Source organism: Thalassospira lucentensis (assembly GCF_032921865.1).
Lineage (GTDB): Bacteria > Pseudomonadota > Alphaproteobacteria > Rhodospirillales > Thalassospiraceae > Thalassospira > Thalassospira lucentensis_A.
On record NZ_CP136684.1, the window covers coordinates 238,186 to 285,000 of the forward strand.

Genomic DNA, 46,815 nt, shown 5'->3' on the forward strand with positions numbered 1-46,815 from the left:
CTCGATCCAGCCCGCACCGCCAAGGTTTGCAACACCCATTTCACGTGCATCAAAGAACAGGTTCGTCCCGACATCTTTGCCATCACCAAAGCCAAGTGCCTTTTCTCCGGGTACGGCACCACCGACAATCATCCGATCAAAATGAGTATACGCAAAGCTGATCTGACCCGGCGTAAATAGCCCTTCGACCATAAAATTCTCGCGCAACTGCGAGGTGTTCATTCCATCGATCTGATCGGGACCGGCACCATAGCGTTGTTCCATAGCCACGGGATATCTCCTAAGGATTTTCCTGCACGTTCCGCCACCGTTTTTGCCGGTGACACACTTTATAAATTCGCAGAAGCAGGAAGATGGCTTCCCCTTCCGCACAAGAAAAAACATCACACCAAGAAATTTTTCGTGCAATATGTAAATAAATTCCACAAACTGACGAGAATCAGGAAAGGGAAAAACATGGCAGTAAGCGGACGCACGAAGATAAGCGACATCGCCTCGCGTCTTGGGGTTTCTACGGCAACCGTATCACGCGCCCTAAGCGGCAATGGTTATGTCCGGGAACATCTCGCCTCCAGAATCCGGGCTGCGGCCATTGAAATGAACTACGCCGTTTCAAGCACCACTGCCGGGCAAAAGGTCCTGATTGTTTCCTCGCAAGAGGCCATGATCGACTTCAAACGCAGCCAGTTCACCATGTATGTTCTTGAAGGGGTTCGCGAACGCGCCGAAAGCCGCGACATCCGGATAGAATCTTACATCTATCAGCCCAATCAGCCCTTCGAAGACCTCTATAAAGCAGCACAGACACCCGATTTGATTGGGCTGCTGCTTGTTTCTGTCGATGATGCAACACTTGATTTTGTGCGCACCTCGGACATGCCTGCCGTCCTGGTCAATGGTGACGATCCGGAAATGCAGCTAAGCTCGGTCACGCCATGCAACCGGTCTGCGGCCTCCTTGGCGACCAAACATCTGATCAATCAGGGACACCGCCATATCCTGTTTCTCAATCGCCCCGGCAGGCGCACAATTAAGCGCCGCCTCGAAGGATGGCGTGACGCGATGGACGGACATTACAATCCCGACTATGTGATTGATATCGACGACTGGACAGCCGAAGCCGCAAGCCAGCGCATCACCGAGGTCATCGAAAGCAACCTTTCTTTCAGCGCCATTGTCGCTGCTGGCGATATCCTGGCTGTGGGTGCTGTTTCCGCACTACAGGCAAAGGGCTATAACGTTCCAAAAGATGTTTCTGTGGTCGGCATTGATGGTCTGCCCCAGGGCCAATACATGTCGCCAGCGCTGACATCGGTCAAAATCCCGATGCAGACAGTCGGCGCGCTGTCGCTGGATCTGCTGATTGAAACCTGCCGACTGACCAATGCCGATATTGAAATGCCCGCACGCCGGATCGAATTGGCGTGCGAGCTGATTAGCCGTGAAAGCGTCTGTCCGCCACCGAAAAAGCTACGCTGATGGATGGGGAACCTTCATCACAGGTCCCGCACCGGCCCTATCGTGCAAGCCAGCCGCCATCGACATTCAGGATTGCACCCGAAACATAATCAGATGCGGGCGCTGCCAGATAAACCGCCGTTTCCGCAATATCATCTGGCCGTCCCCAACGACCCGCCGGAATACGATCCAGAATGGCAGCCGACCGATCAGGATCATCACGCAACGCCTGTGTATTGCTTGTCGCGATATAACCCGGCGCAATCGCATTCACATTGATGCCGCGTGCCGTCCACTCGTTTGCCAGAATACGGGTCAAACCGGCCACACCATGCTTGGACGTGGTATAGGACGGAACCCGGATGCCGCCCTGAAACGATAAAAGCGACGCGATATTCACAATCTTGCCCTGCCCGCCGCGCGCAAAGACCCCCTTGGCGAATGCCTGCGAGGTAAAGAACACCGCCTTGGCATTCACATCCATGACAGCGTCCCAGTCTTCCTCGGTAAAATCGATACAATCAGCGCGGCGGATAATCCCCGCATTATTGACCAGAATGTCGATATTGGCCCCTTCAAACAGGGACGCCCCCGCCATCGGATCAGCAAAATCAACAATGACTTCGCCTGCGACACCGCCCGCATCACCGATCATTGCAACCGTTTCGCCACAGCTTCGCCGTCCGGCACAGACAACTTCCGCACCTGCGCGTGCCATGGCGACAGCAATAGCCTGCCCTATTCCGGCATTGGCACCGGTTACCAAAGCTTTTCGACCGCTCAGCGAGAACGCATTCATGATATAACTCCGCTTGGATAGGTTTAGGTATGGGTGAACGTCACATCAGTCCGAGGAAACGCGGCAATGCCAGCGTGATCCAAGGGACATAAGTGGTCAGAAGCAAGGCCACCGATGTCGCAAAGAAGAACGGCAATATCGGCCTTACCACCTGATCAATGCGCAGATTGGCAACCGCACACCCGACAAAAAGGACACTCCCGACAGGTGGTGTCATCGACCCGACCCCAAGGTTAAAGATCATGATGATCCCCAAATGCACCGGATGAATGCCGATCTCGGTCGCAATCGGCAAAAAGATCGGGGTGAAAATCAATACTGCCGGCGTCAGATCCATGAAAAACCCGATGATCAGCAGGCAGACATTCATCACCAGCAAAATCACAATGGGATTGTCAAAGGTCAGAATGGTCTCGGCAATCACATCGGGAATACCGGCAATCGTCATGACATAGGACATGATGCCCGATGCCGCGATCAGAAACAGGATCGAACAACTGGTAACCGCCGAGGATTTCAAAGCTTCCAGATATTCCTGCAAGCTCGCCATCCGGTACATCAACGACAAAACAAATGAATACAGAACGGCAACCGCCGCCCCTTCGGTCGCGGTAAACGCCCCGATCGCAATGCCGCCGATAACCAGAATAATCATCAATAAAGGCGGCAAAGCCTGCCATATCACATGCAGCACTTCCGACCAGCCGACACTACCTTCGGTGCGATAGCCGCGGCGCACGGCAAAAAAGGTAATGACCATCATGACCGATAGCCCCATCAGGATGCCCGGAAGATACCCTCCAAGGAACAGGGCCGAAATCGACGTCCCACCCGATACCAGCGAAAACAGGATTAACGGTCCGCTCGGCGGGATCAGAATGCCAGTTGGCGCCGATGCAATATTCACCGCCGCTGAAAATGCGGGATCATACCCCTCTTTGCGCTGCAACGGCCCCATAACGCCACCAACAGCAGCGGCGGCGGCAATTGATGACCCGGAAATCGATCCAAACAGCATATTGGCCAGCACATTGGTATGCGCCAAGGCACCGGGCATACGCCCGCCCAGCAATTTCGCCAGATTGATCAGGCGGATTGCGATGCCGCCCTTGTTCATGATGTTCCCCGCCAGCACAAAAAACGGGATGGCCAAAAGTGTAAAACTGTCGATGCCCGAAAACATCTTTTGGGCGCTGACAAAACTGATAACCTGTGAAGGCAGATAGGCAAAGCCCGTCACAACCGAAGAAACACCAATCGCAATCGAAATCGGCGTTCCCAGGGCCAGAAGGCCGAAAAACAGTGCAAAAAGCACTACTGCCGCACCGGCAGGATCAAGCATGAAATCAATAATCACATCCATTTCAGGCTGTCTCCTGCACTTCTTCAACCGGTGCCAACTGCCCCAGACCAATCAGGATAATATTAAGAGCCTGTAACAGAATGATCAGGCCTGCCGACACCGGAACCGCAAGGTAAACCATCCCCATCGGGATCTGCATGATCGGCGAAAGCTGCGCCATTGCCGACATGCTCGCCCCCCAGCCACCGATCAGCATCGTAAAGCTGGCAAATGCGATGGAAATAACCCCGTTCAGCATCGCCAGCCCTTTGCGCCACCATATCGGACCCAGAAAAACCAGCAGATCAAGCGACAGATGTTTACGGCTGCCAAAACAGTAAGCCGACCCCAGAAGCGCCATCCAGATCATCGTGAATCGAAGCGTTTCTTCCGTGAACAAGGCAGGCGTTGCCAGCACATAGCGGGTAAAAACCTGCCACAGCATCAGGACCACCATGCCGCACAAAGTGATTGAAATAATCACCAGCAGCAGGCGCTCTATGCCATGCTTGAGAGATTGCAACACTTCGCGTTTCCTCCGTCGAAGTCGCCCGGCCAAATTCAGGCATTATTTTTATGTCGATTGTCCTCAGACCATGCGATGTGCAAACAATATCTGCAATCTGAAAATTATTTTCACAAACAATTCACAGTCGGCCTCACACATTAAAACCGGCTGATGCAACCGGTTCCACGAAACCAAACTGTGCTCCATCACATTCAAAATATTATGGAACCTGCCCGACGCTGTAGCCTCAAAGATATCGGCGTGCAATTGCCCCAAAGCCAGATGCAGGCGGCCCTTGCAGGCGGCTTCAACATGCTCGCTTCGATACTCGGGAATGAAAATTTATTACATATAGAAATTTTATTTTCACAATGACAGTTTTATCCACATGTCATCGATGAAATGCGGTGACATTTTCGTCACCGCCATTCGGGCGGAAAGAAATCCAAGGGAGGAAAACAATGAAATATCAGAAACTTGCCTTGACCTTAACAGCAATAGCCGCCCTTACGGTCGGCCAGGCAGAGGCGAAAACACGTTTGACTCTGGCCAACTCGCTGTCAGCAGACCACCCGACCAGTACAGCCTTGCAGCAATTCGCTGATGAAGTGAAAGAACGCACAGACGGCGAAGTTACCATTCAGCTGTTCTTAAATGCGGTTCTGGGGTCCGAGCGCGAAGTCCTCGAACAGCTTCAGAACGGTGCGGTTGACATGACCCGTGTGAGCGCAGGCAACCTCGAAAACTTTGATCCGGTATTCAAGGCATTCACCCTGCCTTATATCTTCAAGGGCGAAGACCATTTCTATCGCGTCATGACCGGACCGGTCGCAGACGAGGTCTATAACGCCACAGAAGGCAGCGGCTTCGTCGGCCTGACCTTCTTCGACAGCGGCGCACGTTCGTTCTATACCACCGATAAACCGATCAATACGCCAGAAGATCTTGCAGGCCAGAAAATCCGGGTTCTGAACTCCAACAGCTCGATCCGCATGGTCGAAATGATGGGGGGCTCCCCGACCCCGATGCCCTACGCCGAAATCTATACGGCCCTGCAAATGGGCGTGATTGATGGTGCGGAAAACAACGTCACGGCTTTGACCATCGGCCGTCACGGCGAAGTCGCCAAATTCTATTCACAGGACGAACATCTTCGCATTCCGGATTTCCTCGTGATCTCCAACGCAGCCACTGAAAAACTCACCGACGAACAGAACACCATTCTCAAGGAAGCTGCCCTGCATGCGACTGAATCCTTCCGCGCGCTTTGGGACCAAGCCGTCAAGGATTCGACCACCGAAGCAGAAAAGATGGGCGTGACTTTTGTCTCCCCGGATCAGGCACCTTTCCGCGAAAAAGTCATGCCGCTGCTTGACGAGTATCGTAACGATCCGGATTTCGGCGGTCTCCTGACCCAGATCCTCGAAACCGAATAATTTTCCGCTCCGCGCCGACCAAATTCCTCAAAAAAACAGCGAGACACAATAATGGGAACCGATACCGTCAGCCTTCGCGACGAATTGAAAGAGAAAATCTCTCAGATAGTGACAGGCTTGCGTAACCTGCGAGACGAAGGACAGTTCAACGAGCCGAACCTTGATGGAACAGCCGGTGATTATGTCAGTTTCGATAGTTGGGAATGGCCACAGGGTGTCGGTCTATACGGAATTGCGCAACTCTGGCTCCAGACCGGAGACGCAGAAGCGCGGAGCATTCTGGAAAACTGGTACGAAAAACAACTTTCCCTGGGTCTACCGTCCCAGAATGTGAACACGACAGCCCCCATGCTGGCGCTTTCCATTCTGTGGCAGCAGACCCGGGATCCTCGCTGGGAACCTGTTCTTGACGATTGGGCAAACCGCCTGATCGCAGACGCCCCGCGCACCACGTCCGGCGGGTTCCAGCACGATGTTTCAGACAAGATCAATAACGGCGAACTGTGGGACGATACCCTGTTCATGCTCGCCCTGTTTCTGGCATCGTACGGTCAGGCTTCCGGCCGAAAAGACCTGATCGAAGAAGCCAAATTCCAGTTTCTGGTGCACACCCACTATCTTTGCGAACCCGAAACCGGCCTGTGGTTTCATGGCTGGACCTTCGATGGTCATCACAATTTCGCCCGTGCACGCTGGGCCCGTGGCAACTCATGGATTTCGGCCGGAATACTCGATCTGATTGAACTTGCCGATCTTGATGCCGCCACACGCCGCTATCTGCTGTGGGTGGTCAAGGCACAGCTATCAAGCCTGATTGACTATCAGACCCAAAACGGCACATGGCACACACTGGTCGATGACCCGACCTCTTACGAGGAAATCTCGGCCACCTCTGCAATCGGCTATGCCCTGCTCAAAGGATATCGCCTGGGCCTTGGACCGGAAAGCTGGAAAACGGCTGGTCAGAAAGCTTTGCATGCGGTGCTCGGCAACATCGACAGTAATGGTGTCGTGCAACAGGTTTCCTACGGCACCCGCATGGGACATGATCTTGAATTCTACAAGAACATCCCCCTGCACCCAACCGGCTATGGCCAATCCATGGCGCTTCTATGCCTTGTCGAAGCCCTCAATCACATAAACGAATAGAATTGCGCTTCAACTGAAGCTTCGAAAGCCCCTGTCCGCATTGCGACAGGGGCTCTTTTTATAAGTTTTCAACGAAGCCTATCGACCAAGACCGAACCAAAATCACTACAAGACAATGATCCGGCAAGGTCTGCTGTTCGTGTGTCCGGACTTTTGAGCATTTCAGCAATTGCCATATCAAGTCGGTTCGCCGCCTGCTGCAAGTCGTTGCGTCCAGTTTCTGCCCCCTTCCAATCCAGAAGCAAAACGGTCGACAGCAAGAGAGACACGGGATTGGCAATGTTTTTACCCGCGATATCAGGTGCGGAACCATGCGATGCCTGCGCAATCGCATTTTCATCCCCGACATTAAGCGATCCGGAAAGCCCAAGGCCACCGGCCAGCTCCGCCGCCTCATTCGAAAGGATGTCACCAAACATGTTGGTCGTTACAATCACGTCAAACGCATCTGGCGTTCTGACCAGAAGTGATGCCATCGCATCAACATGTTCTTCGCGAACCGTAAGTCCGCCCTGCTCGGCTGCGGCTTTCTCTGCTTCGGATAAAAACAGACCGTCGCTAAGCTTTAAAACATTAGCCTTGTGCACAATGGTCAGATGCCCGCGACGTTTGGCCGCAAGACGTGCAGCAAATGCCGACACCCGATAACTTCCCTGGCGCGTCACCTTGCGCATCGCCAGCGCAAGATCAGGAGTTGGCATCACCTCGCCGGTGCCTGCATACATGGTGCGATCGGCATAAAAACCTTCTGTATTTTCACGCACAATCACCAGATCCATATTTCGGGCCAAAGCAGGAAGACCTTCAAACACCTTCGAAGGCCTTACATTGGCATACAGATCAAGATTGATGCGCAATGCCGCAGAAGGATTGATCCCACCCTGATCTGCCGGAGGATAATGCGCGGTATCAACCGGTCCCAGAATGGCCAGATCAGCCTTGCGGGCACGCTCGATCAATTCCGGGGTAATGGTGGCACCGTACTTTTCCAATGATGCAAATCCGACGTCTTCGCTGCTAAATTTTAATCCCAGCGAAAATGAACGATCCAATGCCTCAAGCACATTGCGGGTGACAGCCGTAATTTCCGGTCCGATCCCGTCGCCCGGCAATAAAAGAACATCCACGACCCTAAACCTCCGTCAGAATATTTTCAGGAACAAGAACCCGACCTTCAAATAACCGGCGTGCGGTGCGGATCACCCCGCCGGAAATCACCGAAAGATTTGGTCCTGATCCCTCAATGGTAAGTTCCACCGCAATCATGCCACTCGGATGTTCAATCTGAATCCACTGTTGCGGCAAGGCCTTGAGACTGATCATACCATCAACGATGCTTCCTGAAAGTGATGCGCAACTGGCAACACAAATCGCACCGGTCACCGCATGGGTCGCATGGCAATTATGCGGCACAAAATAGCGCGATGTAATATCGCCACCTTTTGTCGGCTCGGACAGAATGGCCATTTTCGGAACAACCTTGCCGGTACAGTCGCCAAGCCCCATCAGTTCCGATGCTTTGCGGCGCACGGCTTCCATCCGCGCAATCAGTTCTGCATTGCCGTCAAGCTGCGCCTTTGTTTCGTTCCCCGTTATTCCAAGATCGCGGGCGCGAAACATCACCATCGGAACCGCCACATCAATACAGGTCACTTCAAGCCCGTCGATATAGTTGATCGGTTTCCCCGTTGGCAGGAGCCGACCGGTTTTGCTGCCCATGATATCCTTGAACCGCAATATCAGCGGGGACGCCGTCCCGGGCACGCCATCAATCGCCGCATCCCCGCTATAGGTCACCTTTCCGCCGGGTGTCGCGACCAGAACGTCAACCAATGCACCGACATTTTTATTGTAAATGCGGACCAGCGTTTGATCCCCTGTAACCGGCACCAAACCGGCCTCAATCGCAAACGGGGCAACGGCTGCGGTCATGTTCCCGCAATTCGGATTAACATCAACCTCTGCCCTGTCGATGGCGACCTGGGCAAACAGGAACTCGACATCTGCATCCGGTCGGCTGGACGGCGCAACAATGCATGATTTGCTGGTTAACGTATCGGCACCGCCAATTCCATCAATCTGACGTTTGTCTGGCGACCCCATCGCCGCAAGCAAAAGACGATCACGCGCGGCAACGTCTTCGGGCAAATCACTGGCCAAAAAGATCGGCCCTTTTGATGTCCCGCCGCGCATCATCACGCAGGGAACGGCATGTTGGTCATTCACAATCACGGTATTTTTCATGTCGATCACCCCAGCGGCCAGGGAAGTTCAATCAGGTCCTGAAGCATCCCGGCCGGGAAATCGAGAACCAGTGACCACGCAAGAACACAAAGCCCGCCAATCGCAAGCCCGGTTAAAAGCAACGTCCGAAGCCACGATGCCTTTGCCTTGACCCGAAGGAAGGCAATGAAGAACCCGGTAATCGCAATCAGGAACCCAAACACGGCGGTTGCGGCCACCATTCCGGCAACCCAAAGAACGTAGTGCCAAAGACCTGCAGTCGGCTTCACGTCCTGATGTTCAAGGTCAAATTCATGATCAAAATTGGCCGCATGCGACGGTGGCGATACAATCAATTGCCAGATCAAAATCGCCGAAACGACAAACATCACGACCGAAACCGCACCGGTAAAGACACTGCCAAGGAAGGAATGCTGCGTTGCATCCCAAATTCCGAACGCAAAGAACGCCAGAAGCACGCCCGCAAACAGGATTTGCGGCCAGCGTTTCGGATTGTGGGAATGGCTGCTTTCCTCTTCTTCAACCGGATTTACCGGGTGTTTGCGCATCCCCATCAGAACGGAAATGACTGTCAGAGCCGCGATAATTACCACACCTGGACGGGTCAGGAATTCCCAGTTGTAGAATTGCAGCGCCTGATAAAGGTAGGTTTCCGTGTTGGATGCGAGCACAAAACCAATCAGAAACGCTGGGCGAGGCCAGCCAAAACGTTTCATCAGAACACCAAGAACACCAAGCACCAACAAGGCGATCATATCGGAAAGGGAACGCGTCGCCTGAAACGCGGCAAAGCAGATCACCGTAATCATGAACGGCGCAAGGTAACCGTATTTGATTGTCGTCAGGCGCGAGACGAAAGGCGAAATCAGCAATGCACCGCCAGCACCAACCACATTGGCAATCGCAAGCGACCAGATGATCGTGTAGGTGATATCAAGATCGCGCCCAACCATTGCTGGGCCGGCTTCAAGACCAATCAGGACCATACCGCCAAGGAAAACAGCCATGCTGCCCGATCCGGGAATACCAAACAGCAAGGTGGGAACGAGCCCGCCGCCCTCCTTGGCATTGTTTGCGCTTTCCGGTGCCAGAACACCGCGAATGTCGCCCTTGCCGAATTGCGATTTGTCTTTTGCGGTCTGGACGACATGGCCATAGGCGATCCAGTCGACAACACTTCCGCCAAGCCCGGGCAGCGCCCCGACAATACTGCCAAGACCGGCACAACGCAGGCACAACCATTTGTGACGGATCATATCCCGAACGCCGTCGCGCCATCCCAGACCAAGGGTGCCCTTATCAGAAATAGATCGATTTTGCCGACACAGGTCGATGATTTCAGGGAATGCAAACATGCCCAGCCCGACAATGACGAGTGGCAGACCATCCATCAGATAAACAGAGTCAAAGCTCATGCGGAGTTCGCCGGTGGCCGGAGCCGCACCAAGCGCACCCAGCAGCAAGCCTAGGCCCGCAGCAATCACGCCTTTAGGCAGGCTTTTACCGGCAAGAACGCCGACCATCGACAGACCAAGAACAGCGAGCATAAAGAGTTCGGCCGAACCAAATGCCAGGATCAGTGGCCGCGCGATCACGACAAAGCCGGTCAGGATAACAGCCCCCACCAGTCCCCCGACCAAGGATGCTGAAAATGCAGCCCCCAGCGCACGGGCACCATGGCCTTTTTTGGCCAAAGGAAAACCATCAAGAACTGTTGCTTGTGATGCACTTGATCCCGGTATCCCCATCAAGACAGATGTAAATGTATCCGAGGTCGGGATAACAGCAACAAGACCGATCAACATGGCAAGTGCCGAAATCTGGTCCATGCCATAAATGAAAGGTAACAGAAGAGACAGCCCGACAATTCCGCCCAGACCGGGCAGAATGCCAACAATCATGCCCATTCCAACCCCCAGCAAAAGATAGATCAGATGGGTTGGCTGCGCGAAATGAGACAGTGCCGTCATCATTGCATCAAGCATCAGGAAACTCCGTCAAAAGACAAAGTTCGCCCGTTCCCTTGAAACGACCAGACAGTCGCAGGGTGAAAAAAGCGGGGTGGACAAGGCCACCCCGATCAGGAAACGGGAGACTTCAGATTTTCAGTTAGAACTGAACCGAGTATTTATCGGTCAGCCATTTTTGTACCCACTCACGGGCCTCTTCTGGAACGTTCACAGCCGTGCGGAAAATACGCTCTGCAGGCTCGCCAACGATCTGTTTGTATTCGCCAAGCGTTGCCTGTCGATCCGCGACAAAGCTTTCATCTTCGGTTGCGGCCTGTGCCGCTTCACGATAGGCCTGAACGATTTCCTCAGGCGTATCTTTTGGCAGGAAGACCATTTTCTGAGCCGGGAAACCGGCAATGAAAAAGGCTTTGTAAGCATCCCAGGCGGGACCTGAAGGTTTTTCACCCTTCATCATCTCGTATGCTTCCGGGAAACTTGGCAGCTCGGGGAAGGAAGGATCACGCACGATATTGCCGTCATCGTCGATCGCCCCCCACGAGAACAGCGGAACAGCGCTGCCGATATCAACAAGTGGTGTAACGTTGTTAATAAAAGCCGACGAAGTCTGGTAATCAATGTTGACCTCGCCACGCTCAAACGCAAGACGACCGGCCCCGCGGCCTTTCATGCCAAACACGGCATCGACATCAAGTCCCAGCAGCTCAAACGCTAGCAACGGAACCAGATCAAGGGACGTCGCGCCCTGACTACCATAACGCAACTTGACGGTTTCAAGTGCTTTCATGTCAGCAGCCGACTTAAGACCCAGATCGGAATTCACATAAACAACACCACCCGTCGGCGAAGCCAAAACCACGCGCCAGTCACGCATTTCGTATTGCACGCGTTTGTCGCGCAACAGATACGGAAACTGGGTTGAGCCGGAAGTTCCGATAGCGGTCAATCCATCAGGTTTGGCGCGGGCTTCAAACTGGTTGGCACCCGAAGTCGAACCGCCGCCCGGAATGTTCTTGACGACAACGGTCGGGTTTCCCGGCAGAAAGACACTGAAATACGGTGCCCAGAACCGGCCCCAGGTATCAGTCCCCCCACCTTCACCAAACGGAATAATCAGTTCGACACGATCCCCGGCAAAGTCGGCATCCTGTGCGGTTGCTGTACCGGCAAAGCCAAAAGCAATTGCCGCAGCCGCACATGCGGTTTTGAATGATTGATTAACGGTTTTTCCCCATGACATTGGGCTTTCCCTCCATAACGGTTGTTTTCTCTCGAACGGAAGGAAGAAGCGCGTGACGCACAGACATGCATCAAGTGTCGATTTCCTCCCATTCAGGCTTTCGGCTGTTATTGTTCTTCTGACCGGTCGTTGCCGGGAGTGCCGTTTGCCTATGACGCAAAATCTAAACGAAAAAGCTGTCAGTTTGCTGTCTAGGGTCAAATTTTTCATTTTCGAAGTCATTTTCGGTGTTATTTAGGCAGAATGCGTATCCTGATCGTAGAAGATAACCTTGTTCTGGCTGACAAAATCGCTGCTGCCCTACGGCAGACCGATCATGCTGTCGATCTGGTTCATGATGGCGAAGATGCTCTTCGACTTGTTCTGCAGGAAACCTTCGATCTTCTGATTCTCGATTTATCGCTTCCGGGACTGGACGGGATTGAAATTCTGAAAACCGTACGCGCACGCAAAATCAATTTGCCCGTCATGATCCTGACCGCACGCGGCAATCTGGATGAACGTGTCGCCGGTCTGGATGCCGGGGCAGACGATTATATGGTCAAACCGTTCGAGCTGTCGGAACTCGAAGCCCGTGCCCGCGCACTTTTGCGGCGCAATATCGGGCAGCGTAATCCCGCCATTACGGTTGGAAAACTGACATTCAACTCGGTGGACCGGTCCGTCACGATTGATGGACAGCCCGTTTTGCTAACACCGCGCGAACGTGGTGTGCTGGAAATCCTGCTGCTGAACGTAAGCCAGGTGATCAGCAAGGAAAAAATCGCCCTGCATCTGTTCGGTTTTGATGATGAGGCCAGCGTAAAATCCATCGAACTTTACATCAGTCGCCTGCGCAAAAAAATTGCATCCGGTGATGTCGAAGTCCGGACTATTCGCGGACTTGGCTATATGATTGACGAATGACCGAAAACGCTACCGCCATATCAACATCATTGCGCGCAAGGCTCCTGCGCTGGCTTTTGCTGCCTGGATTAATGCTGGCATTCGGGCTGTTGGCCAAAAACTATCTGACCGTCAGCGAAATGGCCAACCGTATTCAGGACCGGCTTCTGGTCGCCCTGGCGGTAACGATTTCCGAACACGCAATCAATTCGAGGGGCGATTTGCTATCGCGTGATATCGAGTTGCTGCTCGAGCAGTTCACCCGCGAAAACACATATTACCGGGTGCAGGGTCCGGACGGGGCGTTTGTGACGGGGGATTCTGGTCTGCCTCGACTGCCCGATGGTGTTACGCTGGAACCGGGTGTCCCCCATTTCTATAACGCACACTATCGCAACGAGGACGTACGCGCGGTAACCATGAAATATCTGGTTTCCAATCCGTCGTCGAACATCTATGGCTGGGTCACCATTGATGTCAGCCAGACCCGTCGTGAACGCGACAATCTGATTTATGATGAACTTCTGGGATCGACCACTGATTTTCTGGTTTTGATGTTTCTCGGCGGCGTTTTCGCGTGGATCGGCGTTTCACGCGGACTTGCCCCCTTAAGACGCCTTCAACAGGCAATCCGCCGCAGATCAACTGATGATTTGCGGCCAATTCGCCATGCCATGCCCAAGGAGGTCACTGAGGTCGTCAGATCTCTCAATGCACTTTTGGCGCGTCTGGAAAGCTCAATCACGGCCAATCAGCGTTTCATCGCCGATGCATCACACCAACTACGTACCCCGCTTGCGACAGTACAGGCCGAAGCCGAATGGGCTTTGCGCAATGCCAGCGACCAACAAGACCGTCAAGCTCTTGAACGTATCGTCAGTCAAACCCGTCAGACGGCCAGACTTGCCAACCAGCTTCTGAACCTCGCGCGGGTGTCACCGGAAGGCCGAAAGGCTGTCCGCTACGAGAAGACCGACCTCTTGGCCCTTGCCGCCTCGGTGACATCCGGGATGGTTCGCTATGCGATCCGCCACGACATTGATCTTGGTTTCGACGATCAAAGCGAGGGCATGAACTGTGAAATTGAAACAGGAAACGAAGTTCTGCTTCAGGAAATGCTTGGCAACCTGATCGAGAATGCCATTTTATATGGCACTCCCGGCACGATTGTGACGGTTCGTGTCATTGGTCGCGGCGTTGCAGTAGGTCCGGTTCTGGAGGTTGAAGACAACGGCCCCGGTATCCCGGAAAAAGACCGCGATACGGTTCTGGAACGGTTCGTGCGCCTTGATGAGCAAAACGGGCAAGGATGTGGCCTTGGACTGGCTATTGTCAAAGAAGTTGCCAACGCACATCAGGCAGTTATGTCCCTTGAAGACGGCAAAGACGGTGTGGGCCTCAAGGTGCGGATTGCATTCCCGCGCTAACCGGTTTTATCTGTCTCGTTGCAGACAAAAGACCGGCACGTCGCGCGCCGGTCTTTTGTCTTTTGACGTTCAGGCCGCTTTCTTGTCCGGACAAACGCCGACTACCTGCTTGTGATCGTTCTTTTCGACCGCAAATACAATCAGCGCGATCAGGCGATAAAAACCATGCACAAACTTGCCATATGGCATGGACAGAAACAGCGTCATCACAACACCAAGATGGATGCTTAACATCACCCCGACATATTGCGTATCACGCACAAACATCAGGCAAAGTCCGGTCAGACTTGTCAAAAACAGCAGAACCAGAAAACTGACATCCATACCCTTGTTCGTTTTGCCTTTCGGGGCGGCATCTGCCCTGGCCTTCAGGATCAGCAGCCCCGCCGGCCCCACAGTAAGACCAAGTCCTCCCAGAATGCCAAACAGTTTGGGCAGGCTCAAATACCTGTAAGGTGCGGGAAGATCGAAGCCATAATGCAAGACCGTGGCCGACGATGTGGCCGCAAAGCACAGCATGAAGCCCCAGAATGTCATCTGATGGAACCAACGCCTTGCCATGGAGGGCGTTTCGCTTGGATACGAGCATCCCTGCCCGTTGCCACCATCCAGATATTTCAGCGAAAGAGCATCTTTGATCCCCTGCATGACGCGGGGATAATCAAGTCTGAAAGGACTTGGCAAATTCATTGTCCGCCAGAATTTAACAATCGAAACCAGCAGCGCAAGCAGCACAAATCCACCGACCGCGCCAAACATTGCGGCCAGGACATCATGCGAAATCACGCCGTAAAATGCGTTTTCGTGCGCTGAAAAGAAATCATCCCAGGTTAAAATGGCCGTTCCGCACAGAAAAAGCGTGATCACAACGATTGACAGAAAACTGACCCAAAGACCGTTATTGGCAAACAGCTTGCCCATAAAGCCCGGCCACGCATAAACGCCATAGTTTTCCTGCCTGAGCTCTGCCATCGCGGCCGGAACGTTAAGCTGAAATTCGTGCGGTGGCGCATATTGGCAATTGTGATAACAGGCCCCGCAGTTATGGCAAAGGTTTGCCAGATAATCGAGCGTATCGGAATTGAATTCCAACCGCAGTTCCATCGCTTGGAAAACGGCACAATGTCCCTCGCAATAACGGCAGGCATTGCAGATCGACATAACGCGGGCGGCTTCGGTTGTTTTATCGGTTGAGCGCATAATCGGCAGCCTCCCTTCCTGCAATTCGTCCAAACACATTTCCAATCGTCATGCCAATCCCGGCAAGATATCCTTGGCCCAGAACGTTTCCGGCCATAATTTCACCCGCAGCAAAGATGTTCGGGCTTTCGGTCCCGTCGGCCATCTGCATCTGCGCCTTTTCGCTGACTTCCACCCCGAGATAGGTGAATGTGATGCCCGGCCGCAGGCAATAGGCGCTATAGGGAGGATGATCGAGTGTCCGCGCCCAGTTGGTCTTGTTCACCGCAAGCCCGCTGGTATGAACCCCATCCAGTTCGGTATGATCAAATTTTCCCGGTTGAACCGCCGCGTTATAGTCGGCAACGGTTTTCTCAAGCGTCGCGGGATCCAGACCGATCTTTTGGGCCAATTCGCCAATCGTATCGGCGACCACGGCCGGGAAAACGGGGGGCATAAAGGCACCACGCGCCTTCTGGTCAATAATTACATGGGCCACCTGATCAGGTTGGTCCGCAACAAGGCGGCCCCAGATCGCGTATCGCTTTGGCCAGAAATCCTCGCCTTCATCATAAAATCGCTCGGCATTCCTGTTCACCACAATGCCAAGCGACACGCAGTCAACCCGCGTGCAGATTCCGCCGTCAAACTTTGGCGCGCGTCCGTCAATTGCCACCGCATGGCACTGATTGGGTTCCCCGGTCTGCCGGGCCCCGGCATCAAGCAGCATGCGCAGCAAATCACCACGATTATAGGGCGTCCCCCGGATCAGGAAATTTTCGGCAATATCGCCCCATGCCTCTTTCAGCCACTCGATATTCGCCTCAAATCCGCCGGCTGCCGCAACGAACGCATTTGCCGAAATGGTGTGATGACCAACCTGAAGGCTTTTAAATCTTCCTTCCGAAATCTCTACGGATGTGACCATCGCATCGTAATGAACTTCAACGCCAAGCTTATCGGCATGCCGATAAAGGGCGTTTAACAGTTGCTTGCCCCCGCCCATGAAGAACGCATTCGTTCGGCCCAAATGCAGGGTTCCACCAAGTGGCGGCTGGAACTGCACACCGCGCGCCTCGAGCCAGTCAACGGCTTCTGTCGATTGGCGCAGGGTCATGCGGGCGAGTGTTTCGTTGGTTTTCCCCTTGGTCACCCGCATCAGGTCATCCCAGTATTCCGCCTCGTCATAAGTGCCGCTTAAAACCGACAAGGGGCCAATATGCATGGGTCGCAAATTGCGGGTATGGCGGGTATTCCCGCCGCGATGGGTTCTGGGTGCCCCTTCCAGCAGACAGACGCGCGCGCCTTTTTCCGCAGCGACGATCGCGGCAATCAGCCCCGCCTGCCCGCCGCCCGCGACAAGGACATCATAATGATCGGATTCAGTTTTCACGGCGTCTCCACCTTTTTTCGTATTTCAATGGATACTCTTGTATACAATTGTCTCCAAACTTGAGATTTCAGCATGCTTGTGTCAAGTTAAAAACCAGACAGAACAAAGCAGGTGCCTTCTCATGAGCCCAGATTCCGCCGATCACCAGCCCCGTGGGGAAGTTGCCTATCAAAAGCTTCTGGCAGCCATCCAGCATGGCGAACTCAAGCCGGGAACCCGAATCCGCGAGGTAGAAGTTGCTGAAAGGTTTGGAATCAGCCGCACCCCGGTGCGCGATGCCATTCGGCGTCTGGAAAGTGATGGGCTGCTGATCCACATGCCGCGACACGGGGCCGTCATCAAGGAACTCGATCATCGCGAAGTGATCGAGCTGTATGAAATTCGCGAAGTTTTGGAAGGAACAGCCGCCCGCTATGCCGCGCGCCACGCATCAGAGCTTGAAATCGCCGAACTGGAAGATCTGAATGAACTGATGCTGAAAAACGGGCAGGACCCGGTGAAAGTTGCAGAAACAAACCGGCTCTTTCATCAGGCGCTGTATAGAACGGCGAACAATCGCTATCTTATTGATGCACTTAATTCTTTATCGAATTCAATGGCGCTTCTGGGCGGTACGACGCTTCAATATGACGGCCGCCCCGAAAGTGCCTATCAGGAACATAAGAACATTATCGACAGCATCCGGTCCGGCAACGCCGATCAGGCCGATACCGATGCAAGACATCACATCCGAAGCGCTCAAAGGCTGCGGATCAAGCTATTGCGTGAGTAAGATGATATTTTTATTTGGGATGATCGTTTCGCTATCTATCCAAATAATCATACTCTAATGCGGTAGTCGTAAAGTTAGATATCAAAGTTGGTGGGCAATACGATCATATCCCGGATCGTCACCGTACGCGGGCACGACAGCATGTAAATCACCGCATCTGATACTTCCTCGGGATCAAGCAGCGCGCCATTTTCCTTGGCCTTACGCAGATTCTCTTGGGGCCAGTCTGCCAAAAGGGCCGAAACGACCTGTCCACCACCGACGGCCACAACCCAATGCTGCCAATGCTGCCACTGCTACCTTCGCTGCCGCTTCCGGCAAATTCGGGGTCCGTTCCCCGACAAGACGCACCTCTCCCGTCATGACAAATGATCGAGTTAGTCCCCCAGCCCTAATCCTCGGGTAGAACGCCGCCATAATGACTCCGCCAGCCGCCGGTCAATATCCTGAGAATCACCCCGCCGCCCTGTCTGTATCTTTGTCCCTGCATCCTGATCACCTCTTTCATCCGGCCCCAAACGCAAAAACCCGCAGAGCCTAAAAGGCCTTGCGGGTTTCGGTCCGGGTGCATTTCTCCCGTTGATTTTTTCACTTATGCCACAAACAAAAGAACAAATCAAGAACTTTTTCACAAAATGCATGGGGTAGCAGGCACCGGATAGGATGCAGGATGGGGCTTCACGCAATCTGCGCGCGGGCTCACCCCCATGCCCGACTTTCGGCTTAAAACGTGCCACTGGCACCTTTTCTTGGCGCTCTCAGCACCATCTCTCGATCCGCGAAAATATCGGTTTTGTGAAAATTTCCCCCGCCCCCATTTCGCGATTGACAATCATTATTAATATCATTAGCGTGCCCGCAATAAATGAGCCATAAAACATTACAACAACCTTAAATATAAACCACATCTCTAACTGACAGAAGAATGTCAAACAGAGATATGCACTTAGCCGGGAAAGACAGGTGACGAATTTCTATTCAGCAATAGAAACAAGGACATAGACCATGGCTGGAATCACGATCCAAAAAGAAGAGCAAACCCTGCAACCGCCCCTGTCAAAATCTGGTGCAAGACCGTCAACACTTGCACAATCGCCACCAGCGCACGCGCTTTTCAATTGTCTGGTCAAGGAATTTGCCCTGCCCCAGGGTCTGATCCGCTATCAATGGCCCAAGGATCGTGATCGTCTTCCGGTCGAGATTACACATGCATCCGGTCACATTGTTCCGATGCATGTCTTCATGCCCGACCAATCCGAGTTCTTTGTGCTCGTTGACCGGAAATCCGGCATGGGAAGTCAATATTACCTGTCGCATATCTACGGCAAGCTGCCCGGCGGACGATGGAAACAGCTCGACCCGGAACTGCTTGCCGCCCGCCTTCTGTCAAGCTGTGCAGCGCCAGAGACACCGGTCAATGGCGAGCTGCTAAAACAAATTCAGTCCAGCATCACGCTGAGCGAAGAAATCGCCCTGCATGCCGAAATCCTAAAACCCGATCCCTTCCGCGACTATATCGCAAGCGAGCAGAATTTATGGTTCGGTCATCCGTCCCACCCGGCCCCGAAAGCACGGCTTTGGCCCGATAACGCACCGGTTGCCCGTTACTCGCCGGAATTTTCCCCGCAGGTACGGATGCATGTGCTTGAGGTCCCGTCATCCGGGCTGAATATCCGAACCGATGACACCAGCCATTCAGACGTGCTGGACGGCATCGCGGATCAAAGCAACTGCCCGCCGGGATATGCACGGATTTCACTGCACCCTGTTCAGGCCAGGCTTTTTCTTGGAGACCCTCGCGTCGAGCGCCTTTTACGGACAGGCATGATCCGCGATCTCGGTGAAACAGGTTTTCATGCCCGCCCCACCGCCTCGATCCGGACGATGTATATCGATGGGCACGACTATTTCATCAAGGGCTCCTTGAATATCCGCATTACAAACTGCGTTCGCAAAAATGCGTGGTACGAACTCGAAAGCACGATCAGGATCAACCGTCTTCTTCGCGAACTGACCAGCACCGCCGCCACGTCCACAGGGGGCCTGAACCTGATTGAAGAACCCGCCACAATCAGCTGGAGCCCCGAAGATGCTGATCCCGAAGATGACATCTGGTTTCGGGAACAAACCGGCGCAATCCTGCGCCGCAACTTCTGCAAGACCGAAGGTGCCGAACAATGCGTGATCGCCGCCACCCTGTTTGCCCGCGATCTTGACCTGCAATCCAATTGCGCCCGTTACTTTGCCCGCTGGAAGCTTGACCAGAATGACCGCGCCAAACTCGAATGGTTTACCAGCTATCTGAAAGCGCTTCTGAAGCCGGTTCTGTTCCTGTTTTACAATCACGGCATCGTCATGGAGCCGCATCTGCAAAATACGGTCATCGTCCATGAAAATGGCCATGTTGCCAGACTGCTTCTGCGCGATTACGAGGGGGTCAAGCTGACCTCGGACAAGGGGATCGCGCATATTGACGCAACCGTTCACCCGACTGTCCGCCAGTCCATGGAATACAGCCGAGAGGCCGGGTGGCGGCGCATCAGCTACTGCCTTTTTGTCAACAATCTGAGCGAGGCCATTCTGGCCTTAAGCGAAAACAGTCCCGGACTTGCAAACACCATGTGGCAGCAGGTCCGTCGCGAACTTCACCAAATTTCCCGCGACCTTCACGGCCCGCCCCCTGAGATTGATCAGTTGATTGCCAGCGGCGAAGTGGCCTGCAAAACCAACTTCAAAGTGCGACTGGCCGCCCAGGCTGATCGCAATGCCGGTTACGTCACATTGAAAGCACCGTGGCACAGCGAGGAATGCGATCATGAATAACACAGACATGTCCAGGACCGTCAGCGAAGCCGTGCTGAGCCGTTTCAAAGCGCTGGCCGAGGATACACCCGATCCTCTTGCCGCTTTTGTCTATGACCTGGAGGCACTGAAAAACCACGTAAATCAGGTCATGTCCGCGCTGCCCAAAGGGGTGGAACTTTACTATGCCATCAAAGCCAACAGCGAAACGGAAATTCTCGAAACCATTGCGCCACTGGTTGACGGGTTTGAAATTTCCTCGGGCGGGGAAATTGCCCGTATCGCGAATTGCAGCCTGACAAAGCCTTTCGTCTTTTCCGGACCGGGCAAGCTGACATCGGATATGGAATCCGCGATCAGAAAGGGCGTGGAATTCATTCATGTCGAAAGCATACATGAACTCGGCCTGCTGGATGCTGCCGCCCGTAAACTCGGCAAAACCCAGAATATCCTGATCCGCATCAATCCGGCCTTGCCCGAAAACATGCAGACAAAGCTGTCAATGGCCGGAACCGCAACGCCGTTTGGCATCGAAGAAGCCAGACTGCCCGAAGTAATCGCACTGGCGGAAAACTGCCCGAACCTTCAACTGAAGGGGTTCCACATTCATGCAATGTCTCATCAGACAGACTGCAGGCGTCATCAGACCCTGATCGATTTTTATCTGGGAAAATGGCCCGAATGGAAATCCCTGACACGCGATCCTGGCACCCTGACGCATCTCAATGTCGGTGGCGGTATCGGCGTCAATTACACTGAAGCTCAGCAATTCGACTGGACCGGCTTCTGCCGGCATCTTGAAGACAGCTTGCGCAAAACCGAAAACCCGCCCCAAATCCGGCTGGAACCGGGGCGGTTCATCACCGCTTTTTGCGGATATTACGGAATTGAGGTTCTCGATATCAAGGAAAGCCACGCCCGTCGTTTCCTTGTATGCCGCGGCGGAACCCATCAATTCAGACTGCCTGCTGCCCAGAACCATAATCATCCTGTTCTTCACTTCCCTGATGCGTTGTCACGCCCGGGAAACAGTCCGGCCCAGTCGGGTATATTCGACATTGTCGGCCAATTATGCACGCCCAAGGATGTGCTAAGCCGGGACCGGGAACTGGAAAACGTAAAGGTCGGCAGCCTGCTGGTTCTGCCAATGGCGGGTGCTTATGGTTTTAACATTTCACATGTCGATTTTCTTTGTCACCCCAAACCCCTGATCGACTTCATCCCGGTCGGGCCGAAGTCACAGACGACAGGAACCGCTCACACAACAAGGGACTACACGGCAATAGAAGTCAGCAACACCGATCTGTTGCAGCAACAGGCAAACCGTGAATCCAGTGCTCGTACCTATCCCCGCAGGTTCCCTCTTGCCATCCGGCATGCAAAGGGGCTGACCGTGACGGATATGGATGGCAAGGAATATATCGACTGTCTTGCCGGCGCAGGAACGCTGGCACTCGGACACAATCATAATGTTGTCACCGATGCCATCCGGGAAATGATCGATGCCAACGTGCCGCTGCATACCCTTGATATCACAACCGCCACGAAAGAAGCGTTCATTGACGAACTGCTCGTTTGCCTGCCCGCAAACTTCTCACGCGATGCGCGCGTACATTTCTGCGGGCCGACCGGCGCAGATGGTGTCGAGGCCGCGATCAAGCTGGCAAAAATTGCGACTGGTCGCAGTACTATCCTGTCTTTCCAGGGAGGATATCATGGCAGCACCCACGCAACCATGAGCCTGAGCGGCAACCTGCACCAGAAGGGAGCACTGGAAGGGTTGGTGCCCAATGTCCATTTCATGCCTTACCCCTATGATTATCGCTGCCCCTTCGGGCTCGGCGGCAGGGCCGGCGAAAAAGCCGGTCTCAATTTCATCCGTTCTGTCCTTGGCGATCCGGAAAGCGGCGTCACCAAACCGGCAGCCATCATTCTGGAAGCTGTTCAGGGGGAAGGCGGTGCCATCCCTGCCCCGGATGACTGGCTAAAAGAATTGCGCCAGCTCACATTGGAACACGACGTACTTCTGATCATTGACGAGGTGCAGACCGGCTTCGGACGCACCGGAAAACTTTTCGCCTTCGAGCATTCCGGCATCACACCCGATATCGTTGTGATGTCCAAGGCTGTCGGCGGCGGTTTGCCATTATCTGTTATCGCCTATCACAGGAAATACGATAAATGGCAACCCGGCGCCCATATCGGAACCTTCCGCGGTAATCAGCTTGCCATGGCCGCAGGCAGAAACACCTTGCGCTACATTCGCGAGAATGATCTTGCCGGGCACGCTGCGGCTATCGGCCAGCAACTTGCATCCGCCCTTCGAAACCTTCAGACAGCCTTCCCGCAAATTGGCGATGTTCGCGGGCGCGGCTTGATGCTGGGCGTGGAGATGATCGAGGATCGCACATCGGATATCCAGGGCTATCCGAAAGCAGATCCGGCTCTCGCCCGGTCCGTTCAAAAATCCTGCTTTGATCGAGGCCTTATCCTTGAGGTCGGAGGACGCCATTCCGCCGTTCTGCGGTTCCTGCCGCCTCTGATCATCAGCAATGCCGAAATGTTGAAAATCATCGACATCTTCAGCGATGCAATCGCCGAAAACTGCGCACAACGGACACTTAACGTTGCAGAATAAGATTGAAAACCTGCCTCCCCGGGTGGTGATGGTATCGGTGCTGCTGGGAACCCTGACGGTCAGCCTGAACAACAGTGCGCTCAACCCGGCCGTGCCGGAATTCATGAAGACTTTCGACACCGGCCCTCTGCTTGCAAGCTGGATCGTTGCGGGCTTTATGATGGCGATGGGATTGACGATGCCGCTTACCGGTTATCTGAGTAACCGGTACGGCAAACGGCGCCTGTATTTGATCGGGCTTGGCCTGTTCGTTTGCGGCTCATCTCTTGGCGCGCTTGCCCCCGGTATCAACTGGGTGATTGCGGCACGAATAGTTCAGGGTATTGCAGGGGGATTGATGATCCCTCTGTCGCTGCCCCTGATATTTTCCGTCTATGAGAAAGAAAAACGCGGCAGGATCACCGGCATCTGGGGCACTGCCGTCATGCTGGCCCCTGCTGTCGGGCCCTTTGTCGGCGGGGTAGCACTGGAACTGGCAAGCTGGCAGGTCCTGTTCATCATGAACATCCCATTCGGATTAAGCGCGTTTGTTGTCGCTCTCGTTGGCCTGCCGACAGGTCGGCAGGATGCAAATGACAGGCAGCCTTTTGACACCAGGGGGTTTCTGTCTGCCACGCTGGCGATTGCCGTGACAATGATGTGGCTGAACCTTCTGTCAGAAGAAATACTTCCTGTTTTGGCTATGTGGGGTCTGCCAATACTTGCTGTATTTGCATTTGCCTACTTCATCAGAACGGAACGCAAAAGCCCGGCCCCCCTGCTTGATCTCGGCCTGTTCACCTATCCCTGCTATCGGATCAGCATTGTGATCACGACCATACAATCGGTCGGCATGTTCGTAACGCTCATCCTGATCCCGTTGCAGCTTCAGACCGTGATGGGATATGGCCCCGTATGGACAGGCGCAGCACTTTTGTGCACGGCAGTTTCCGGCAGCATCTTTGTCAATATTGGCGGTCGCTGGCTTGACTGGCACGGCCCCAGGCTCACCGTCACAACCGGCCTTGTCATCACCTGCATTGCAGCATTTTTGTTGGGCGCAAGCGATGCAAATACTCCCTTGTGGGTGATATTTGCCCTGATGATCCTGCGCGGCATCGGACTTGGACTTTCCTACATGCCGGTAACGACCGCAGGTCTGAATGCCATTCCGGAAAACCGCCTTACGCAGGGTGCTGCGATGAATAACATTTCCAGACGAATCCTGTCTTCCGCCGGAATTGTCATCGCATCCGCCTATCTTGAATGGCACCGCCAGACACATGCCCCTGCGGCACAGGAAGAAATGGCGGCCATCAGTCAGGTTTTTTTGGCAACGGGTCTACTGATTGCGGGTCTTCTGCCTTTGGCATGTCGCCTGCCGTCAAAGGTGTTTGTCCAGGCACCAGTCTCCCCGAGGCCAGACCTCTGATCATCCTTACATGAATACTGCAAACGGGAAACGAGCCCATGAATGTCAACACTCTCCCCTTTCCCCGAGAAAGAGAAACCCGCGACACTGCCGTCTATTCCTGGATCAGCAGACAAAACCGGGATTGCTTTGCCAGTGTCGAGCAGCGGGTTCTCAAGCAACTGGTGCAAACGCTGATTTTCGAGAAAATCGTTCCTGTCCAAACGCGGGAAACTGATAACGGCATCATGTTTCTGATCGAAGGGCAGAAACGCAGCGGTGCAACTGTCGGCTACCTGTTTGAGGGGCAGTGCAAGGAAAGCTTCGGGCAAATCAAACTGTCCGGCATCGCCAGATGTCAGTCTGCCGACGCGCAACAGACGACCGATGCCAGCCTGACGGGCTTTATTGACGAGGTTCTTTGCCACATTCCCGGTACCGTCAATCTGACGCAGTTTATCGAGGAACTGGAGCAAACCCTTATCAAGGATGTTCAGTCCCTGAGCCAGCCCATTCCGGCTGATTTGTCGGCATTCAGGCATGACTACAATAGCTTGGAAGGGCTTATCATGGACGCCCATTCCTATCATGCATGTTACAAGTCGCGGATCGGCTTTTCACTTGCCGACAATGCTGCCTACGGACCGGAATTCCGTCAGGACATTCATCTTGTCTGGCTGGCGATACGGAAAGATCATGCCGATATCGGCCTTTCCCGCAGTTACGAATATGCCTCTGTCATTCAGGAACAGCTTGCCCCGTCCGATTTTGAACATTTCGAAACTGTTCTGCGCGACAACAAACTGACTTTCGACGATGTCCGGCTTTTACCGGTCCATCCGTGGCAGTGGGACAAAAAGCTTGTCACCGCCTTCCACCGGGAAATACGCGACGGTATTCTGATTTATCTTGGTCGTGGCAGTGACGCCTATCACGCACAGCAATCCATTCGTACACTGGCCAATGTCAATGCACCCGATCGCCCCTATCTCAAGGTGGCAATGCACCTCACCAATACATCAAGCACCCGAATTCTGGCCAATCACACGGTCAGAAACGGCCCCGTCATTACCGACTGGCTGCAAGATCTGATCGACAATGACAAAAGCGCCGGGGAAATGGATTTTGTCATCCTGCGCGAATTCCTTGGTGTCAGCTTTGATTACGAAACCTTGCCCGAACACCGGCGCACCACCGCCTATGGCGGTTTAGGCAGCGTCTGGCGGGAAAGCATGGCGAAATATTTGCGCCCCGGTGAGGCAGCAATACCGTTTAACGGGCTTACACACATACAACGCAATGGCAAACCGATCATTGATGACTGGATACAAACCCACGGTCGAGAGGATTGGAGCGCGCAACTGATCCGGGTTGCCGTTCGTCCCATAATACATTTGTTACTGGCAGAGGGTGTCGGACTTGAATCCCATGGGCAGAATATTGTTCTGATCCACAAGGACGGCTGGCCGGTGCGTATCGCCCTGAAGGATTTTCACGATGGCGTGCGCTATTGCCCGGATGCACTTGCCCATCCCCACAAGGCCGCGAAACTGCATGCAGCACCAGCCAGCCATCTGCGACTGAACAGGAATTCCTTCATTATCACTGACGACCTGAATGCCGTTCGCGATTTCACCTGTGATGCATTTTTCTTCATCTGCCTTGCCGAGATCGGCATTTTCCTCAATGCCAATTATGGGTTGGCGGAACAATGGTTCTGGAAGACAACCGCAGGCGTTATCCGGGAATATCAGGAACAAAATCCCCAACACGCAGAACGCTATCAATGCTTTGACGTCTTTGCTCCGACCATTCAGGTCGAAGAATTGACCAAACGCCGCCTGTTTGGGGATAGCGAACCACGCTTCATGGATGTCGCCAATCCCCTTTACGCATACAGGCCATAGCCATGCTGACCGAAAACCAATTGAAAAAGGTAATCCAGGCCGGGCAGCCCGCCTATGGTCTGTTCTGTTCAATCCCCTCGCCCACTGCGATAGAAATGATCGCCGAGGCGGGTTTCGATTTCGTGATCATCGATACCGAACACGTATTGGTCAATCCGGAAACCCTTGAAAACATGATCCGTGCCGGTGATGCCCTGCAGATCACCGTTTTGGTACGGGTGGGCGACACAGACCCGAAAGGGATCCTGCGTGTGCTTGACGCCGGGGCCAAGGGCATAGTGGTTCCAATGGTTGAACGCGCAGAGGATGTGCAAAACGCTGTTAGCGCTGCTCGCTACCACCCCAATGGCAGACGGAGCCTGAATGGCGGTCGCCCTGGTGCTTTCGGTAAAAACAGCCTGGCTGATTACATGACCTTCGCTAACCGAGAGGTCATGGTCGTTGCCATGATCGAGAGCAGGGCCGGGCTAGATAACATCCATGACATTCTGGCTGTCAACGGGCTCGACATGATCCTTGAAGGGGCAGCCGATCTTAGCCAGTCCATGGGCATGCCCTGGCAGATCAAAAACCCGGAAATACAGGAATGCCTGGATAATCTTCAACGTGAATGCAGCCGGGCTGCGATCCCTTACTGCGCCATACCGCGCGAACCCGACGAGCACGAAAAATGGATCCGTAAAGGTGTTCATACATTCGTTCTGGGTGAAGAACGAGGCATCGCCTTTCGAGCATTGCAGAACAAGCTTCAGACCACAAAAGCAGGGGCAGAGAAAAACCATGAACGCGATAGATGACAAGCTTGCCAAAGCAGATCGATTGATTTGCCAGGACCTTTTTGAAGGCCTCCACGCAGAAGAATATTTTGAGAACCAGAAATCCGATCTGATTGCCTTTTCCGATCTACCCGGAACACAGGAAACCAGCGAACTTTTGCAATACCTTGGTCTGGATAGGCCCCCCTCTTCTGGCATGCTCTGGCGCTGGACAACGTCTGACGACCTGTTTGTTTACGCAGCCGTTGAAAAAGCTGTCCTTTATCCCTTCCAGCTCATGCGCAACAGCCGTCTGGTTGGTAAGTCGGCAGACGGATTTTATCATCTGGAATGCCTGTCATTCCTTGATCTGGTATGTCGCAAACTGATCAACGAAAGCCCCGACAGCCGCGAAGGGATCGCCGTTTTTACGGACATGGTAAAAACCAGCATAGAACAGATGGCGCTGTCATTATCGTATCAGATCGATACCAACCGGCTTCTCTCAAAAACCCCGCAAGATTTTTTCCAGATCATGGAGCAATGGGCATCCCTGCGTGATCGCCCCTATCATCCTGTTGCCAAGGCAAAAATGGGATTGTCAAACGAGGAATATGCCCAATTCATGGCCGAATTCGACAAGGACATCTCCCTTGTTTGGATTGCGGTAAAAGCAGATAGTCTGATGCTGGGCGAAGGTGTTGAAAACAGCCGCAGCAAATCTATTGCAGATGCCTTGCTTTCCCCAGATTGCAACACCGCGCTCCAGAAAGAGATGGAGAAAAAAGGGCTGTCTCAAAGCCACATAGCCGTGCCTGTTCATCCCTGGCAGCTTGATCACTATATCAGGCCGCACTATGACCAGGAACTTCAGGACGGCACCTGCCACATCCTGGATTTTCAGGGTTACCGGGTAAAGGCCACATCGTCCCTGCGATCCATGGCGCCACTTTCCCCGACCCGAAACTATCTGAAACTGCCCATGCATATATTCTCTTTGGCAGCTTCCAGATACCTGCCTGCGGTCAAAATGATCAACGGCAACCTCAGTGAAGCCCTGCTACGTAAAGGTTTGCAGCTTGATACCGCGCTTGAAAGCCGCGTTTTTGTCTGTGACGAAACCAGTTGGTGGGCTTACTTCCCCGAAGACACAAGCCTGTTTGACGAACGCCCTCGCCATTTGTCTGCCATGGTTCGTACCTATCCGGAAATCCTGGAAGACGATCAGTATCGTCTGATCCCTATGGCGGCATTGGGAACTCCGCTGCCCGGAAGCAGGGTTCATTTCTTTGACGAATGGCTGAATTACCGCGATATGGCGAGGACGGAAAACAACATCCTGACCCTGTTCCGGGAAGTCTGCGAGACCTTCTTCGATATCAATTTCCGTATGTTCAAAATTGGTATGCTGGCTGAAATTCACGGGCAAAATGCAGTGATGGTCTGGAAGGATGGTCGGGCGCACGGATTGTTGCTACGTGATCATGACTCATTGCGCATTTTTGTTCCCTGGCTGGAACGCAACGGCCTGTCAGATCCCGAGTACCGTATCAAAAAGGGCTATGCCAACACCCTTTACCATGATCGCCCCGAAGATCTTCTGTTCTATCTGCAAACGCTTGGCATACAGGTTAATCTGCGTGCCATCGCGGAAACCCTTGCGAATATCTATGACATCGAAGCTTCAGAATTCTGGAAACAGATGAAAGGCGCGATTATCCACGCGCTCGATAATGCGAGTTTCAACAAGGAAGATCGCACAATGATTGCAGAACAACTGTTCGATACGCCATATTGGCCCTATAAGCAGCTTGTTCGGCCAATCATTGCCCGCGCGGGCGGACCGGGAAGCATGCCCTGGGGCAAAGGCAAGGTGCAGAACCCGTTTCAGAATATTGACCCTTAAGAAAGAACGAGAGACGAGGTTATGACCAAATTGTCCGGATTTACTTTCATCTGGAACGCCATCTACCGTCTTGCAGTGCCAAAGCAGCCCCGGAAGATAAAAACGCATTTCTCCAACCCGTCGCTTTTTATCGCGACGGGTTTGGCGGTTTTCTGCTGTCTTGTTTTTCAGCCCGCTCTGGCACAGCAGCAAAGCATTGAAACAACGCGCGTCATCCCCCATTCCATGGGGGAAACAAAGATAACCGGCACCCCCCAAAGGATCGTCACCCTTTTTCAGGGCGCAACCGATACGGCCGTCGCACTTGGGGTTATTCCGGTCGGCGTCGTTGAATCATGGGTCAACAAACCTGTTTATCCCTATCTTCGGGACGCGCTGAAGAACGCCGACATTGTAGGGCTGGAAACCCAACCTAATCTGGAACGTCTTGTCGCGCTCAAACCCGATCTGATTATCGCCTCGAAATTCCGCCACGAAACGCTCTATCAACAATTGTCGGCCATCGCACCCGTCATTTTTCTGGAAGAAATCTTTGATTTCAAACAGACACTTGAATTGATGGGGCTGGCCTTAAATCAGGAACAAGCGGCAGACGATCTTCTTGTTGACTGGAACCGCAGGACAGAACATTTCCGTCAGGTCCTGTCATCACGGGACAACATGGACTGGCCGATCGAAGTCTCCTTGCTTAATTTCCGGGCGGATCATCTCCGCCTTTTGTCTCGCAACAGCTTTTCCGGTTTGATCCTCAGTGAACTTGGATTTGAGCATTCCTCATTTGCCGATACCAATGGCTGGATTTACAAAAAGCTTACCAGCAAGGAAGCTTTGCCAACGGTGAATGCCGACACCTTCTTCGTTTTCCTGCGTTCCGAAAACCCCGCCGTGGACGAGAATTATGATAACTGGCGCAATCATCCCTTGTGGAAAACACTGAAAGCCAGCCGCTCAGGCCAGATTTACAAGGTTGACGAAATCGTCTGGAGCCTTTCTGGCGGGATCATCGGCGCAAACATGATCCTTGATGACCTTTTCAGAATTTACGATGTGCCGCCCCTGACAGAGTGAAGACAAGTATGACAATCAAGAAAACAAACGCGACATGAGTAAGGAATTCAAAGCACTTTTGTTGCTGGCGCTTTTGTTCGTGCTGTCTTTCAGTGCAAGTCTGACCATGGGACAATATCCGGTATCGCTAGGGGATTCCTTTTTGGCGCTCGTCCGGTTTGACGAAAACTCCGTCGAACATGTCATCGTGATCAGCAGCCGACTGCCGCGCACTGTTATTGCCTGTTTTGTTGGTGCCGCACTTGGAATTTCTGGCGTTCTGATGCAGGCCGTGACCAGAAACCCCATGGCATCGCCAAGCATTCTGGGCATCAATAGCGGTGCGATCTTTATGATTGTTCTGGTTTCTACCCTGTTTCCGTCTTTCGCCGGACATGGCCTGATATGGGTAGGCATGGCCGGCGCAACCCTGGCCGGAAGCATCGTTTATATGCTGGGCAGTCTTGGGCATGGCGGATTGACCCCGACAAGGCTGGTTTTGGGCGGTGCGGCCCTGACAGCCCTTTTCATATCCTTCACCCAGGCTATTCTGGTCATCAATCAGGACGGCCTTGACCGTATTCTGTTCTGGTTGGCCGGCTCCCTTGCCGGACGCACGCTTGATGCTTTCCTGCCCGTTCTGCCCTATATCTCGGCTGCTGTCGCGGTCAGTTGTCTCATCGGACGGCACATCAACATTCTCATGTCAGGAGAAGATATCGCCAAAGGTCTGGGACAGAATACATTTCTGTTGAAAACCCTGATTGCGGTACTGGTCGTCGTGCTTGCCGGCAGTGCGGTTTCTGCTGTCGGAAATATCGCCTTTCTGGGTTTGATTGTCCCACACATTGTTCGGCTTTCGACAGGCAGTGATCATCGCTGGCTCATCCCGCTAAGCGGTCTTGCCGGTGCGGTCCTGCTGCTGGTTTCCGATGTTATCGCACGTCAGATTATCATGCCTGAAGAACTGCCGATCGGTGCAATGACCGCAATTATTGGTGCTCCGTTATTTGTCATTCTTGCCCGGCGGAATTTCTCTTATGGATAATATTTTCACATCGCTTGGCAGACACAGGACCGACAACCCTGACCGTACCGCCTTGCCGGTCCTTATTCTGGTCATGCTGTTTACAGCCCTGATCGCCATCGTCGCCACGGCAGCGGGCCCGGAAGATATTCCGATCTTGACCGTCATTCACGAATTGTTCGGAGCCAGTGAAAGCCCGCATGGCTTTATCATCCAGAGCCTGCGTTTGCCCAGGATAGCTATGGCACTTCTGGTCGGGGCGGGTCTCGGAGTTTCAGGTCTTATCCTGCAAACCCTGGTACGCAACCCGCTTGCCTCTCCCGAAATCATCGGCATCACCGGCGGTGCTTCGGTTGCCGTCGTCATCTATTTCGGTTGGCTGGCGCCGATCGTCAGCGTGACATGGATGCCGCTGATCGCCTCAGCCGGGTCGGCCGTTGCCGCCATTACGATCTTCCTTCTGGCATGGAGCGGAACCGTAGAACCGGCAAGGCTGATCCTGATCGGCATCGGCATTTCTGCCACTTTCGGTGCCCTGACCACTTTGCTGATGGTTTTCAGCACCGAAATGACGAACCTATCGGCCTATATCTGGTTGACCGGCAGCGTCTATGGTGCAGATTGGACTGATGTGCGTCACATCCTTCCATGGGTATTACTGCCTTTACCTCCGCTGATCTTTTTGGGGCGAACACTGAATACCCTGCTCTTGGGCCATGATGTGGCCACCAGCCTGGGTATACCGGTACAAGTCGTTCGTCTGATCGCACTCGGGGCCTGCGTTATTCTGGCGAGTTCTGCAGTGGCCTATGCCGGTGCCATCGGATTTGTCGGCCTGCTGGCCCCGCATATCACACGCTGTCTTGTGAAGAACACCATCACTTTGCAAATTCCCGCGACGGCCTGCATCGGCGGCCTTCTGGTCCTGATCGCAGATACCGCAGGACGCACACTGTTCGGCTCGCTGGATTTGCCTGCAGGCATATTTGTCTCCGCAATCGGCACGCCATTTTTCATTTACCTTCTCTACCGCCAAAGATAGAGAGACGCTTATGTTATCGCTTGAAAGCCGCGCCCTTACACTTGGTTATGACAAAAACATTGTCATCAAGGAACTCGACCTTGCCATTCCAAAGGGCAAAATCACGGTATTGATCGGCAGCAACGGCTGCGGCAAATCAACGCTGCTACGTGCCCTTGCCCGACTTCTGAAACCAATCGCCGGACAGGTATTCCTTGCGGGCGAACCGATTTCTCAGATTTCCGGTTCTGACATCGCCAAACGTCTCTCCATTCTTCCGCAGGGTCCCGATGCCCCCGAAGAAATGACAGTTTATCAACTGGTTCGACAGGGACGTTACCCGCATCAAAGCTGGTTTCAAGGCTGGTCTGCCACCGATGAAAAAATGGTGGAACGTGCCCTGGAAGCAACAGAACTGACCGATCTGCGCAACAGGCCTTTGCAAAAACTGTCCGGGGGGCAAAAGCAACGTGCATGGATCGCGCTAACGCTGGCGCAAGACACCGATATCATTCTGTTGGATGAACCCACGACCTATCTCGATCTTTCCCATCAGATCGATATTCTGGAACTGCTGCACGAACAGAACAAGAATGCGAACAAAACCATTGTGATGGTCCTGCACGACCTGTATCTGGCTTGCCGCTATGCCGACCATCTTGTCACTTTGAAAGACGGCCGGATATATGATCAGGGCAAGCCGGACGATATCGTCACAGAAGACATGATCCGTGCCGTATTTAATCTGGAATGCCGGATCATTTCCGACCCGCTGAACGGCACACCGATCTGCATCCCCCACGGACGCAATACGTCAAGGCCGGAGGAATTCCATGCATGCCCTTGATGACCAGCGGATGGACGAGTTGCATTCCTTATGCGGCCTTAAATCGGCAACCGCGGGTTTACCCGGCCTTTCCGTGCATGGGCCAGAGATCCTCGACAAGGATATCTGCCGCGACATACTAAACGAGGTCGGACGTCTTCTGGGCTCCCGGTCGCGCAAAATCACGGCTTCACTTTTAAGCAAGCGCATTGCCTTTCTCACAACTTCTGCCGCCCTTTATCCCATGAGCGCCTACAATGACGGGCTTGATCTTTCGCTTGAGAATTGTGTGATTGATTACAGCCACGATTCAAAGCGATGGCAATCTTCCATGTATCTTTACAATCTGGAAGCAACCCTGCCAGCCCCCGGTGCGAGAGAAACCTGGCGCGAAGATGTATGCCGCAGACTTTTTTCCGACAATCTCGCCCGTCTGTGGCTGGCCCTGCACGAGGCGTCCGGCGTTACCCTTTCCATTTTATGGGAAAATACCGCTGTCAGGGTTTATTCTCTTTATGAACGTCGCCTTATGTCCATCGGTGACACGGACACTGCTCGGCAAATTCGGGAAGACTTCGCTTATCTGACAACCGAGGCAGACGGCGACCTCTTTGACTGCAAAGACAATCCCCTCCAGCGGTTCTATTTCGACAAAACACCAGCCGGAGAACGCGAAATCCGTTATCGCAAAACCTGCTGCTATTATTACCTAACCCCGCCGCAAGAATATTGCTCGACCTGTCCGCTTCTTTTGCCGTCCGGAAAGAAAAGAAAATGCTCGAACTAAATCCGTCTTGCCGAAGCATCCCGCAAGATCTTGTTGAACGGTATCGTGCTGTGGACACATCCTCCATCGGTCACCTGACCACAGAAGGATATATTCGAAATATCAAAGCCCAAACCAAATGCAGCAGGCTACTCGGACATGTGGTGACGGTAACCTTGCACGGGACGGACGGCAGTGCCCTCTATCATGCATTAATCAACAGTCGGCCCGGCGACGTACTTGTCATCTCGATGCCAAACCACGCGGAATATGCCTGCTGGGGAGAACTGCGTACCATTGCCGCCATGATCAAGGGTGTCGTCGGTATTGTAACGAATGCCTGTGTAACGGATATCCGGGCTCTGCAAGACCTGCCTTTCCCGGTTTTTGCCAAGGGCATGAGTTCTGTTACCACGCAAAAAAGTGACTTGGGCGGAAAAATCAACACCCCTGCCGTAATAGACAGTCAGGAAATTCACCCGGGCGACATGGTGATCGGCGATGAAGACGGCCTTTTCATCCTCTCCCCTGATCAATCCGCAAGGCTGATCGACCCTGTTCTGGAAAAGCAGGCACAGGATGAACGAAAACGGCTGGAACTTCTCGCAAAACTGGCTGAAAGCCGCAGATAGAAACCTGTATCCATGAAAATTCCCCGTGACCAGATAATCACGGGGAATTTTCAAATGCATTTATTTCGACCAGACAGCCTAGAAATCCACAGAATAACCGACTGTCACAGTGCGCCCGCGCCCTTTGAAATAACGGTCGTCATTTACCAGTGCACTCTGCGAATAATAGGTGATGTAGTCTTCGTTAAAGAGGTTTTCTATAGCCATATTGACCTTGCCCGTGGGCAGTTTGTAGGTGGCTGCAAGGTCAGTAATCGTATAGCCGGAGAACTCTTTTTCCGGATCGTCGAAGTTTTTGGAAAAGTTGTGCTGCACTTGCAGGAACGTCGAGAAATTATCACTCCACGTGCTGCCCCATGTTGCAATCAGGCGGTTCGGTGCCACATTCAGACCGTCCAGTTCGGCATCCAACGTTCCATTCTCATCACTGTCATACTTACCCTGGCTATAGGCATAACCGACACCGACTTTATTCTCCTTGTTCAGCCAATAGCCAACAGAAGCTTCCAGCCCCCGAATTCTGGTTTTCTGCCGCTCGACAAAGAAATCGTCTCCCACCTGTTGAAGTCGCGATCCAAGATCGGCGTTTGACTCATAAACACTGAATTCTGCATCCCAGACCGTGTCATCGTAACGAACGCCAACTTCGATGTTGTCGGTTACAATCGGCTCCAGATTCAGGAATGAATCGACATCCTGCCCCGGATCATTAATGCCACGCAGAACACGGCCAACATCGGGCATCCCAAACCCTTCGGAATAGTTCCCGAACAGCGAAACAGTCTCCACCGGGCTATATGTGATCCCAAAGTTGACAAGCGTTTCCTCGAATGACGGTGTCCCGCCATCCACTGTTACGCTATTGGCGTCCGCAACCGTCTGGAAGGTGGGAACATCAAGTTCTGCAACTTCATAACGCACGCCGGTATGAAACTTAAGCCCCTCCAAAGCCTCGAACTCAGCTTGCAGGAACGGCGCATAATTGAAATAGGTTGTTTCAGGGACCCAGCTACGATCCGTCAGAACCAGTTTCTGGTCAGTGGTATCGCTCAGAACATCAAAGCCTGTTGTCAATTTCAGGCGATCATCAAGCAGGCCATCTTTAACCAAAGTCACCTTGCTGCCCACTTTGGTCGAATCTGCCTGGGACTGATCATACAAGGTACCGTCCGGCGCAATGGAAGTATCTTGGAACGAATCAGAAATCGTCGCACCAAAACGCCCCTCAAAATCCTGATAATAAGCCTGGACCTTCAAGTCCATATCCAGAAAGTCCTTATTCTCGTAATCCAGGCTAGTCGTATAGACTTGGTTTCTCGGTGCCTTGCCAACCGGCGTACCTTTTTCCGAAGTTGTCGGAATACCGTTGTCGCGATCCCCCGTCACGCTGACATAGTTCTGTTTGCCTTCTGAACGGAAATAGTTGAATTCCGCGCCAATCGACTGGTCATCATCGATCCAGTAGGTTCCTTTGCTCAGGAAATCGTAGGTGCGGGAATCCATAAGATCGCCCTGCGTGTTATCCACCCCGACCGGATCGCCATTCGCATCAAGATACAGCCCCTGATCTTCAATAGTGGTGGAAACAAGGTAATCAAAATCTTCAAAGCCGCCATTGAAACCATAACCAAGCTTGTAGTTATCCGTTTCGTTACTGATTCCAGTCGTCGGCAATGTCGTCTGAACATTCATATGCTGATTGAAGCTACCGGCTTCCGGACGCTTGGTCACATAGTTGATGATACCACCTGTGGCTCCCAGACCATGGATGGCATTGGCACCATGAATGACCTCAATTCGCTCGACCATCGCCAGATCAATGGTGTGTGCTGACCGCCCTGTCGGACGAAGCGGGTTGGATTGCGGTACACCGTCAATCATGAAAAGTGGCGTGCGACCGCGAAAGGTTTCACCACTTCCGGTCAGTTTCTCGCGTGCAGGCGTGTAGGCAGGAAGCAAATTGGCAAGCGCTTTGGAAGAATCCGTCGTGATTGCAAGCTGCTGTTCAATTTCCTCTTTGGTGATGACCGTGATCTTCTGTGGTGATGATTTCACATCGGAATTGGTTCGACTGGAAGAAATGACAAGCGGTGCGGTCGTTATTTCATCTGCCGATTGTTGCTCTTCAATCGACTCTTCACTTTCGACTTTTTGTTGCTCGGTTTGTGTCTGGGCAAAAGCCTGCTGCACAAACAAAAAAGAACAACTGATGGCAAAAAGTGAAGTTAAACCGGGTTTAATCACAAGAGCCCCCTCTGCAATAAAATTTAGAAACCGCCGAAAAGTACACAACCCCTCCGATCATTGCAAATCATAATGATAATCTTTCTCATTTTTAATTTTACCCCTTAAAATCACATCGGCATAAGAAAGCCGGAACAGCATTTCTGCTATTCCGGCTTTCATCATTCAGGAGCCGACGGGAGGTTTCTGCTCCCTCATTAAACCACAGGCAATTCCCTGCAGCCGCGCTCAAGCCGTGTCGCCGATATCCCAGAACACACCGGCCATCATTTGCAGGGCCTGTCGGCTGAGGCTTTGCAGGATATGTTCGTTGGGCGCATGCTGAGAGCATGACGCATAGGAATGCGGCACCCAGACGGTTGGCAGATCAAGGATATAGGCAAATGTATCATTAGGCAGCGACCCGCCAAGATTGGGCAGGATTGCCGGTTTGGTTCCGGTGGTCTTGATGATTGAATCGCGTACACGCGTGACCCACGGATGGGATGGGTCAAGCCGGGTTGCCCGGAAAAACCCCTTTGCCGAGGGAATGATTTCAACATCCGTAAAGCCATGCTTATCAAGGTGGCGGCGCAAAGCCGGCAGAATGCCATCCGCATCCGTTCCGACCACATAACGCAACTGGCAATGCGCAATGGCTTCTGGCGCGATCGCATTGACCGGTTTTTCCGGGTTACCGGCCTTTGCCGCAAGTACAGCAAAGCTGTTCCAGCCATAAACCTTTTCCGCCAGTGACAGGCTTTCCTCGCCCCAGTCAGGGTTGATCGCAGGCCCGGTTTCAGGTTGGGTGATTGCACAATCCTTGAGGGCCTCACGGACTTCTTCATTCAGGCTATCGGGCCGCCATTCCGGTACCTGTATTTGTCCGCGACGATCAACGATGGATGCAATCGCATGCGAAAGAACAATCATCGGGTCTTTCAGCAAACCGCCCCAGTTCCCGGAATGATGCCCGCCTTCGCGATATTTAAGCGACAGCGCAAAATTGATCGCCCCGCGTGACCCCATGAACATGGTCGGGCGTTCTGCACTCAGGCGCGGACCGTCCGATGCAATCAGGACATCGGCGGCAAAAAGATCTCGATAATTGGTAAACAGTTCGGCAAGGCCGGGCGATCCTGCCTCTTCGCCCATCTCAATGATGACCTTGCAGTTAAAACCCAAGGCGCCACGTGTCTGAATGACCGACCGCAGGGCCGCCAGATTAATGCAATGCTGCACTTTGTTATCCGCCGTACCGCGCCCGTAAACCCGATCACCTTCGATCACCAGCTTGAACGGTTCAAGGCCCTCGCGCCATTCGCCTTCCTGTGCGAGGATCACATCGCCATGCCCATATGTCAGGACGGTCGGCAAATCGTTACCTTCACGGCGTTCGGCAAACAGGAACGGTCCGAAACCGGGCTTGGGATTATCGATGATGCGGGTTTCAAACCCCATATCGCGCACCATCGGAACAATCACATCGGTAAGATACCCATAAAGCGCTTCGAGATTATCGGGCTTCTGGCTTTCGGTTTTCTGTTCGACCATTCGACGCAGTTCGTCGATAAACTGCCCATCTTCAAAATACCGGGTTACATTTTCGATAGCATCAGCACGCGTTGACATTGATTGATCCTTGTTTTTTCCGATAAGCCATCAAATTCCCAAAGGAACGACGGAGCATTTTGTGTTTCACGAACCATCCCGGTGTTCCGCCACCGCATCGCCCCAGGGCGACATGATTTCGGTCATGCCCTGATTGATATTCCCCTGACGAAGAACCCCGGCCGGGCAGGCAAAGGCATAGGGGAAAGCGGTCCTGCGCGTGGTCACGCAACGATGGCGTTCCCCAAGGGCCGCAACGATATCGGGCGAAAGGCTTTGATCGATGATCACCGTATCGCCGCCGCTAAAATCGACCCGCGCCTGATGAAAGGCATCTTCTAGGGTCATATCGAAATCCATCAGGCAGGATGTCAGTTGCAGAATGGCTGGCAAAATCTTGCGCCCGCCGGATGCCCCGATGGCAAAACGCCGGTCCTTGTGCTGCCCGATTGCCGGGCAGACATTCATCAGGCATCGTTTGTCGGGTGCTAACGAGTTTGGCCGTCCCGGTTCTGGGTCGAACCACAGGATCCCGTTATTCATCAAAAGCCCGCTTCCGGGCAGCACGACCTTGGATCCGAAAATGGACAGCAATGTCTGTGTCACAGCCACCATGTTGCCATGTCGATCCGTTACGCTGAAATGCGTGGTGCAGGCGGGGGCGCGACTGTCATCAACGTCCCCCATATCGCGCAGCCGGCGTTTATAGGTCGTCTTAAGCGCATCGACATAAGCCCCATAGGCATCCGCCCCCGGTGACGTCCCCTCAAAATCCTGATGCGACAGGATTTCCAGACATTCCGCAAGGTTTTCACCCGCCGTCATCGCAGGCGGCGTATAGACCATCCCCCCGCGATAGGATGTCGCCAGCGGATCAGACAAAATAGCCTGATAGGATTTCATGTCATCAAGGGACAAACATCCCCCGGCGTCCCTGACATCGGCAACGATTTCCGCCGCAAGATCACCTTCGTAAAATTCACGTGCACCTTTATCGGCGATGCGTTGCAGGGTGGCCGCCATCCGGTCAAGATTGATCCGCTTGTCCGAAAGGGCCGTCCATCCGGCAATAGTCGGCCAATGCCCGTCTTCCAGAAAGGTCTCTGCTGCGGTCGGGTTTTTGGCAAGTTCGCGGGTACTAGACGCAATGATAAGGGCAGCATACCAGTCAACGGATAACCCACCCGACGCAAGCTTTGCCGCAGGCGACACAAGATCACGCCACGGCATCGTGCCAAACCGGTCAAAGGCAAGCCCCATACCGGCGACGGTGCCGGGTACCGCAATCGCGGTTGCGCCAATCTGGTTACGATCCCCGACAACACGCGCCCATGGGAACAGATCGCCTGCAACGCCCTCGCCCGATAACGGATAATCCGCAACATCAAGCCCGGCGGGTGAACGCATCCCGAAGGTAATGCAATAGGTCCGGTCTTCATCGGCGCGATAGATCATCATGGCACCGCCACCGGCCGGGCCACTCATCCAGGGTTCGACAACCCCCATGGCAAAGGATGTTGCAATCGCGGCATCAATGGCATCGCCACCGGCGGCAAGAATGTCAGCCCCGACCTGTGCCCCGTGCTTATGCTGGGCTGCCACCACCCCACCATTTTCGACGGTGACGACGTTTTTACGGACCGACTGCATGTTGGAAAAATTGTCGCGGATCATTGAACCGCCCCTTCGACCAGATGACATTCAACCCGCTTGCCCTGATGCAGGGTCGCCACCGGTGCCTTGGTCGAACAGATATCAATCGCGCGCGGGCAGCGCGGATGGAAATGACATCCACTGGGCGGGTTGATCGGATTGGGAAACACAGCCCCCAATTGCGTATCGGGCACGCCAAGGGTCGGGTCCGGTGTCAGAACGGATTCCAGCAACGCATTGGTATAAGGATGATCCGGACCAGCAAACAGCGAAGATGCATCTGCTTCCTCGACAATACGGCCCAGATACATGACCGCCACCCTTGTCGCGAGATGTTCGACCACCGCAAGGTTATGGCTGATGAACAGATAGGTCAGCCCGAATTCATTGCGCAAATCCGACAGCAGATTAAGGATTTGCGACTGTACCGACACATCAAGGGCCGAAGTCGGTTCATCGCAGATCACGATTTCAGGACGCATGATCAGGGCACGCGCAATCGCCACACGCTGACGTTGCCCACCTGAAAGCTGGCTCGGATAACTGCGCAAAACCCGTTTGGGCAAACCGACAACATCAAGAATATCGGCGGTCTGTTTGTCCCAGTCACGCGGATCGCCGACCTTGTGCACCCTTAACGGCAACGAGATGATATCGCCGATGGTCTTGCGCGGGTTAAGCGATGAATAGGGATCCTGGAAAATCGGCTGGATACGGCGCGCCAGATAGGATCTGTCATGGGTGGTGATATCTTCGCCATCGACCAGAACCCGGCCCTGTGTTGGCGTTTCCAGTCCCAGCAAAATACGCGCAAGGGTACTTTTGCCACAGCCGGATTCCCCGACAAGGCCAAGGACTTCTCCCTTTTGCAGTTTCAGCGTCAATTCATCAACCGCGCGAAGATCCTTGCGTTTGCCAAAGATGCCCTGCTTGATCGAAAAAATCTTGGAAACATTCTCAAGTTCAAGAACCGGAACGGACATTATGCTTCCCCCGATTTTGGCTGGTTCATGTCATAATCGTGAACACAGCGATAAAGATGCCCGGCGGGTGAAATCCGGGCCGGTATATCGGACGCACATTGCGCGGTTGCCTCGTCACAGCGGCTTCGGAAAGCACAACCAGCCACATCACCGATAAGAGACGGCACAATACCGGGGATCGAGCCCAGATGTTCACCAACCGCGGTTTTGCCCGGCACCGGAATGCAATTAAGCAACCCGCGGGTATAGGGGTGCTTTGGCGCGGTAAAGACTTCGGCGGCACTCCCGGCTTCGACCATTTCACCGGCATACATGATGGCAACCTTGTCCGCGACGCGGGCCACCACGCCCAGATCGTGGGTAATCAGGATCATCGCCATGTTCAATTCACGCTGAAGATCCTTAAGCAGACGCAATATCTGGGCCTGAATGGTGACATCAAGGGCGGTTGTCGGTTCATCCGCAATGATCAGATCCGGCTCGCCCATCAGGGCCATGGCAATCATCACACGTTGACGCAAACCACCGGAAAGCTGATGGGGATATTGTTTCATGCGGTTTGCCGCCGCCGTGATCCCGACCTTTTCCAGAAGTTCGATGGCACGATCACGTGCGACCGGCTTGGGGACCTTGCGATGAAGCAAAAGGGCTTCCGTCAGTTGATCGCCAATCGTGTATGCCGGATTAAGCGAAGTCATCGGCTCCTGAAAGATCATCGAAATCCGGTTGCCGCGCAGTTTGCGCATATCCCGATTGGACGCGGTTTGCAAATCGACACCTTCAAAATCCAGAATCCGCGCTGAACGTTGCGCCTGCTTGGGCAGAAGCCCCATGATCGCAAGCGATGTCAGGGATTTGCCACTACCGGACTCGCCCACCACACACAGGGTTTCCCCCCGCTTCACATCGAAATCAATGCCGCGCACGGCATGCAGCGTTCCGGCCGCCAGCGGGATATCGACCGTCAGGCCGCGAACAGAAAGAATGTTTTCCATGCTGATGCCCCTAGTTGCGGTTTTCAGGTGCGGAAACGTCGCGAAGACCATCGCCCAGCAGATTGATCGCCAGAACAAGGATGAAAAGCGCGACACCCGGGATGGCAATCATCCATGGCTGGAACAGAAGCATCTGTTTGCCCTCCGATACCATCAAGCCCCAGGACGGTGTTGGCGGCTGCACCCCAAGGCCCAGAAACGATAGGGCGGCCTCAAGCAAAATGGCATGCGCCATTTCAAGCGTCACAATCACGATCAGGCTGTTGGCGATATTGGGCATGATTTCGCTAAACAGGATGCGCTTGGTCGAACAGCCGATGGCCTTGGCTGCCGTAACATATTCCATCGATCGCAATTGCAGCGTGGCAGATCGCATCACGACCGCGAACCGATCCCAAAGCAAAAGGCCAAGAACCGTGATCACCACCTGAAGTGATCCGCCAAACAGCGCCACCACCGCCAGCGCCACCAGAACCACGGGCATCGCAAGACGCACATTGATCAGAAAGGTGACACAGGCATCGACACGGCCACCGAAATAACCGGCGGCAACCCCCATGCTGGTGCCGATGATGCCGGAAATCAGGGCCGCAATCGCCCCGATAGCCAATGAAATGCGTGCGCCATAAAGCAACCGTGAAAGATAATCCCGCCCCAGATGGTCGGTACCAAGGATGTTCTCCCAGCTGCCTTTGGCGTCCCAGACGGGTGGGATCATTCGATGCATCAAATCCTGCTGATACGGATCATAAGGCGCCAGAAGTGGTGCAAAAAGCGCCATCAGGAAAATGGTCAGAAGCACGATGGCCCCAAACATCAGCCCCTTGTGACCAAGGATTTTGGTCAGCAAAATCTGTCGTGGTGTCGGCCCGCTCAGGACTTCAGCTTCAACCTTGGGCGTCACTGTGTTGATGGTTTCGGTCGTGTTGGTCATGTCAGCCCACCCTCATGCGCGGGTCAAGCCACGCATTCAACAAATCCGACAGGAAGGTAAAGACGATATAGAACATCGAAAACACCAGAATCAGGGCCTGCACGGTTGGCAGATCATTACGACCAATGGATTCCCATGCCAGATAGCCCGCGCCATGCAGGGCAAAGATCAATTCAACGACAATCGATCCGCCCAGCATGAAGCCCATCTGCACGGCGGCCAGACTGACAACCGGAATGATGGCATTGCGAAGGGCATGCTTGAACATGACTCTGAATTCACCCGCACCCTTGGCGCGTGCAGTGCGGACATAATCCGCACCGAGCACGTCAAACATCCCGGCCCGGGTCAGGCGCATGATGGCCGGCATCGCGTAATAGCCCAGAACAATGGTCGGCATCACAAAATTCTGCCAGCTGTCCGAACCGGAAGGCGGCAGAAGGCGAAGCTTGATACTGAACAGGACAATCAGGACTAGGCCAAACCAGAAACTGGGCATGGCCTGCCCCATGACCGAAAGGAACAGGGCAATCCGGTCAATAATGCTGTTGGGGCGAACGGCGGCGGCAACACCCAAAGGCACAGCCGTCAGAAGCGCAAAGGAGATTCCGCAGACGCCAAGCAACATCGTGACGGACAGGCGTTCGGCAACCAATTGTGATACCGGCAGCTTGAAGTAATAGCTTGTGCCGAAATCCCCCCTGATCGCATTGAACATCCATTCGCCATACTGAACGACCCATGGTCGATCAAAGCCGTAATATATTCTTACAGCTTCGATATCCTCGGCATTTGCCGTTTCACCCGCAATAGCCGCCGCAGGATCCCCCGAAAGATAGAGAAGCGCGAAGCTAAGCATGGAGACGGCAAGCGTCACCAGCAAGGCCAGGCCAAGCCTTTTTAACGTATATACCAACACCGTTCTGAACCCCTGATCCGGAGGATTATTTCCAGCTCATCTGGAAGAAGCGCGGAATAGCATCCGTGGTCGGTGCATATTCCAGATCCTTGGTGAACACGTAGTTCGAGTTATAGGAGAACAACGGCAACCAATAGGCTTCTTCGGCAATACGCTTCAGGGCTTTGGCGTAGTATTCCTTGCGCTCGTCGGGATCGACGGAACTGTCGGCAACATCCAGCCATTCCTTGACCTGCTCGTCTTGCGCGCTATCAAGACTGCCAAGCTTGAAATACTGGCTGACGATCGCCGACGCATCATTGATCGAATAGGATCCCCATGTCTGGAACGACATCGGGACCTCGCCCTTCATGCTCAGTTCACGCAGTGCCGAATATTGCAGAAGCTTGAAATTGCTTTTGATGCCGACCGCTTCGAGATAACCGAGCATGGCTTCGGCATATTCGCGATCACGATAGGCATAGAAGTCAATTTCAAGTCCATCCGGATAACCGGCTTCGGCAAGAAGCTGTTTGGCTTTTTCAGGGTCATAGTCATAGACGGCAACGTCCTGTGCACAACCAAACTGCGACGGGAAGCACGCCGAATTGACGACGCGTGATTTTCCCTTGAGCATTGATGCAACGATGGCATCGCGGTCAATGGCATGCGAAATTGCCTGACGGATAAGCTTGTTGGTGAACGGATTATCTTCACCACTGCGTCCCGCGGCATCAAATTGCAGATAACCGATGCGCATGGTGCTTTCGTTGGCAACCGTGAATTCACCCATCGCGCCAAGGCTTTCAGCCTGATCTGGCGGCACCTGCCAGATCCAGTCCAGGCCGCCACTGAACAGTTCGGCTGCCTGGGTGTTGAAATCGGGAATGGTGCGGATATCGAGACGACCGATATTGGCCTGCCCCTTCGGGCTGTCCTTGTGATAATTTTCGTACTTCTCCAGCACGAAATGCTTGCCCGGCTCGACCGAAACAACTTTGTAAGGACCGGTCCCTACCGGATTAAGTCCCATGCCGGTCGGACCGGCTTCGGCATAATATTCATTGGGGTAAATCGATACCGGTCCGGCAAGATATTCAATCGCCGCCGGGAATGGCGCTTTCAGATGAATGCGGACCTTGAACTGGTCAATCTTCTCGGCACTTTTCATCCAGTTGACGTTGCGCTGGGTTTTAACCCCGTTCTTTTCATCCGCAACCCAGTTCACGGTCGCGACCACATCGTCAGCATCAAAAGGTTCGCCGTTGTGGAAGGTAACGCCCTGGCGAAGATTGAATTCAAGGGTTTTGTCATCAACCCATTTCCAGTCCGTCGCCAGATTACCCTGATACTCGCCGGTATAAGGATCGCGGTAAACCAGCCCGTCCCAGATGGAACGTTGCAGGATGACGCCTTCACGCGCCGAGTTGAAATAACTGTCGACATTTTCAAGTTCTTTGGAGAACGCGACATTGAGGGTATCGTCAGCTTTGTTGGCAGCAGCTGTTCCAGCAGCGGCCATGGCGAGGGCAAAGATTCCAGCCCCCTTAAGGATCTGTTTCATTATAGCCTCCTGATATGAATGCCCTGCTTCGCAATATTTGCGGCAAGACACATTAGATGTATTTAAAACACCTTGTATTATATTGTAATACAGCGTACTGTATATAACTACGATAAGGCAACTGGAAGCAGCATGTCAACCAGCACGTTTGCCATTAAAAAAACGAGGAAATGCGACCATGACGGATGCCAAAGCCCGGCAGCAGGACACCCTTTTTGTCACATCCCTTGAAAAGGGCATGCGGATACTCGAAGCTTTTTCAGAAGACAAAACCGAACTTGGCCTTGCCGACCTTGTAAAGGTTACCGGTCTTGAAAAGAGTGCGGCACAACGATATGCCAACACACTATACGAGCTTGGCTATCTGGAAAAAAATCCTGAAACCCGCCGGTTTCGGCCGGCCGTCAAATATCTGGAGATGGCATACAGCTATCTGTGGGCCGACTATCTGGCACAGTTGGCAATGCCGCGCCTGATCGACCTGAGCCGCCAGACATCCCAAACCATCAACATGGCCGAGCCAATCGGAACCGACATTATTTATGTCGTGCGCATGCCCAACCACCGCACCAATTTCGGGGCTTCGGCGATTGGCAGACGGGTGCCTGCACTTGTCGCATCTTCCGGGCGCGTCATCCTGAGCCGCCAGTCCGATCAGGCCATCCGTGACGCGGTCAGCAATTGGCCAACCCGGCAATACACCCAGCGAACAACGATGGATCGTGGCGCCATACTCGACAATATCCTGATGGCACGCGAAAAGGGATATTGCACCACACAGGGGCAGGTTTTACCCGATGAAGTCAACGTTGCCGCCCCGATCTGCAGCATTGACGGAATACCGGTTGGCGCCATCCACTGTTCTCTGCCATCGATCCGCTGGACCATCGAACGTGCAGAAGCAGAAATTGCCCCGCTTGTTGTTGAAGCTGCCCAATCTATTGTGCCATCAAGATAAACGGCGCCGACATTTATAGCAGAAGTGGTTACGTGGGCAGGATCAGTCTCCGCCCTTGGGGCTTCGCCAGCTCCGCAAATAACCTTTCAAACAGGCATTGGCCTGTTGCGGGTTCCAATCCATAAGCCCCCGGCAAACGAACATTAAAAAAGCCCGCCACGAGGGCGAGCTTTTTTAAAGTTGGTTGCGGGGGCAGGATTTGAACCTACGACCTTCAGGTTATGAGCCTGACGAGCTACCGGGCTGCTCCACCCCGCGTCAGGGTGTATTATAACCGGTGGGTTAAATAGATAACGCCGCATCATGATGTGAGGCGGCGTTGGATGTTTTGTGTGGTTAGGGAATATTTTGTGCTGTGTTTAGAAGGCCCGGCGGTGACCTACTCTCCCGTGCCTTAAGACAAAGTACCATCGGCGCAGGCAGGTTTCACTTCTGAGTTCGGGATGGGATCAGGTGGTTCCCGGCCGCTATGGCCAC

At 53.5% G+C, this 46,815-nt stretch carries 38 protein-coding genes, 1 tRNA gene and 1 rRNA gene (2 of these 40 cut by a window edge); 19 read left to right on the top strand and 21 right to left on the bottom strand.

Annotated elements, in window-relative coordinates; translation table 11 throughout:
* Positions 1–264, bottom strand: the 5' end (the start) of a protein-coding gene (kduI, locus tag R1T41_RS01810) for a 5-dehydro-4-deoxy-D-glucuronate isomerase (protein ID WP_317341558.1). The gene continues 567 nt to the left of window position 1, outside the view; the window shows 264 of its 831 coding nt (coding positions 1–264); it begins with the start codon at positions 262–264; the stop codon falls past the left edge of the window.
* A 192-nt stretch (positions 265–456) separates the two neighbouring features.
* On the opposite strand from kduI, the gene R1T41_RS01815 reads away from it, so the two are divergent.
* Entirely contained in the window at positions 457–1,479 is a 1,023-nt protein-coding gene (locus tag R1T41_RS01815) for a LacI family DNA-binding transcriptional regulator (RefSeq protein ID WP_114109861.1), read from the top strand.
* A gap of 37 nt (positions 1,480–1,516) precedes the next feature.
* Here R1T41_RS01815 and kduD read toward each other — a convergent pair whose 3' ends face one another.
* Genes kduD through R1T41_RS01830 form a run of 3 tightly spaced genes read right to left on the bottom strand, consistent with a single transcriptional unit; the run spans position 1,517 to position 4,125 of the window.
* The gene (gene kduD / locus R1T41_RS01820; protein WP_317339553.1) at positions 1,517–2,257 is read right to left on the bottom strand and encodes a 2-dehydro-3-deoxy-D-gluconate 5-dehydrogenase KduD; all 741 of its coding nucleotides are present in this window, start codon (positions 2,255–2,257) and stop codon (positions 1,517–1,519) included.
* Positions 2,258–2,297: 40 nt separating this feature from the next.
* On the bottom strand, positions 2,298–3,620 hold the full coding sequence (locus R1T41_RS01825; RefSeq protein ID WP_258547186.1) for a TRAP transporter large permease: 1,323 nt from the start codon (positions 3,618–3,620) through the stop codon (positions 2,298–2,300).
* Between the two features lies 1 nt (position 3,621).
* Positions 3,622–4,125, bottom strand: a complete 504-nt coding sequence (locus tag R1T41_RS01830; protein ID WP_114109859.1) for a TRAP transporter small permease — start codon at positions 4,123–4,125, stop codon at positions 3,622–3,624.
* A 443-nt stretch (positions 4,126–4,568) separates the two neighbouring features.
* Between R1T41_RS01830 and R1T41_RS01835 the strand changes: the two genes are divergently transcribed.
* Both R1T41_RS01835 and R1T41_RS01840 read left to right on the top strand, forming a co-directional pair.
* Positions 4,569–5,543: a TRAP transporter substrate-binding protein gene (locus R1T41_RS01835; RefSeq protein ID WP_062947907.1), complete on the top strand. Its 975-nt coding sequence runs from the start codon at positions 4,569–4,571 to the stop codon at positions 5,541–5,543.
* Between the two features lie 51 nt (positions 5,544–5,594).
* Entirely contained in the window at positions 5,595–6,692 is a 1,098-nt protein-coding gene (locus R1T41_RS01840; RefSeq protein ID WP_317339558.1) for a glycoside hydrolase family 105 protein, read from the top strand.
* 68 nt (positions 6,693–6,760) lie between these two features.
* Here R1T41_RS01840 and R1T41_RS01845 read toward each other — a convergent pair whose 3' ends face one another.
* From R1T41_RS01845 to R1T41_RS01860, 4 genes are all read right to left on the bottom strand, one after another.
* On the bottom strand, positions 6,761–7,819 hold the full coding sequence (locus R1T41_RS01845; RefSeq protein ID WP_317339560.1) for an isocitrate/isopropylmalate dehydrogenase family protein: 1,059 nt from the start codon (positions 7,817–7,819) through the stop codon (positions 6,761–6,763).
* Positions 7,820–7,823: 4 nt separating this feature from the next.
* Complete coding sequence (locus R1T41_RS01850) at positions 7,824–8,936, bottom strand: 4-oxalomesaconate tautomerase (protein ID WP_051682459.1); 1,113 nt, start codon at positions 8,934–8,936, stop codon at positions 7,824–7,826.
* 5 nt (positions 8,937–8,941) lie between these two features.
* Entirely contained in the window at positions 8,942–10,921 is a 1,980-nt protein-coding gene (locus R1T41_RS01855) for a tripartite tricarboxylate transporter permease (RefSeq protein WP_317339563.1), read from the bottom strand.
* Positions 10,922–11,045: 124 nt separating this feature from the next.
* On the bottom strand, positions 11,046–12,146 hold the full coding sequence (locus tag R1T41_RS01860; protein ID WP_317339564.1) for a tricarboxylate transporter: 1,101 nt from the start codon (positions 12,144–12,146) through the stop codon (positions 11,046–11,048).
* 243 nt (positions 12,147–12,389) lie between these two features.
* Between R1T41_RS01860 and R1T41_RS01865 the strand changes: the two genes are divergently transcribed.
* A complete protein-coding gene (locus R1T41_RS01865; protein ID WP_114109854.1) occupies positions 12,390–13,052 on the top strand; it encodes a response regulator transcription factor in 663 nt (220 codons plus the stop codon).
* A complete protein-coding gene (locus R1T41_RS01870; protein WP_317339565.1) occupies positions 13,049–14,458 on the top strand; it encodes a sensor histidine kinase in 1,410 nt (469 codons plus the stop codon). Before R1T41_RS01865 ends, R1T41_RS01870 begins: the two co-directional genes overlap by 4 nt.
* 69 nt (positions 14,459–14,527) lie before the next feature.
* On the opposite strand, the gene tcuB is transcribed toward R1T41_RS01870, so the two are convergent.
* Together tcuB and tcuA are read right to left on the bottom strand one after the other, a co-directional pair.
* Entirely contained in the window at positions 14,528–15,658 is a 1,131-nt protein-coding gene (tcuB, locus tag R1T41_RS01875; RefSeq protein WP_317339566.1) for a tricarballylate utilization 4Fe-4S protein TcuB, read from the bottom strand.
* Positions 15,642–17,030, bottom strand: coding sequence for an FAD-dependent tricarballylate dehydrogenase TcuA (gene tcuA / locus R1T41_RS01880; RefSeq protein ID WP_317339567.1), 1,389 nt, complete (start codon positions 17,028–17,030; stop codon positions 15,642–15,644). The genes tcuB and tcuA overlap by 17 nt, the downstream gene beginning before the upstream one ends.
* Positions 17,031–17,151: 121 nt before the next feature.
* Between tcuA and R1T41_RS01885 the strand changes: the two genes are divergently transcribed.
* On the top strand, positions 17,152–17,802 hold the full coding sequence (locus R1T41_RS01885) for a GntR family transcriptional regulator (RefSeq protein ID WP_317339569.1): 651 nt from the start codon (positions 17,152–17,154) through the stop codon (positions 17,800–17,802).
* A gap of 74 nt (positions 17,803–17,876) precedes the next feature.
* Here the strand turns inward: R1T41_RS01885 and R1T41_RS01890 are convergent, their stop codons facing one another.
* Positions 17,877–18,071 carry a hypothetical protein gene (locus R1T41_RS01890; protein WP_317339571.1) on the bottom strand — a complete coding sequence of 65 codons (195 nt, stop codon included), beginning with the start codon at positions 18,069–18,071 and terminating at the stop codon, positions 17,877–17,879.
* A gap of 736 nt (positions 18,072–18,807) precedes the next feature.
* Between R1T41_RS01890 and R1T41_RS01895 the strand changes: the two genes are divergently transcribed.
* From R1T41_RS01895 to R1T41_RS01950, 12 genes are read left to right on the top strand one after another with little or no spacing between them, the layout of a single operon-like run.
* Complete coding sequence (locus R1T41_RS01895) at positions 18,808–20,625, top strand: IucA/IucC family protein (RefSeq protein WP_317339573.1); 1,818 nt, start codon at positions 18,808–18,810, stop codon at positions 20,623–20,625.
* The gene (locus tag R1T41_RS01900) at positions 20,618–23,242 is read left to right on the top strand and encodes a diaminobutyrate--2-oxoglutarate transaminase (RefSeq protein WP_317339574.1); all 2,625 of its coding nucleotides are present in this window, start codon (positions 20,618–20,620) and stop codon (positions 23,240–23,242) included. Before R1T41_RS01895 ends, R1T41_RS01900 begins: the two co-directional genes overlap by 8 nt.
* Positions 23,232–24,653, top strand: a complete 1,422-nt coding sequence (locus R1T41_RS01905; protein WP_317339575.1) for a DHA2 family efflux MFS transporter permease subunit — start codon at positions 23,232–23,234, stop codon at positions 24,651–24,653. Before R1T41_RS01900 ends, R1T41_RS01905 begins: the two co-directional genes overlap by 11 nt.
* A 38-nt stretch (positions 24,654–24,691) precedes the next feature.
* The gene (locus R1T41_RS01910; RefSeq protein ID WP_317339577.1) at positions 24,692–26,539 is read left to right on the top strand and encodes an IucA/IucC family protein; all 1,848 of its coding nucleotides are present in this window, start codon (positions 24,692–24,694) and stop codon (positions 26,537–26,539) included.
* Between the two features lie 2 nt (positions 26,540–26,541).
* On the top strand, positions 26,542–27,336 hold the full coding sequence (locus R1T41_RS01915) for an HpcH/HpaI aldolase family protein (RefSeq protein WP_317339578.1): 795 nt from the start codon (positions 26,542–26,544) through the stop codon (positions 27,334–27,336).
* Complete coding sequence (locus R1T41_RS01920) at positions 27,320–29,200, top strand: IucA/IucC family protein (protein ID WP_317339579.1); 1,881 nt, start codon at positions 27,320–27,322, stop codon at positions 29,198–29,200. The genes R1T41_RS01915 and R1T41_RS01920 overlap by 17 nt, the downstream gene beginning before the upstream one ends.
* Positions 29,201–29,221: 21 nt before the next feature.
* Positions 29,222–30,268 (top strand): iron-siderophore ABC transporter substrate-binding protein, encoded by a 1,047-nt coding sequence (locus R1T41_RS01925; protein ID WP_317339581.1) that lies wholly within the window; start codon positions 29,222–29,224, stop codon positions 30,266–30,268.
* A 34-nt stretch (positions 30,269–30,302) separates the two neighbouring features.
* Positions 30,303–31,295 carry an iron ABC transporter permease gene (locus tag R1T41_RS01930; RefSeq protein ID WP_317339583.1) on the top strand — a complete coding sequence of 331 codons (993 nt, stop codon included), beginning with the start codon at positions 30,303–30,305 and terminating at the stop codon, positions 31,293–31,295.
* Positions 31,288–32,316: an iron ABC transporter permease gene (locus tag R1T41_RS01935; RefSeq protein WP_317339585.1), complete on the top strand. Its 1,029-nt coding sequence runs from the start codon at positions 31,288–31,290 to the stop codon at positions 32,314–32,316. The genes R1T41_RS01930 and R1T41_RS01935 overlap by 8 nt, the downstream gene beginning before the upstream one ends.
* A gap of 10 nt (positions 32,317–32,326) precedes the next feature.
* Positions 32,327–33,142, top strand: coding sequence for an ABC transporter ATP-binding protein (locus tag R1T41_RS01940; protein ID WP_317339586.1), 816 nt, complete (start codon positions 32,327–32,329; stop codon positions 33,140–33,142).
* Complete coding sequence (locus tag R1T41_RS01945; RefSeq protein WP_317339588.1) at positions 33,129–33,908, top strand: IucA/IucC family C-terminal-domain containing protein; 780 nt, start codon at positions 33,129–33,131, stop codon at positions 33,906–33,908. The genes R1T41_RS01940 and R1T41_RS01945 overlap by 14 nt, the downstream gene beginning before the upstream one ends.
* Positions 33,851–34,519, top strand: a complete 669-nt coding sequence (locus tag R1T41_RS01950) for an RraA family protein (protein WP_317339589.1) — start codon at positions 33,851–33,853, stop codon at positions 34,517–34,519. Before R1T41_RS01945 ends, R1T41_RS01950 begins: the two co-directional genes overlap by 58 nt.
* A 78-nt stretch (positions 34,520–34,597) precedes the next feature.
* Here R1T41_RS01950 and R1T41_RS01955 read toward each other — a convergent pair whose 3' ends face one another.
* The 8 genes from R1T41_RS01955 to R1T41_RS01990 form a co-directional block, all read right to left on the bottom strand.
* The gene (locus R1T41_RS01955; RefSeq protein WP_317339590.1) at positions 34,598–36,763 is read right to left on the bottom strand and encodes a TonB-dependent receptor; all 2,166 of its coding nucleotides are present in this window, start codon (positions 36,761–36,763) and stop codon (positions 34,598–34,600) included.
* Between the two features lie 228 nt (positions 36,764–36,991).
* Positions 36,992–38,374, bottom strand: a complete 1,383-nt coding sequence (locus R1T41_RS01960; RefSeq protein WP_317339592.1) for a M20 family metallopeptidase — start codon at positions 38,372–38,374, stop codon at positions 36,992–36,994.
* A 66-nt stretch (positions 38,375–38,440) separates the two neighbouring features.
* Positions 38,441–40,027: a gamma-glutamyltransferase gene (locus R1T41_RS01965; protein ID WP_317339593.1), complete on the bottom strand. Its 1,587-nt coding sequence runs from the start codon at positions 40,025–40,027 to the stop codon at positions 38,441–38,443.
* Positions 40,024–40,989, bottom strand: coding sequence for an oligopeptide/dipeptide ABC transporter ATP-binding protein (locus tag R1T41_RS01970; RefSeq protein ID WP_317339594.1), 966 nt, complete (start codon positions 40,987–40,989; stop codon positions 40,024–40,026). Before R1T41_RS01970 ends, R1T41_RS01965 begins: the two co-directional genes overlap by 4 nt.
* Positions 40,989–41,984, bottom strand: coding sequence for an ABC transporter ATP-binding protein (locus R1T41_RS01975; protein WP_317339596.1), 996 nt, complete (start codon positions 41,982–41,984; stop codon positions 40,989–40,991). The genes R1T41_RS01970 and R1T41_RS01975 overlap by 1 nt, the downstream gene beginning before the upstream one ends.
* Before the next feature lie 10 nt (positions 41,985–41,994).
* On the bottom strand, positions 41,995–42,918 hold the full coding sequence (locus R1T41_RS01980; protein ID WP_317339597.1) for an ABC transporter permease: 924 nt from the start codon (positions 42,916–42,918) through the stop codon (positions 41,995–41,997).
* A 1-nt stretch (position 42,919) separates the two neighbouring features.
* On the bottom strand, positions 42,920–43,837 hold the full coding sequence (locus R1T41_RS01985) for an ABC transporter permease (protein WP_317339599.1): 918 nt from the start codon (positions 43,835–43,837) through the stop codon (positions 42,920–42,922).
* Positions 43,838–43,862: 25 nt separating this feature from the next.
* A complete protein-coding gene (locus tag R1T41_RS01990; protein WP_097053516.1) occupies positions 43,863–45,380 on the bottom strand; it encodes an ABC transporter substrate-binding protein in 1,518 nt (505 codons plus the stop codon).
* A 178-nt stretch (positions 45,381–45,558) separates the two neighbouring features.
* On the opposite strand from R1T41_RS01990, the gene R1T41_RS01995 reads away from it, so the two are divergent.
* Entirely contained in the window at positions 45,559–46,338 is a 780-nt protein-coding gene (locus tag R1T41_RS01995; RefSeq protein ID WP_062953457.1) for an IclR family transcriptional regulator, read from the top strand.
* Positions 46,339–46,519: 181 nt separating this feature from the next.
* Here the strand turns inward: R1T41_RS01995 and R1T41_RS02000 are convergent.
* Together R1T41_RS02000 and rrf are read right to left on the bottom strand one after the other, a co-directional pair.
* Positions 46,520–46,596 (bottom strand) — tRNA-Met (locus R1T41_RS02000).
* A gap of 108 nt (positions 46,597–46,704) precedes the next feature.
* A 5S ribosomal RNA gene (gene rrf, locus R1T41_RS02005) occupies positions 46,705–46,815 on the bottom strand (it continues 4 nt past the right edge of the window).

What these genes read in the sequence shown, in the direction of transcription:
- R1T41_RS01920 (WP_317339579.1), top strand. Translation starts at nt 27,320, where the DNA reads ATGAACGCGATAGATGACAAGCTTGCCAAAGCAGATCGATTGATTTGC.
- R1T41_RS01960 (WP_317339592.1), bottom strand. Translation starts at nt 38,374, where the DNA reads ATGTCAACGCGTGCTGATGCTATCGAAAATGTAACCCGGTATTTTGAA.
- R1T41_RS01990 (WP_097053516.1), bottom strand. Translation starts at nt 45,380, where the DNA reads ATGAAACAGATCCTTAAGGGGGCTGGAATCTTTGCCCTCGCCATGGCC.
- R1T41_RS01940 (WP_317339586.1), top strand. Translation starts at nt 32,327, where the DNA reads ATGTTATCGCTTGAAAGCCGCGCCCTTACACTTGGTTATGACAAAAAC.
- R1T41_RS01980 (WP_317339597.1), bottom strand. Translation starts at nt 42,918, where the DNA reads ATGACCAACACGACCGAAACCATCAACACAGTGACGCCCAAGGTTGAA.
- R1T41_RS01915 (WP_317339578.1), top strand. Translation starts at nt 26,542, where the DNA reads ATGCTGACCGAAAACCAATTGAAAAAGGTAATCCAGGCCGGGCAGCCC.
- R1T41_RS01895 (WP_317339573.1), top strand. Translation starts at nt 18,808, where the DNA reads ATGGCTGGAATCACGATCCAAAAAGAAGAGCAAACCCTGCAACCGCCC.
- R1T41_RS01910 (WP_317339577.1), top strand. Translation starts at nt 24,692, where the DNA reads ATGAATGTCAACACTCTCCCCTTTCCCCGAGAAAGAGAAACCCGCGAC.
- R1T41_RS01995 (WP_062953457.1), top strand. Translation starts at nt 45,559, where the DNA reads ATGACGGATGCCAAAGCCCGGCAGCAGGACACCCTTTTTGTCACATCC.
- R1T41_RS01975 (WP_317339596.1), bottom strand. Translation starts at nt 41,984, where the DNA reads ATGGAAAACATTCTTTCTGTTCGCGGCCTGACGGTCGATATCCCGCTG.
- R1T41_RS01970 (WP_317339594.1), bottom strand. Translation starts at nt 40,989, where the DNA reads ATGTCCGTTCCGGTTCTTGAACTTGAGAATGTTTCCAAGATTTTTTCG.
- R1T41_RS01855 (WP_317339563.1), bottom strand. Translation starts at nt 10,921, where the DNA reads ATGCTTGATGCAATGATGACGGCACTGTCTCATTTCGCGCAGCCAACC.
- R1T41_RS01870 (WP_317339565.1), top strand. Translation starts at nt 13,049, where the DNA reads ATGACCGAAAACGCTACCGCCATATCAACATCATTGCGCGCAAGGCTC.
- R1T41_RS01935 (WP_317339585.1), top strand. Translation starts at nt 31,288, where the DNA reads ATGGATAATATTTTCACATCGCTTGGCAGACACAGGACCGACAACCCT.
- R1T41_RS01865 (WP_114109854.1), top strand. Translation starts at nt 12,390, where the DNA reads ATGCGTATCCTGATCGTAGAAGATAACCTTGTTCTGGCTGACAAAATC.
- R1T41_RS01815 (WP_114109861.1), top strand. Translation starts at nt 457, where the DNA reads ATGGCAGTAAGCGGACGCACGAAGATAAGCGACATCGCCTCGCGTCTT.
- R1T41_RS01850 (WP_051682459.1), bottom strand. Translation starts at nt 8,936, where the DNA reads ATGAAAAATACCGTGATTGTGAATGACCAACATGCCGTTCCCTGCGTG.
- R1T41_RS01965 (WP_317339593.1), bottom strand. Translation starts at nt 40,027, where the DNA reads ATGATCCGCGACAATTTTTCCAACATGCAGTCGGTCCGTAAAAACGTC.
- R1T41_RS01945 (WP_317339588.1), top strand. Translation starts at nt 33,129, where the DNA reads ATGCATGCCCTTGATGACCAGCGGATGGACGAGTTGCATTCCTTATGC.
- R1T41_RS01930 (WP_317339583.1), top strand. Translation starts at nt 30,303, where the DNA reads ATGAGTAAGGAATTCAAAGCACTTTTGTTGCTGGCGCTTTTGTTCGTG.
- R1T41_RS01840 (WP_317339558.1), top strand. Translation starts at nt 5,595, where the DNA reads ATGGGAACCGATACCGTCAGCCTTCGCGACGAATTGAAAGAGAAAATC.
- R1T41_RS01860 (WP_317339564.1), bottom strand. Translation starts at nt 12,146, where the DNA reads ATGTCATGGGGAAAAACCGTTAATCAATCATTCAAAACCGCATGTGCG.
- R1T41_RS01835 (WP_062947907.1), top strand. Translation starts at nt 4,569, where the DNA reads ATGAAATATCAGAAACTTGCCTTGACCTTAACAGCAATAGCCGCCCTT.
- R1T41_RS01885 (WP_317339569.1), top strand. Translation starts at nt 17,152, where the DNA reads ATGAGCCCAGATTCCGCCGATCACCAGCCCCGTGGGGAAGTTGCCTAT.
- tcuB (WP_317339566.1), bottom strand. Translation starts at nt 15,658, where the DNA reads ATGCGCTCAACCGATAAAACAACCGAAGCCGCCCGCGTTATGTCGATC.
- R1T41_RS01825 (WP_258547186.1), bottom strand. Translation starts at nt 3,620, where the DNA reads ATGGATGTGATTATTGATTTCATGCTTGATCCTGCCGGTGCGGCAGTA.
- R1T41_RS01925 (WP_317339581.1), top strand. Translation starts at nt 29,222, where the DNA reads ATGACCAAATTGTCCGGATTTACTTTCATCTGGAACGCCATCTACCGT.
- kduD (WP_317339553.1), bottom strand. Translation starts at nt 2,257, where the DNA reads ATGAATGCGTTCTCGCTGAGCGGTCGAAAAGCTTTGGTAACCGGTGCC.
- R1T41_RS01900 (WP_317339574.1), top strand. Translation starts at nt 20,618, where the DNA reads ATGAATAACACAGACATGTCCAGGACCGTCAGCGAAGCCGTGCTGAGC.